At 65.4% G+C, this 56,835-nt stretch carries 52 protein-coding genes and 1 pseudogene (1 of these 53 only partly in view); 26 read left to right on the top strand and 27 right to left on the bottom strand.

Annotated elements, in window-relative coordinates; all coding sequences use genetic code 11:
• Positions 1–352: the end of an alkaline phosphatase family protein gene (locus EHH60_RS33530; RefSeq protein WP_124163564.1), read on the top strand. It extends 1,283 nt beyond the left edge of the window; 352 of the gene's 1,635 nt are visible here — the last part of the coding sequence; its start codon lies off the left edge, out of view; the stop codon is at positions 350–352.
• Positions 353–496: 144 nt separating this feature from the next.
• Here the strand turns inward: EHH60_RS33530 and EHH60_RS33520 are convergent, their stop codons facing one another.
• Entirely contained in the window at positions 497–1,462 is a 966-nt protein-coding gene (locus EHH60_RS33520; protein ID WP_124163562.1) for a Bug family tripartite tricarboxylate transporter substrate binding protein, read from the bottom strand.
• 204 nt (positions 1,463–1,666) lie between these two features.
• Here EHH60_RS33520 and proB point away from each other — a divergent pair, with 204 nt between their 5' ends.
• From proB to EHH60_RS33470, 10 genes are all read left to right on the top strand, one after another.
• A complete protein-coding gene (gene proB, locus EHH60_RS33515; RefSeq protein ID WP_124163561.1) occupies positions 1,667–2,788 on the top strand; it encodes a glutamate 5-kinase in 1,122 nt (373 codons plus the stop codon).
• A gap of 199 nt (positions 2,789–2,987) precedes the next feature.
• Complete coding sequence (locus tag EHH60_RS33510) at positions 2,988–4,295, top strand: glutamate-5-semialdehyde dehydrogenase (protein WP_124163560.1); 1,308 nt, start codon at positions 2,988–2,990, stop codon at positions 4,293–4,295.
• A 23-nt stretch (positions 4,296–4,318) separates the two neighbouring features.
• Positions 4,319–4,963, top strand: a complete 645-nt coding sequence (locus EHH60_RS33505) for a nicotinate-nucleotide adenylyltransferase (RefSeq protein ID WP_199752353.1) — start codon at positions 4,319–4,321, stop codon at positions 4,961–4,963.
• Between the two features lie 226 nt (positions 4,964–5,189).
• The gene (rsfS, locus tag EHH60_RS33500; protein ID WP_024338888.1) at positions 5,190–5,546 is read left to right on the top strand and encodes a ribosome silencing factor; all 357 of its coding nucleotides are present in this window, start codon (positions 5,190–5,192) and stop codon (positions 5,544–5,546) included.
• A gap of 111 nt (positions 5,547–5,657) precedes the next feature.
• On the top strand, positions 5,658–6,140 hold the full coding sequence (rlmH, locus tag EHH60_RS33495; RefSeq protein ID WP_124163559.1) for a 23S rRNA (pseudouridine(1915)-N(3))-methyltransferase RlmH: 483 nt from the start codon (positions 5,658–5,660) through the stop codon (positions 6,138–6,140).
• Between the two features lie 34 nt (positions 6,141–6,174).
• Complete coding sequence (locus tag EHH60_RS33490) at positions 6,175–7,512, top strand: murein hydrolase activator EnvC family protein (protein ID WP_124163558.1); 1,338 nt, start codon at positions 6,175–6,177, stop codon at positions 7,510–7,512.
• Positions 7,509–8,870 carry a S41 family peptidase gene (locus EHH60_RS33485; protein ID WP_124163557.1) on the top strand — a complete coding sequence of 454 codons (1,362 nt, stop codon included), beginning with the start codon at positions 7,509–7,511 and terminating at the stop codon, positions 8,868–8,870. The genes EHH60_RS33490 and EHH60_RS33485 overlap by 4 nt, the downstream gene beginning before the upstream one ends.
• A gap of 145 nt (positions 8,871–9,015) precedes the next feature.
• Positions 9,016–10,236 (top strand): divergent polysaccharide deacetylase family protein, encoded by a 1,221-nt coding sequence (locus EHH60_RS33480; RefSeq protein ID WP_124163556.1) that lies wholly within the window; start codon positions 9,016–9,018, stop codon positions 10,234–10,236.
• A gap of 76 nt (positions 10,237–10,312) precedes the next feature.
• The gene (locus tag EHH60_RS33475) at positions 10,313–10,819 is read left to right on the top strand and encodes an RNA pyrophosphohydrolase (RefSeq protein ID WP_124163555.1); all 507 of its coding nucleotides are present in this window, start codon (positions 10,313–10,315) and stop codon (positions 10,817–10,819) included.
• 124 nt (positions 10,820–10,943) lie between these two features.
• Positions 10,944–11,444, top strand: coding sequence for an RNA pyrophosphohydrolase (locus EHH60_RS33470; protein ID WP_124163554.1), 501 nt, complete (start codon positions 10,944–10,946; stop codon positions 11,442–11,444).
• A gap of 172 nt (positions 11,445–11,616) precedes the next feature.
• Here the strand turns inward: EHH60_RS33470 and EHH60_RS33465 are convergent, their stop codons facing one another.
• From EHH60_RS33465 to EHH60_RS33445, 5 genes are all read right to left on the bottom strand, one after another.
• A complete protein-coding gene (locus EHH60_RS33465) occupies positions 11,617–12,024 on the bottom strand; it encodes a F0F1 ATP synthase subunit epsilon (protein ID WP_124163553.1) in 408 nt (135 codons plus the stop codon).
• Positions 12,025–12,139: 115 nt separating this feature from the next.
• Positions 12,140–13,573 carry a F0F1 ATP synthase subunit beta gene (gene atpD, locus EHH60_RS33460; RefSeq protein ID WP_124163552.1) on the bottom strand — a complete coding sequence of 478 codons (1,434 nt, stop codon included), beginning with the start codon at positions 13,571–13,573 and terminating at the stop codon, positions 12,140–12,142.
• Between the two features lie 78 nt (positions 13,574–13,651).
• Positions 13,652–14,524, bottom strand: a complete 873-nt coding sequence (locus EHH60_RS33455) for a F0F1 ATP synthase subunit gamma (RefSeq protein WP_124163551.1) — start codon at positions 14,522–14,524, stop codon at positions 13,652–13,654.
• Between the two features lie 148 nt (positions 14,525–14,672).
• Positions 14,673–16,202, bottom strand: a complete 1,530-nt coding sequence (atpA, locus tag EHH60_RS33450) for a F0F1 ATP synthase subunit alpha (RefSeq protein WP_124163550.1) — start codon at positions 16,200–16,202, stop codon at positions 14,673–14,675.
• Positions 16,202–16,762: a F0F1 ATP synthase subunit delta gene (locus tag EHH60_RS33445; protein WP_124163549.1), complete on the bottom strand. Its 561-nt coding sequence runs from the start codon at positions 16,760–16,762 to the stop codon at positions 16,202–16,204. The genes atpA and EHH60_RS33445 overlap by 1 nt, the downstream gene beginning before the upstream one ends.
• Positions 16,763–17,424: 662 nt before the next feature.
• Between EHH60_RS33445 and EHH60_RS33440 the strand changes: the two genes are divergently transcribed.
• Positions 17,425–17,928, top strand: coding sequence for a septal ring lytic transglycosylase RlpA family protein (locus tag EHH60_RS33440; protein ID WP_124163548.1), 504 nt, complete (start codon positions 17,425–17,427; stop codon positions 17,926–17,928).
• 220 nt (positions 17,929–18,148) lie between these two features.
• Here the strand turns inward: EHH60_RS33440 and EHH60_RS33435 are convergent, their stop codons facing one another.
• Positions 18,149–20,359 carry a primosomal protein N' gene (locus tag EHH60_RS33435; protein ID WP_124163547.1) on the bottom strand — a complete coding sequence of 737 codons (2,211 nt, stop codon included), beginning with the start codon at positions 20,357–20,359 and terminating at the stop codon, positions 18,149–18,151.
• Between the two features lie 111 nt (positions 20,360–20,470).
• On the opposite strand from EHH60_RS33435, the gene EHH60_RS33430 reads away from it, so the two are divergent.
• Positions 20,471–21,436: a tyrosine recombinase XerC gene (locus EHH60_RS33430; RefSeq protein ID WP_124163546.1), complete on the top strand. Its 966-nt coding sequence runs from the start codon at positions 20,471–20,473 to the stop codon at positions 21,434–21,436.
• Positions 21,437–21,583: 147 nt separating this feature from the next.
• On the opposite strand, the gene EHH60_RS33425 is transcribed toward EHH60_RS33430, so the two are convergent.
• A complete protein-coding gene (locus tag EHH60_RS33425) occupies positions 21,584–22,003 on the bottom strand; it encodes a hypothetical protein (RefSeq protein ID WP_124163545.1) in 420 nt (139 codons plus the stop codon).
• 119 nt (positions 22,004–22,122) lie between these two features.
• Here EHH60_RS33425 and EHH60_RS33420 point away from each other — a divergent pair, with 119 nt between their 5' ends.
• Positions 22,123–22,713: a DUF4337 domain-containing protein gene (locus EHH60_RS33420; protein WP_124163544.1), complete on the top strand. Its 591-nt coding sequence runs from the start codon at positions 22,123–22,125 to the stop codon at positions 22,711–22,713.
• Between the two features lie 18 nt (positions 22,714–22,731).
• Here the strand turns inward: EHH60_RS33420 and EHH60_RS33415 are convergent, their stop codons facing one another.
• From EHH60_RS33415 to EHH60_RS33360, 12 genes are all read right to left on the bottom strand, one after another.
• On the bottom strand, positions 22,732–23,262 hold the full coding sequence (locus EHH60_RS33415) for a hypothetical protein (protein ID WP_124163543.1): 531 nt from the start codon (positions 23,260–23,262) through the stop codon (positions 22,732–22,734).
• A 34-nt stretch (positions 23,263–23,296) separates the two neighbouring features.
• A complete protein-coding gene (lpdA, locus tag EHH60_RS33410; RefSeq protein WP_124163542.1) occupies positions 23,297–24,697 on the bottom strand; it encodes a dihydrolipoyl dehydrogenase in 1,401 nt (466 codons plus the stop codon).
• A 58-nt stretch (positions 24,698–24,755) separates the two neighbouring features.
• Positions 24,756–25,517, bottom strand: coding sequence for an SDR family oxidoreductase (locus tag EHH60_RS33405; RefSeq protein ID WP_124163541.1), 762 nt, complete (start codon positions 25,515–25,517; stop codon positions 24,756–24,758).
• Positions 25,518–25,571: 54 nt separating this feature from the next.
• The gene (gene odhB / locus EHH60_RS33400) at positions 25,572–26,816 is read right to left on the bottom strand and encodes a 2-oxoglutarate dehydrogenase complex dihydrolipoyllysine-residue succinyltransferase (protein ID WP_124163540.1); all 1,245 of its coding nucleotides are present in this window, start codon (positions 26,814–26,816) and stop codon (positions 25,572–25,574) included.
• Positions 26,817–26,993: 177 nt separating this feature from the next.
• A complete protein-coding gene (locus tag EHH60_RS33395; RefSeq protein ID WP_124163539.1) occupies positions 26,994–29,963 on the bottom strand; it encodes a 2-oxoglutarate dehydrogenase E1 component in 2,970 nt (989 codons plus the stop codon).
• 137 nt (positions 29,964–30,100) lie between these two features.
• Positions 30,101–30,985, bottom strand: a complete 885-nt coding sequence (sucD, locus tag EHH60_RS33390) for a succinate--CoA ligase subunit alpha (RefSeq protein ID WP_061029350.1) — start codon at positions 30,983–30,985, stop codon at positions 30,101–30,103.
• A 34-nt stretch (positions 30,986–31,019) separates the two neighbouring features.
• On the bottom strand, positions 31,020–31,499 hold the full coding sequence (locus EHH60_RS33385; protein WP_124163538.1) for a DUF1579 family protein: 480 nt from the start codon (positions 31,497–31,499) through the stop codon (positions 31,020–31,022).
• 4 nt (positions 31,500–31,503) lie between these two features.
• Complete coding sequence (gene sucC / locus EHH60_RS33380; RefSeq protein WP_124163537.1) at positions 31,504–32,700, bottom strand: ADP-forming succinate--CoA ligase subunit beta; 1,197 nt, start codon at positions 32,698–32,700, stop codon at positions 31,504–31,506.
• A gap of 219 nt (positions 32,701–32,919) precedes the next feature.
• Positions 32,920–33,888 (bottom strand): malate dehydrogenase, encoded by a 969-nt coding sequence (gene mdh / locus EHH60_RS33375; protein ID WP_028177733.1) that lies wholly within the window; start codon positions 33,886–33,888, stop codon positions 32,920–32,922.
• Between the two features lie 266 nt (positions 33,889–34,154).
• The gene (gene zapE / locus EHH60_RS33370; protein WP_124163536.1) at positions 34,155–35,342 is read right to left on the bottom strand and encodes a cell division protein ZapE; all 1,188 of its coding nucleotides are present in this window, start codon (positions 35,340–35,342) and stop codon (positions 34,155–34,157) included.
• A 179-nt stretch (positions 35,343–35,521) separates the two neighbouring features.
• Positions 35,522–36,058 (bottom strand): RNA 2',3'-cyclic phosphodiesterase, encoded by a 537-nt coding sequence (gene thpR / locus EHH60_RS33365; protein WP_124163535.1) that lies wholly within the window; start codon positions 36,056–36,058, stop codon positions 35,522–35,524.
• 174 nt (positions 36,059–36,232) lie between these two features.
• Positions 36,233–36,868 (bottom strand): arylesterase, encoded by a 636-nt coding sequence (locus tag EHH60_RS33360; protein WP_199752363.1) that lies wholly within the window; start codon positions 36,866–36,868, stop codon positions 36,233–36,235.
• A 55-nt stretch (positions 36,869–36,923) separates the two neighbouring features.
• Between EHH60_RS33360 and EHH60_RS33355 the strand changes: the two genes are divergently transcribed.
• The 4 genes from EHH60_RS33355 to EHH60_RS33340 all read left to right on the top strand — a co-directional run bounded on the left by EHH60_RS33355 (position 36,924) and on the right by EHH60_RS33340 (position 42,015).
• Positions 36,924–37,646 carry an ABC transporter ATP-binding protein gene (locus EHH60_RS33355; RefSeq protein ID WP_124163533.1) on the top strand — a complete coding sequence of 241 codons (723 nt, stop codon included), beginning with the start codon at positions 36,924–36,926 and terminating at the stop codon, positions 37,644–37,646.
• The gene (locus EHH60_RS33350; protein ID WP_124163532.1) at positions 37,643–40,213 is read left to right on the top strand and encodes an ABC transporter permease; all 2,571 of its coding nucleotides are present in this window, start codon (positions 37,643–37,645) and stop codon (positions 40,211–40,213) included. The genes EHH60_RS33355 and EHH60_RS33350 overlap by 4 nt, the downstream gene beginning before the upstream one ends.
• 269 nt (positions 40,214–40,482) lie before the next feature.
• On the top strand, positions 40,483–41,274 hold the full coding sequence (locus EHH60_RS33345; RefSeq protein ID WP_199752351.1) for a Bax inhibitor-1/YccA family protein: 792 nt from the start codon (positions 40,483–40,485) through the stop codon (positions 41,272–41,274).
• A gap of 210 nt (positions 41,275–41,484) precedes the next feature.
• Positions 41,485–42,015 (top strand): GNAT family N-acetyltransferase, encoded by a 531-nt coding sequence (locus EHH60_RS33340; protein WP_124163530.1) that lies wholly within the window; start codon positions 41,485–41,487, stop codon positions 42,013–42,015.
• A gap of 9 nt (positions 42,016–42,024) precedes the next feature.
• Here the strand turns inward: EHH60_RS33340 and EHH60_RS33335 are convergent, their stop codons facing one another.
• The 3 genes from EHH60_RS33335 to acnA form a co-directional block, all read right to left on the bottom strand.
• Complete coding sequence (locus EHH60_RS33335) at positions 42,025–42,396, bottom strand: DUF2794 domain-containing protein (protein ID WP_028177741.1); 372 nt, start codon at positions 42,394–42,396, stop codon at positions 42,025–42,027.
• 542 nt (positions 42,397–42,938) lie between these two features.
• Positions 42,939–43,715 (bottom strand): DUF1223 domain-containing protein, encoded by a 777-nt coding sequence (locus tag EHH60_RS33330; RefSeq protein ID WP_124163529.1) that lies wholly within the window; start codon positions 43,713–43,715, stop codon positions 42,939–42,941.
• A gap of 233 nt (positions 43,716–43,948) precedes the next feature.
• The gene (gene acnA / locus EHH60_RS33325) at positions 43,949–46,669 is read right to left on the bottom strand and encodes an aconitate hydratase AcnA (protein ID WP_124163528.1); all 2,721 of its coding nucleotides are present in this window, start codon (positions 46,667–46,669) and stop codon (positions 43,949–43,951) included.
• A gap of 241 nt (positions 46,670–46,910) precedes the next feature.
• On the opposite strand from acnA, the gene ccmA reads away from it, so the two are divergent.
• The 5 genes from ccmA to EHH60_RS33300 all read left to right on the top strand — a co-directional run bounded on the left by ccmA (position 46,911) and on the right by EHH60_RS33300 (position 50,117).
• A complete protein-coding gene (ccmA, locus tag EHH60_RS33320; RefSeq protein WP_124163527.1) occupies positions 46,911–47,513 on the top strand; it encodes a heme ABC exporter ATP-binding protein CcmA in 603 nt (200 codons plus the stop codon).
• 280 nt (positions 47,514–47,793) lie between these two features.
• Entirely contained in the window at positions 47,794–48,462 is a 669-nt protein-coding gene (ccmB, locus tag EHH60_RS33315) for a heme exporter protein CcmB (RefSeq protein WP_028133288.1), read from the top strand.
• 91 nt (positions 48,463–48,553) lie between these two features.
• A complete protein-coding gene (locus tag EHH60_RS33310; protein WP_124163526.1) occupies positions 48,554–49,345 on the top strand; it encodes a heme ABC transporter permease in 792 nt (263 codons plus the stop codon).
• Entirely contained in the window at positions 49,342–49,527 is a 186-nt protein-coding gene (gene ccmD / locus EHH60_RS33305; protein WP_124163525.1) for a heme exporter protein CcmD, read from the top strand. Before EHH60_RS33310 ends, ccmD begins: the two co-directional genes overlap by 4 nt.
• Entirely contained in the window at positions 49,524–50,117 is a 594-nt protein-coding gene (locus tag EHH60_RS33300) for a DsbE family thiol:disulfide interchange protein (protein ID WP_124163524.1), read from the top strand. Before ccmD ends, EHH60_RS33300 begins: the two co-directional genes overlap by 4 nt.
• Before the next feature lie 140 nt (positions 50,118–50,257).
• On the opposite strand, the gene EHH60_RS33295 is transcribed toward EHH60_RS33300, so the two are convergent.
• Positions 50,258–50,860, bottom strand: a complete 603-nt coding sequence (locus EHH60_RS33295) for a septation protein A (protein ID WP_124163523.1) — start codon at positions 50,858–50,860, stop codon at positions 50,258–50,260.
• A 120-nt stretch (positions 50,861–50,980) separates the two neighbouring features.
• Positions 50,981–51,925, bottom strand: coding sequence for a signal recognition particle-docking protein FtsY (ftsY, locus tag EHH60_RS33290; protein WP_124163522.1), 945 nt, complete (start codon positions 51,923–51,925; stop codon positions 50,981–50,983).
• 58 nt (positions 51,926–51,983) lie between these two features.
• Between ftsY and EHH60_RS33285 the strand changes: the two genes are divergently transcribed.
• A complete protein-coding gene (locus EHH60_RS33285) occupies positions 51,984–52,685 on the top strand; it encodes an RluA family pseudouridine synthase (RefSeq protein ID WP_199752349.1) in 702 nt (233 codons plus the stop codon).
• 241 nt (positions 52,686–52,926) lie between these two features.
• Entirely contained in the window at positions 52,927–54,036 is a 1,110-nt protein-coding gene (locus EHH60_RS33280) for a DUF2336 domain-containing protein (RefSeq protein WP_124163520.1), read from the top strand.
• Between the two features lie 216 nt (positions 54,037–54,252).
• On the opposite strand, the gene mtaB is transcribed toward EHH60_RS33280, so the two are convergent.
• Both mtaB and dapF read right to left on the bottom strand, forming a co-directional pair.
• Positions 54,253–55,506: a tRNA (N(6)-L-threonylcarbamoyladenosine(37)-C(2))-methylthiotransferase MtaB gene (gene mtaB, locus EHH60_RS33275; protein ID WP_124163519.1), complete on the bottom strand. Its 1,254-nt coding sequence runs from the start codon at positions 55,504–55,506 to the stop codon at positions 54,253–54,255.
• Complete coding sequence (dapF, locus tag EHH60_RS33270) at positions 55,506–56,381, bottom strand: diaminopimelate epimerase (RefSeq protein WP_124163518.1); 876 nt, start codon at positions 56,379–56,381, stop codon at positions 55,506–55,508. Before dapF ends, mtaB begins: the two co-directional genes overlap by 1 nt.
• 246 nt (positions 56,382–56,627) lie before the next feature.
• On the opposite strand from dapF, the pseudogene EHH60_RS37890 reads away from it, so the two are divergent.
• Positions 56,628–56,835 (top strand): annotated as a pseudogene (locus tag EHH60_RS37890) (GyrI-like domain-containing protein); the annotation flags it as partial.

Raw genomic sequence — 56,835 nt, 5'->3', positions numbered from 1 at the left:
GAAGCTGAACCAGCCGATCGAACGCTGCCGCCTGTTCATGGTGTTCGACGGCCGCTGGAAATACATCCACGCGTCCGGCTTTCGCCCGATGCTGTACGACCTCGAAACCGATCCGGAAGAGTTTTTGGATCGCGGCGACGATCCCGATTGCGCCGGCATCATCGCGCGGCTGCAGGCCGAGCTGTTCGACTGGGCCCTGCATCCGAACGGCCACATCACGACACCGCGCGAGAAGATCGCGGCCTATGCGGACAACCAGCTGCAGGTGAAGGGTGGGATTTTGATCGGGATCTGGGACGAGAACGAGCTCGCGTCCATTAAGGACGGCATCGCACAGCGCGCGAAGATGTGAGCTGCTCCGCGCGTTCGAAAGCCGATACGATCGAACATCCGTCCACGCCGTCATTGCGAGCGCAACGAAGCAATCCAGTTCTTTCTCCGGAGAGATTCTGGATTGCTTCGTCGCTTCGCTCCTCGCAATGACGGCAGGAGAGACTCAATTCTCGATCTTGTATCCGGTCGCTTTCACGATCGGCCGCCACAGCGCGATGTTGGCTGCGAGCTCCTTGGTCAGCCCCTCGGGCGTCGAGCCGACCGGAATGAGTCCGATCGCGGTGAGCTTCTCTTTCACGTCGGGCTTTGCCAGCGCCGCACTCGCGGCCGCGCCGAGCCTGCTCGCAAACTCCGGCGGGCTGCCGGCGGGAAGCCACATGCCGTACCAGGCGTCCGCAACGAGATCGATGCCGCTCTCCTTTAGCGTCGGAACGTCGGGCGCGAAGGGCGAACGTTCGGCACTCGCGACCGCGATGATCTTCACGCCTTTGGCGCGGTGCTGCGGCAGCGCATCGGCCAATGTCACGATGCCGAACGAAATGTGGCCGCCGACGAGGTCGTTGAGGATCGGCGCGCTGCCGCGATAGGGCACGCGGGTCAGGGACATGCCGAGATCCTTCTCGAGCTTGGAGCCCGTGAAATGAGGGATGGTGCCGTTGCTCGGCACGCCAAACGACGCCTTGTCGGGATGCGCCTTCAGCCAGGCGACAAAACTCTTGAAATCCGGGGCGTCGACTCCCGGACCGATCACGACCGCGAATTCGAACCGCGCCAGCAGCGACACCGGCACGAAGTCCTTGGCCGTGTCGAAGCTCGGTGTCGTCTCCACCATCGGCAGCAGGTACATGGTCGGCCCTGTCGTCACCAGCACCATGCTGCCGTCGGAGCTTGCGCCTTTCACCGCCTTGATGCCGATCAGGCCGTCGCCGCCGGTACGGTTCTCGACCACGATGGTCCGTTGCAGCACCGGCGCCATCTCCTGCGCGATCAGGCGGCACAGCGTATCGCCGCCGGCTCCGGCCGCGAAGGGGAAGATGATCTTGCTCAGCCCGGCCTGCGCTTGCGCCCCACCCGCTTGCGCCAGTAGCGGCAGGCCGAGGCATCCGGTCACGAATTTGCGGCGGTCCATACGTTTCCTCTCCAGCCCTGTTCTTGGTTGCCGGCATTAGAACCGGAACGGCGTCCAGGACAAGGCCGACGTTGGCCGTTTACCATCTCGCCCGCCTTGCGCCGGCCATCGTCCTGCTGCAAAAGCAGGCCTCACCGGCGCCGCGCTTTCCCTCCGCCGCTTCCGATGCAGAGCAATTCGTCACACGCGCCAGCACATAAACACATGGCCAGCCCCGAACTCAGTCAATTCCGCCGTATCGTCGTCAAGGTCGGCTCCGCGCTGCTGGTTGATTCCGACAAGGGCGAGGTGCGGGCGTCCTGGCTCGCCGCGCTCGCCGACGACATGGCCAAGCTGCACAACGAAGGGCGCGACGTCCTCGTCGTCTCCTCCGGCTCGATCGCACTCGGCCGCAGCCGCCTCAAGCTGCCGCGCGGCCCACTGAAGCTGGAGGAAAGCCAGGCTGCCGCCGCGGTCGGCCAGATCGCGCTGGCGCGGATCTGGTCCGAGGTGCTGGGGGCGCACGGCATCGGCGCCGGCCAGATCCTGGTGACGCTCCAGGACACCGAGGAGCGCCGCCGCTATCTCAATGCCCGCTCCACCATCGGCAAGCTGCTGGAATGGCGCGCGATCCCCGTGATCAACGAGAACGACACGGTGGCCACCAACGAGATCCGCTACGGCGACAATGACCGCCTCGCCGCGCGGGTCGCCACCATGGCGAGCGCCGACCTCCTGGTGCTGCTGTCCGACATCGACGGGCTCTACGACGCGCCGCCGAAGAACAACCCGAACGCCAAGCTCATTCCGGTGGTCGAGAGCATCTCCTCGGAGATCGAGGCGGTGGCGGGAGATGCCGAGTCCGAACTGTCGCGCGGCGGCATGCGCACCAAGGTCGAGGCGGCCAAGATCGCCACGACGGGCGGCACGCACATGCTGATCGCCTCCGGCAAGATCGAGCACCCGCTGCAGGCGATCGCCAATGGCGGCCGCTGCACCTGGTTCCTGACGCCGGCCAACCCCATCACCTCGCGAAAGCGGTGGATCGCGGGCTCGCTGGAGCCCAAGGGCACGCTGACCATCGATGCCGGCGCCGTCGCCGCCCTTCGCGCGGGCGCGAGCCTGCTGCCGGCCGGCGTGATCCGGGTCGACGGCCAGTTCGCCCGCGGCGACGCCGTGATCGTGCGCGGGCCCGACACCAGCGAGATCGGCCGCGGTCTCGTCGCCTACGACGCCGAGGATGCCGAGCGGATCAAGGGACGCTCCTCGCCCGATGTGATGATGATCCTCGGCATCAGCGGGCGATCGGAGATGATCCACCGGGACGATCTGGTGGTGGGCGGGTAGACGCTTTGCTCCGTCATTCCGGGATGGTCCAAAGGACCAGACCCGGAATCTCGAGATTCCGGGTTCGGTGCTCGCGCACCGCCCGGAATGACGTCGGAGTGGGCCAGCAACCCCCGGAGACCTGCCATACCCTGCCCGCCCTTCGCAAAAGCGGGATTTCCGTGCTAGGACACTGCCTTAGCAGAAGGTTGAAACTCCAATGGCCGCCTCCCTCAAAGCCGTCGACGGCAATGCCGATCGGACTAGCGATCTCTTGGCGCTGATGTCCGATCTCGGGACCCGTGCCCGCGCTGCCGCGCGCGTGCTGGCGCTGGCGCCGCCGGAGCAGAAGAACCGCGCACTGGAGGCCATGGAACGGGCGATCCGCAGCAATGCCGCTGCGATTCTCGCCGCCAATGCCGAGGACGTCGCCGAGGCGCGGGCCTCCGGCAATGCCACCTCGTCCTTCATCGACCGCCTGACGCTGACGCCGGCGCGGGTCGAGGGCATGGCCGAGGGTATCGGTATCGTGCGCGGCATCGCCGATCCCATCGGGATCGTCACCGAGAGCTGGCAGCGGCCGAACGGCATGACCATCGAGCGCGTGCGCGTGCCGCTCGGCGTCGTCGGCGTGATCTTCGAGAGCCGCCCGAACGTCGCGGCCGATGCCGGCGTGCTGTGCCTGAAGTCCGGCAATGCCGTGATCCTGCGCGGCGGCTCCGACAGTTTCCGATCCTGCCGTGCCATCCATGAGTGCCTGGTGCAGGGCCTGCGCGAAGCGGGCCTGCCCGAAGCTGCGATCACGCTGGTCCCGACGCGCGACCGGGCCGCGGTCGGCATGATGCTGTCAGGCCTGAACGGCGCCATCGACGTGATCGTGCCGCGCGGGGGCAAGAGCCTCGTCGCGCGTGTCGAGCAGGAGGCGCGCGTGCCGGTCTTCGCGCATCTCGAAGGCGTCAACCACGTCTATGTCGACGGCAGCGCCGACCTCGCGATGGCGAAGTCGATCGTGCTCAATGCCAAGATGCGGCGCACCGGCGTCTGCGGCGCGGCCGAGACGCTGCTGGTCGATCGCGCCGCTGTTGCATCGAGCCTGAAGCCGCTGGTCGAGATGCTGCTCGATGCCGGCTGCGAGGTGCGCGGCGACGACGCCGTGCAGAAGACCGATGCACGGGTCAAGCCTGCCGGCGAGGACGATTGGGACACCGAATATCTCGACGCGATCATCGCGGCGAAGGTGGTCGACGGTGTCGACGGCGCGATCGCGCACATCCAGAACCACGGGTCGCATCACACCGACGCGATCGTGAGCGCGGATGAGGCTGCCGCGAAGAAATTCCTGAGCGAGGTCGATTCCGCAATCGTGCTGCACAACGCCTCGACGCAGTTCGCCGATGGCGGCGAGTTCGGTTTCGGCGCCGAGATCGGAATTGCCACCGGCCGGTTCCACGCCCGCGGTCCCGTCGGCGCCGAGCAGTTGACGAGCTTCAAATATCGCGTCCACGGCACCGGGCAGACGCGGCCGTAGGTAACGTCGCGAGGCGCGGGCAATTGAGCAACAATTTCGTCGTGCCGCGTTTCGTGGCGCAAGCGATCCCGCCCTCGACACCGGGCATGCGCGTCGGCCTGCTCGGCGGCTCCTTCAATCCGCCGCATCAGGCCCATCGCGCGATCAGTCAATTCGCGCTGAAGCGATTGCAGCTCGATCGCGTCTGGTGGCTGGTCACGCCCGGTAACCCGCTGAAGGAGAACGGCGCGCTGCATGAGCTCGGCGAGCGCATGCAGGCCGCGCGCGACGTCGCCAACGATCCCAGGATCGAGGTGAGCTGTCTCGAATCCGTCATTCGCACGCGCTACACTATCGACACGATCAACACGTTGCGCCGCCGCCTTCGCGGCCTGCGCTTTGTCTGGATCATGGGCGCCGACAACCTCGCTCAATTCCACCGTTGGCAGGACTGGCGGCGCATCGCCGGCCAGGTGCCGATCGCCGTCATCGATCGCCCGCCGCAGAGTTTTCGCGCCCTCGCCTCGCCAGCCGCCAAGGCCCTAGCGCGTTACCGCCTACCCGAGAACAAGGCTGCGCTGCTCGCGGATCGGCCGGCGCCGGCCTGGGTCTTCCTGACCGGATTGAAGCTGAACCTCTCCTCGACGGGCCTGCGGAACCCGGACGGGAGCTGGAAAGGTACGAAGTGAGACGAACTGTGCGGCTGGAGGCTCTCTGGCATATTGAAACCCTTAACCCCACATGATGTAGTGTAGCCAGCGAGCGTCGGATTCGGCGTTCGCGATACAGTGAAAGGAATGGTCCCTGACCACATCTGTATTGTCCAAATCAGCTTCGACCAAGTCAGCTTCGACAAAGTCTGTTTTACCCAAGGTTGCCAAGCCTGCGCGTAAAACATCGACCAAAGCTGCGGCCTTGAAGGCGCAACCCGACGCCGACAAGACGCTGAGCCTGATCCTCTCCCGCCTCGAGGACATGAAGGCGGAAGAGACGGTCACCATCGACCTTCGCGGCAAATCGGCGTACTCCGACTACATGATCGTGACCACCGGCCGGGTGAACCGGCACGTCGGCGCGATCGCGGAAAACGTCACCAAGAGCCTCAAGGAAAACGGCATCAAGAACATCCATGTCGAGGGCTTGCCCAATTGCGACTGGGTGCTGATCGATTCCGGCGATGTGATCGTGCACGTGTTCAGACCCGAGGTCCGCGAGTTCTACAATCTCGAGAGATTGTACACGCAGGGCCCAGGGGCGGCGAAGGCGATCTAGGCTCATCGAGCCGATTTCGAATCGGCTGACGCGCATGCTAGCGTCGTGCGCGCGCTTGTTGCGCGCGGTCTTGAAAACGCGCCCCTGAAGATATCAGGCCCCGAAGATATCATGCGTGTTGCTGTCATTGCGGTGGGCCGGCTGAAGCAGGGCCCCGAACGGGAGCTTGCCGATCGCTATTTCGAGCGGTTCGACGAGGCCGGCCGTAAGCTTGGATTCCGCGAGCTCAGCATCCACGAAATTCCCGAGAGCCGCGCGCGCGATACGGCGACACGGATGGCCGAAGAGGCCGCGGCGATCTCGGCGCATATTTCGGAAAGATCCGTCCTGGTGGCGCTGGACGAACGCGGCCAGAATCTCGAGTCCACCGTATTCGCACGGCATCTCGGGCGCTGGCGCGACGAAGGCATCGGACATACTATTTTCGTGATCGGAGGGGCGGACGGACTTTCGCCCGAATTGCGCCGTAAGGCCAAGCTCGCGATCGCGTTCGGCTCTGCGACCTGGCCGCATCAAATGGTCCGCGTCATGCTTCTGGAACAGCTTTATCGGGCCGCCACGATTCTGGCGGGCCACCCCTATCACCGCGCATGATGCGCGCCACAACGAGCACTTTTGCTGAGGAGCGATGCGAGCGCCGATTCTCAACCTACTTCTGATCGCCAACGTCACCGGCGCAAGCCTCGCGCAAGCCCAGACGACAACACCGGCGCCGCAGACCGCAGCCATCTCGCCCGACGCGATCAAGCAGCGTGAGCAGGAGCTGGAAGCCGCGCGCGCCAGGCAGAAGAGCGCGGAAGAAGCACAGGCCAAGCTCAAGGCCGAGATCACCGCGCTCGGCCAGGATCGCACCCAGCTCAATCAGCAGCTGATCGAGACCGCCGCCAATGTACGCACTGTGGAGACCAAGATCGACGAGGCAGAAGCGCGCCTGCGCGCGCTGAACGGCCGCGAGCAGCAGATGCGCAGCTCGCTCGATTCGCGTCGTGCCGACATCGTCGAGGTCCTGGCGGCCTTGCAGCGTGCCGGCCGGCGCACGCCGCCGGCGCTGCTGGTGCGGCCCGAGGATGCGCTGCAATCACTGCGCACGGCGATGCTGCTCGGCGCCGTCGTGCCGGAATTGCGCGGCCGCGCCGAGAAGATCGCGAGCGAGCTCGGCGAGCTCGTGGCCTTGCGCAAGACGATCGCCGCCGAGCGCGACCAGCTCGCCTCCGACCGCGACAAGGTCAGGAGCGACCAGACCCGGCTCACCGCCCTGGTCGACGAGCGGCAGCGCCAGCAGGCGGCACGCGAGAAGGATTTGGACGCCGAGAATTCGCGCGCCATCGCGCTTTCACGGCAGGTCGGCGATCTCCAGGGGCTGATCGCCAAGATGGAGCAGGACCTGCAAAGCGCGGCCAAGGCGGCCGAGAAGGCGGCCGAGGCTGCAAGGCAGGCCGAGGCCAAGGCGGCCGCCAGCGCCAACGTCAACGCCAAGTCGGGCCCGGGCGCTTTCAAGGACAAGTCCCGCACCACCCCGGCGATCGCCTTCGCCTCGGCCAAGGGCCTTTTGCCTCTCCCTGTTAACGGTAACAAGATCAGGGACTTTGGCGGTTCCGACGGGGTCGGCGGGGTCCAGAAGGGAATTTCGCTGGCCACCAGGCCCGGCTCACAGGTCACGACGCCGTGTGACGGCTGGGTGGTCTATGCCGGCCCCTTCCGCAGCTATGGACAACTCTTGATCCTCAATGCCGGTGGCGGGTATCATGTCCTGATCGCCGGGATGGAGCGCATTTCGGTCAACATTGGCCAGTTTGTGCTCACGGGGGAGCCGGTCGCGACCATGGGGTCGACTTCTCAAGTCGCCTCCATTCTCGCCACGAACGCGAGTCAACCTGTGCTGTATGTCGAGTTCCGTAAAGACGGCACTCCAATCGATCCAGGCCCATGGTGGGCCGCAAATGAAGGCGAGAAGGTTCGCGGATGATGCGCAAGACTTCAGTAATCCTCCTAAGCGCCGCCACCGGTGCAGCGCTGACGCTGTTCGTGACCCAGCCGCGCGCGGTGTTCATGGGCTCCAGCGCGCGAGCCGCCACCGCGGACACCTATCGCCAGCTCAATCTGTTCGGCGACGTCTTCGAGCGCGTGCGCTCCGACTATGTCGAGAAGCCCGACGACACCAAGCTGATCGAATCCGCCATCAGCGGCATGCTCACCGGCCTCGATCCGCATTCGAGCTACATGGACGCCAAAAGCTTCCGCGACATGCAGGTGCAGACCCGCGGTGAGTTCGGCGGTCTCGGCATCGAGGTCACGATGGAAGACGGCCTGATCAAGGTGGTCTCGCCGATCGACGACACGCCCGCCTCGCGCGCCGGCGTCATGGCCAACGACATCATCACCAACCTCGACGACGAGGCGGTGCAGGGCCTGACGCTGAACCAGGCGGTCGAGAAGATGCGCGGCCCGGTCAACACCAAGATCAAGCTCAAGATCATCCGCAAGGGCCAGGACAATCCGATCGACGTCACGCTCGTGCGCGACAACATCCGTGTCCGCTCGGTGCGCGCGCGCGTCGAGCAGGACGATATCGGCTACATCCGCATCACCACCTTCAACGAGCAGACCACCGAAGGCCTGAAGCGCGAGATCGGCAATCTCACGAACCAGATCGGCGGCGACAAGCTCAAGGGCTTCATCATCGACCTGCGCAACAATCCGGGCGGCCTGCTCGAGGAAGCGGTCACCGTCTCCGACTCCTTCCTGGAGAAGGGCGAGATCGTCTCGACCCGCGGCCGCAATGCCGAGGAGACCCAGCGCCGCACCGCGCATGCAGGCGACCTGACCAAGGGCAAGCCGGTCATCGTGCTGGTCAATGGCGGCTCGGCCTCGGCGTCGGAAATCGTCGCCGGCGCACTGCAGGACCACAAGCGCGCGACCATTGTCGGCACGCGATCGTTCGGCAAGGGCTCGGTGCAGACCATCATCCCGCTCGGAAGCGGCAACGGCGCGCTGCGGCTGACCACGGCCCGCTACTACACGCCGTCCGGCAAGTCGATCCAGGCCAAGGGCATCGTGCCCGACATCGAGGTGCTGCAGGACGTGCCGGACGAATTGAAGTCGCGCACCGACACCAAGGGCGAGGCTTCGCTGCGCGGCCATCTCAAGAACGACGGCGACGAGAAGACCGGCTCGCAATCCTACGTCCCGCCGGACGCCAAGGACGACAAGGCGCTCAAGCTCGCCGGCGACCTGCTCCACGGCATCAAGAACAGCGCCTCGGCTGCGCCGACGCCGGGCGGCGACAGCAAGGCCACGGCCGACAAGCCCAAGGCGGCGAACTAAGTCCTCGCATTCTGCGATCTGATGAAAAGGGCGGCTCCTGGAGCCGCCCTTTTTGCGTGGAGCTCCCGACCTCTCCGGCCTATCCCGGCCTGCCGCCGCTCGACCACGGCGTGGTATCGTCGGCTGGAGTGATTCGGGACCTTGCATGACTGAAACGGCCGATGATCTGAGCGCTCCGCTCGGACAGGACAAGCCGCGCCGGAAACGGCGGCTGCGGCTGCCGTTCACGGCCATGCAGCTGCTTGCCGTCCTGCTCGGCCTGTTCCTCCTCACCTTTGCCGGCTTCGCCGTCTTCAACAAGGATCCGCTCGGCGGCGAGCCGATGACCCGGCTTGCGATCCGCGCGCCCAGTGCCACGGACAAGGCCACCGACGAGAAGCCCGCGGCCGGGAATGGGCAGGACAGCAAGCCCGACACCAAGGAGGCGCCGAAGCAGGCCGTCCCCGGCGAGCAGAAGACCATCACCATGATCGACGGCTCGACCGGCGCCCGCCACGACGTGGTGATCGGCGGCGGCGATACCGCCGACAAGAACGAAGCGGCCTCCGCTCCGCCGTCCGTCATGGCCGGGATCAATCCGAAGCTGCTGGAGAAATCACGCTACGGCATGATCCCCGTGGTCGCTGACGGGCTGAAGCCGTTCAACGTCTATGCGGCGGACGCCGACCGCGCCAAGGCCGCCAAGATGCCCGTGGTGGCGATCGTGATCGGCGGCCTCGGTGTCGGCGCCGCCAAGACATCCGATGCGATCATGAAGCTGCCGCCGGCCGTGACGCTGGCCTTCACGCCCTATGGCGCCGACCCCGGCAAGCTCGCCGAGCGGGCGCGGGCGCAGCGCCACGAAATCTTCCTCCAGATCCCGATGGAGCCCTACGATTTCCCCGACAACGATCCGGGGCCGCAGACGCTGCTGACCTCGCTCAGCGCCGACCAGAACATGGACCGTCTCTATTGGCACCTGAGCCGGATGCAGGGCTATGCCGGCCTCACTAATTTCATGGGCGCGCGGTTCATCGCGACCGAGCCCGCGATGCAGCCGATCATCCGCGAGGCGGCCAGGCGCGGTCTCGGCTTCTTCGACGACGGCTCCTCGCCGCGCAGCATCGCGTCCCAGGCCGCGGCCAACCAGGCCATGCCGTTCGGCAAGGGCGATATTGCGATCGACGTGGTGCCGACCCCGACCGAGATCGATCGCGCCCTGAACAAGCTCGAATCGACCGCGCGCGAACGCGGCATCGCTGTCGGCACGGCGTCCGCCCTGCCCGTCTCGATCGAGCGCATCGGCGCCTGGACCAAGACATTGGGCGACCGGGGAATCCTTCTGGTGCCATTGACAACTGCGATGCTGAAATCAAAATCCAGCTAAATCAACGAATTGGTACGGCACGGCTCCCGCGGGGCCGCATCAAGCCGGACCTGAGGCATGCGAGAGGTCTGGCGGAATGGCGCGTTACGAGGATCTGCCCTACCGGACCTGCGTCGGTGTGATGCTGCTCAATCCAAAGGGACTGGTGTTCATCGGCCGCCGCGCCGGCGGCATCGAGCATGTCGACGACACCCATGTCTGGCAGATGCCGCAAGGCGGCGTCGACCCCGGCGAGGACACCTGGGAAGCCGCGAAGCGCGAGCTCTACGAGGAGACCAGCGTACGCTCGGTCGAGCGGCTCGGCGAAGTCCCGGACTGGCTCACTTACGACATTCCCCGCACGGTTGCGGGACGCGCCTGGAAGGGCCGCTACCGCGGCCAGCGTCAGAAATGGTACGCGGTGCGCTTCACCGGCAAGGACAGCGAGATCAACGTCGAAAAGCCCGGCGGTGGCAGCCACAAGGCCGAATTCGTGAGCTGGCGCTGGGAGCCGATGCAGAATCTCACCGGGCTGATCATTCCATTCAAGCGCCCGGTCTATGAGCGCGTGGTGAAGGAATTTTCCGCGCTGGCGGAGGAATGATCCACTGTCGCTCCGGGGCGATACGAAGTATCGAACCCCCGGTGCGCAATTGCGCACCTGAGAGCCTCGAGATTCCGGGTTCGATGCTTCGCATCGTCCCGGAATGACGACAAGGGATCCGCGCGTGACCAATGAAAAGCCCTACCGGCCCAACGTGGGCATCGCGCTGTTCAATGCCGATGGCCGTGTGCTGATCGGCCACCGCTTCAAGGGCGACGGCCCAGAGATCATCTTGCCGGGGCTCGACTGGCAGATGCCGCAGGGCGGCGTCGACGAGGGCGAGGATCTGCGCGATGCGGCGATGCGCGAACTCTGGGAGGAGACCAATGTCGTCAGCGCCGACTATCTCGGCGAGACCGACTGGTTGGCCTACGAGTTCCCGCCTTACGACGGGCCGGAGACGCACCGGCTGGCGAGATTCCGAGGCCAGCGGCAAAAATGGTTCGCGCTGCGCTTCACCGGCCGCGACGAGGAGATCGATCCGCTGACGCCGCGCAACGGCCAGCCCGCGGAGTTCGACGCCTGGCGCTGGGAGCGCCTCGACCGCGTCGTCGACCTCGTGGTGCCGTTTCGCCGGGACGTCTATCGCGCGGTGGCGCAGCAGTTCGCTGGCTTCGCAAGCTGAGAAACTGCGAAAACAACCCCATGCACAGTAGCGAAGTGTTTGACACTTCGAGATAAAATGCGCGGCAGCTTCATCGATCGCGCAACAAAGTTTCAGCGCCCGCCACTTTCGTGACGAGCGCTGAACCTGTTCAGGAATCTGGAGCTTGAGCCCCGGAGCGGTGCCCCGGGGCTTAGTGCATAGCCGTGGAGCTGAGCTGCTGCTGGATGCTCTTGAAGTGGTCGAGCCGCTCGATGGCGTGATCGAGCTCGCCGCCTTCATGCTCCTTCAGGCCTTCTTCCATCTCGGCTATGGTCTCGGCGAATTGCGCACGGTCGAGCTCGGCCAGCGACGTCGCGACGTCGGCCAGCACGGTCAGGCCCTTGTCGGAGACTTCGGCGAGACCGCCGAGCACGATGATCTTCTCGTGCTTGCCAGCGGTGGTGATGGTGAGAATGCCGGGCCGGATCGCGGCCACGACCGGCGCATGTCCGGCCAGCACGCCGAAATCACCCTCGACGCCGGGGATGTCGACCTGATCGACCTCGCCCGAGAAGGCGAGCTTTTCCGGAGAGACGAGATCGAAGTGAAAGGTGGCCATGGTTGTTTCCGTTCTCTTCACTTGTCACCCGCGGGCTTGACCCGCGGGTCCATCCATCAAGACCTTCTTTCGATGGATCGCCGAATCAAGTCCGGCGATGACGAGATGACAAAGCTTAGGCCGCTTCCGCCGCCAGCTTCTTGCCCTTCTCGACCGCTTCTTCGATGGTGCCGACCATGTAGAAGGCGGCTTCGGGCAGGTGATCGTACTTGCCTTCGACCAGGCCCTTGAAGCCCTTGATGGTGTCGGCGAGGTCGACGAACTTGCCCGGCGAGCCCGTGAAGATTTCGGCGACGTGGAACGGCTGCGACATGAAGCGCTCGACCTTGCGGGCGCGGGCCACGGTCAGCTTGTCCTCTTCCGAAAGCTCGTCCATGCCGAGAATGGCGATGATGTCCTGAAGCGCCTTGTAGCGCTGCAGCACCTGCTGGACCTGACGGGCGACCGCGTAGTGCTCCTCGCCGACGACCAGCGGGGAGAGCATGCGCGAGGTCGAGTCGAGCGGGTCCACCGCCGGATAGATGCCCTTTTCGGCGATCGAGCGCGACAGCGTCGTGGTCGCGTCAAGATGCGCGAACGAGGTCGCCGGCGCCGGGTCGGTCAAGTCGTCGGCCGGGACGTAGATGGCCTGCACCGAGGTGATCGAGCCCTTCTGCGTGGTGGTGATGCGCTCCTGCAGCGCGCCCATGTCGGTGGCGAGCGTCGGCTGATAGCCCACCGCCGAAGGAATGCGGCCGAGAAGCGCCGACACTTCCGAGCCGGCCTGGGTGAAGCGGAAGATGTTGTCGACGAAGAACAGCACGTCCTGGCCCTTGTCGCGGAAGTCTTCCGCGATGGTCAGACCGGTGAGCGCGACGCGAGCGCGGGCGCCCGGGGGCTCGTTCATCTGGCCGAACACCAGCGCGCATTTCGACTTCACGCTCGGATCCGGGTTCTTCGGATCGGCGTTGACCTTGGACTCGATGAACTCGTGATAGAGGTCGTTGCCCTCGCGGGTGCGCTCGCCGACGCCGGCGAACACCGAGTAACCGCCGTGCGCCTTGGCGACGTTGTTGATCAGCTCCTGAATCAGCACGGTCTTGCCGACGCCGGCGCCGCCGAACAGGCCGATCTTGCCGCCCTTGGCGTACGGAGCGAGCAGGTCGACGACCTTGATGCCGGTGACGAGGATTTCAGCTTCGGTCGACTGGTCGGTGTAGGTCGGCGCCTCCTGGTGGATGGGGCGCAGGCCTTCCGACTTGACGGGACCGGCCTCGTCGATCGGTTCGCCGATGACGTTGATGATGCGGCCGAGCGTGCCTTCGCCGACGGGAACGCGGATCGGCGCGCCGGTGTCGGTCACTTCCTGGCCGCGGACCAGACCTTCGGTGGTGTCCATCGCGATCGTGCGCACGGTGGATTCGCCGAGATGCTGGGCGACTTCGAGCACCAGGCGGTTGCCGCCGTTCTTGGTCTCGAGCGAATTGAGAATGGCCGGGAGGTGGCCTTCGAACTGCACGTCGACGACGGCGCCGATGACCTGGGTGACGCGACCGACCTGGGCTGCCATTGAATGTCTCCTTCGATCCGAACTTCTAGACCACGGTCAGTGACCGGGATGTTGCGTATAGTGGGTGCCGGGGCGTCTTTAGACGGCCTCGGCGCCCGAGATGATTTCGATCAGTTCCTTGGTGATCTGCGCCTGACGCGTGCGGTTATAGACCAGCGTCTGCTTGCGGATCATTTCGCCGGCGTTGCGCGTCGCGTTGTCCATCGCGCTCATCTGCGCGCCGTAGAACGAGGCGTTGTTCTCGAGCAGCGCGCGGAAGATCTGGACCGCGAGGTTGCGCGGCAAAAGACGGGTGAGAATCTCGTCCTCTTCCGGCTCGTATTCGTAGGACGTCGTGTTGGCGGCACCGCCTTCCTCGACCACCAGCGGAATGATCTGCTGGGCGGTCGGGATCTGCGCGATCACCGACTTGAAGCGCGAATAGAACAGCGTGCAGACGTCGAACTCGCCGTTGTCGAAGCGCGCCAGGACCTTCCTGGCGATCTCCTCGGCATTGACGAAGCCGAGCTGGCGGACGCTGCGCAGGTCCATGTGCTCGACGATCTGCTTGTCGAACTGGCGGCGGAGTTGCTCGTAGCCCTTGCGGCCGACGCAGAAGAACTTCACGTCCTTGCCCTGCGCCATCAGCGCCAGGGCGCGCTCGCGGGCGAGACGCACGATCGAGGAGTTGAAGGCGCCGGACAGGCCACGCTCGCCGGTGCAGACCAGCAGCAGGTGGACCTGGTCCCTGCCGGTGCCGGCCAGCAGCACCGGCGCGCCGGGCGAACCCGCCGCGGCGCCGGCAATGTTGGAGATCACCGCGCTCATCTTGTCGGCATAGGGACGCGCCGCTTCCGCGGCAGTCTGCGCCCGGCGCAGCTTGGAGGCCGCGACCATCTGCATGGCCTTGGTGATCTTTTGCGTCGCCTTGGTGGAGGCGATGCGGACGCGCATGTCTTTAAGTGACGCCATTCTTCGTCCCCGACGGTTCGATCCCCCGGATCAAGCCGCTAGCCTATCTCTGTCGTCATGCCCGGGCTCGTCCCGGGCATCCACGTCTTCGTCTCCACGCAAAGCACGTGGAAGGCCGGGCGGAGGCCCGGCCACGACGGTTCTTCAATTACGCGAAGCTCTTCGCAAAACCTTCGACCACCGACTTCAGCTTGGCAGCCACGTCGTCGGAGAGGTCGCGGGAGTCGCGGATCGCGTTGAGGATCTCGACGTTCTTGCCGCGCAGCAGCGAGAGCAGGCCGTCCTCGAACGCGCGCACCTTGTTGAGCGGGAGCGGATCGAGATAGCCGTTGGTGCCGGCCCAGATCACGCAGACCTGCTCTTCCATCTTCAGCGGCGCGAACTGCGGCTGCTTCAACAGCTCGGTCAGGCGCGAGCCGCGGTTGAGCAGGCGCTGGGTCGAGGCGTCGAGGTCGGAGCCGAATTGCGCGAACGCCGCCATTTCGCGGTACTGCGCGAGCTCGCCCTTGATCTTGCCGGCGACCTTCTTGGTGGCCTTGGTCTGCGCCGACGAGCCGACGCGCGACACCGACAGACCGACGTTCACGGCAGGGCGGATGCCCTGGAAGAACAGGTCGGTTTCCAGGAAGATCTGGCCGTCGGTGATCGAGATGACGTTGGTCGGGATGTAGGCCGACACGTCGTTGGCCTGGGTTTCGATGACCGGCAGCGCCGTCAGCGAGCCCGAGCCCTGGTCCTTGTTCAGCTTCGCCGCGCGCTCGAGCAGGCGGGAGTGCAGATAGAACACGTCGCCCGGATAAGCTTCGCGGCCCGGCGGGCGGCGCAGCAGCAGCGACATCTGGCGGTAGGCGACGGCCTGCTTGGACAAGTCGTCGTAGATGATGACCGCGTGCATGCCGTTGTCGCGGAAGTACTCACCCATGGTGCAGCCGGTGAACGGCGCGATGTACTGCATCGGCGCCGGATCCGACGCGGTGGCGGCGACGACGATCGAATATTCGAGCGCGCCCTGCTCCTCCAGCACCTTCACGAACTGGGCAACGGTCGAACGCTTCTGGCCGACCGCGACGTAGACGCAGTACAGCTTGATGTTCTCGTCGGGCTGTGCGTTGAGCGGCTTCTGATTCAGGATCGTGTCGAGCGCGATCGCGGTCTTGCCGGTCTGGCGGTCGCCGATGATCAGCTCGCGCTGGCCGCGGCCGATCGGGATCAGAGCGTCGATCGCCTTGAGGCCGGTCGCCATCGGCTCGCTCACCGACTTGCGCGGAATGATGCCGGGCGCCTTGACGTCGACGCGCATGCGCTTCTCGGCCTGGATCGGACCCTTGCCGTCGATAGGGTTGCCGAGCGCGTCGACGACGCGACCGAGCAGGCCCTTGCCGACCGGCGCGTCCACGATGGCGCGGGTGCGCTTGACGGTCTGGCCTTCCTTGATCTCGCGGTCGGCACCGAAAATAACGACACCGACGTTGTCGGTCTCGAGGTTCAGCGCCATGCCGCGGGTGCCGTTCTCGAACTCGACCATTTCACCGGCCTGGACGTTGTCCAGACCGTAGACGCGGGCGATACCGTCGCCGACGGACAGCACCTGTCCGACTTCGGAGACTTCAGCTTCCTGGCCGAAATTCTTGATCTGGTCCTTGAGGATCGCGGAAATTTCCGCGGCGCGGATGTCCATCAGCCTGCCTCTTTCATCGCGTGCTTGATCGAATTGAGTTTGGTGCGAAGCGAACCATCCACCATGCGGCTGCCCAGCTTGACGACGAGGCCACCGATGATCGAGGGATCGACTTTCACGTTCAGCGCGACGTCCTTGCCGGTCACCGACTTCAGGGCAACCTTGAGGGCATCGAGATTCTTGTCCGAGAGCGCTTCCGCCACGGTGACATCGGCCGTGGCCTCGCCCTTGAACTTGGCCACGAGGGCGCGATAGGCGCGGATGACGTCGGCCACCGCGAACAGGCGGCGGTTGGCGGTCAGCACTTTGAGGAAATTGGCGGAGATGCCGGCGATGCCGGCCTGGGCCAGCACGGCCGAAAGGGCCCGGGACTGGGCGTCGGCCGCGAACACCGGACTGCGGACGAGGCGCTTGAGATCGGCGCTCTCGTTCAGCAAGGCCTCGAATTTGTCGAGATCGGCTTTGACCTCGTCGACCACTTTCTGGTCGCGGGCCAGTTCAAACAAGGCCGTTGCATAACGGCCGGACACACCTGAAACGGACGTATCTTCTGCAGCCACAGACGCGCTCTTTTTGCTGTCAAACTCGCAAGGGAAAAACCGTCGCCACGAAGCGGCGCCTAGCGATCCAAGCCCTTGGAATTCAAGCGGGACTTCGATTTTCGACCAGCACGGGAGGTGCCGGGCTCGTTAAAATCGCGGCTTTGCTAACATAGCAGGCGCGCAGGTGCAACATGACGCCAAATTAAAGGCACGAGGTTCTGTCGCCAGTTCGTCGCAGCGGGCGACGCCTCGAGGGCTCGGTGATGCGTTCGGACCGAGGAGCTCCCGCACCACGGAAATTGCCGCGAGGCCTTGCCCTCGTCTGCCCCGCCATTGGTTCCCGTCAAAAGCGCATAGCCGCCATGAACACAGATCGCTGAGTCGTGATTTCGGGCTCGCGAGTTCCACTCGCCGAATACTTACCCAATTCTAAACAACCGAGGCGATGACTTCGCTTTACAGTATTAGTAAGTAAACATGAGGTTAACAAATCGTTAAAGCCGAAGATTACGGAACTTCTGTCGAATATCGTGCGACGGTAACAAGATGTTTCGAGATGACACATACCGGATTTACTGCCTAATTCACGCCTCATTGAGAAACGAAACGCCAAACCGCTCACAAACTGATGGGGGCTCCACTAGCCACATATGTGGCAATACTAGCTTAGGGACCACTAAATGCTGTCTTTGAAGACGCTGGGCTCTCTGACCCGGCCGCGTACGGCGATCGCTTTCGTCGCCGCAACAATCCTTATCGGTGGAACTGCCACCGAAGCTTCCGCCAAATCCCGGCATCACCGGCACCATCATCATCACCGCCACCACGCCCAGACCGATACCAACGCGACGTCCGATTGGCGCAACGCCAATGCGTCGATGACGCCGACTTCCGGCACGGGCCACAGCTTCTCCGGTATGGCTTCCTTTTACGGCAACGAGTCCGGCAGCCGGACCGCGTCGGGCCAGCGCTTCAACCAGAACGCCATGACCGCGGCGCACCGTTCGCTGCCGTTCGGCACCAAGCTGCGCGTCACCCACCGCGGCCAGAGCGTGGTCGTCACCATCAACGACCGCGGTCCGTTCATTCGCGGCCGTGTCCTCGACCTCTCCACTGGCGCTGCCCGCGCCATCGGCCTCACCGGCGCCGGCGTCGGCCGCGTCACCGCGGAAGTCGTTTCCTAAAGGGGCGCTTCAGCGCCTCTCCTCGCACGCGCAGTTTTCATCAGTTTGCAGCGCGCGTGAGACAAGCCCGCGGTCTTGGGGGACCGCGGGCTTTTTTGTCGGCCATCGTCATTCCGGGGCGCGCGCAGCGCGAACCCGGAATCCATTCATCCACCAACGCCGCCGCCCGATGGATTCCGGGTTCGATGCTGCGCATCGCCCCGGAATGACGGCGCAAATCTTACAAAAAGCTCTGCGGATCGACGTCCACTTCGAGCTTGAGATTGCCTGACGGTTTCGGGCAGACGGCGAGCCAATTGCGCAAGTAGTCCGACAGATCGAAGCCCCGCGCCGATTTCACCAGGATGCGGAAGCGGTAGCGGCCCTTGATGACGGCGAGCGGCGCTTCCGCCGGGCCGAGCACCACCACGCGCTCGTCGCGCGGCGCGAGCGCAACGAGCTTGCGGCCGAAACCTTCCGCGCTCGGGCGGTCGCCGGCCGAGATGATCAGGCTCGCGAGCCGGCCGAACGGCGGATAGAGCGTCTTCTCGCGCAGCTCGATCTCGCTGTCGTAGAAGGCTTCGCGGTCGCAGGCGATCAGCGCCTTCATCACGGGATGATCGGGCTGGTGGGTCTGGAGGTAGCCGACGCCGCGGCCCTGCTCGCGCCCGGCGCGGCCGATCACCTGGTTGAGCAATTGCCAGGTTCGTTCCGCGGCGCGCGGATCGCCATTCGAGAGGCCAAGGTCCGCATCCACCACGCCGACCAGGTTGAGCCGCGGAAAATTGTGACCTTTAGCCACGAGCTGGGTGCCGATGATGATGTCGACGCGGCCCTCCGCAATCTCGGCGAGTTCTGTGCGCATCGTCTCGATCGAGGTGATGAGATCGCTGGACAGCACCATGGTGCGCGCCTCCGGGAACAGCGCGGCCGCTTCCTCCTGCAGGCGCTCGACGCCGGGCCCTACCGCGACCAGCGATTCCTCGGCCGAACAGTTCGGGCAGACATGCGGCCGCGGCATCGAGAAACCGCAATGGTGACAGACGAGGCGCTGGCGAAAGCGGTGATCGACCAGCCACGCATCGCAGATGGTGCAGGCGAAGCGATGGCCGCAGGCGCGGCACAAGGTCAGCGGCGCGTAGCCGCGGCGGTTGAGGAACAGCAGCGCCTGCTCGCGCCGCTCGATCGCGATTCTCATCTCGCCGGCAAGCCGCGGCGAGATGAAGCGGCCGCGCGCGGGCGGCTCGCGGCGCAGGTCGATCGCCTCGATATGCGGCATGTGCTGGCCGCCGAAGCGCGAGGGCAGCGCGATGCGCTGATAGCGGTTCTTGCGCGCATTGACTTCGGATTCGACCGACGGCGTCGCGGAGGCCAGCACGACCGGAATCTTGGCGATATGCGCGCGCACCACCGCCATGTCGCGGGCGTGGTAATGCACGCCCTCGTCCTGCTTGTAGGCCTGGTCGTGCTCTTCATCGACGACGATGAGGCCGAGATTGGCATAAGGAAGAAACAGCGCCGAGCGCGCGCCGACCACGACCGGCGCTGAACCTTCTGAGATCGCGGCCCAATTGCGCGCGCGGGTGCGCGGGGTGAGTTCGGAATGCCATTCGATCGGCCGCACGCCGAAACGCTGCGCGAAGCGGTCGAGGAACTGGCCGGTCAGCGCGATCTCCGGCATCAGGATCAGCGACTGCTTTCCGCGACGGATCGCCTCGGCCACGGCTTCGAAATAGACCTCGGTCTTGCCCGAGCCGGTGACACCGTCGAGCAGCGCGACATGGAAATTGCCGTTGGCCGCGAGCGCGCGCATGGTGTCCACGGCGGCGCGCTGGCGCGGCGTGAAATCCGGCCGGCCGAAATCCGGATCGGGCGCGGGCGGCGGCGGGGGCGGCGGCATCGGCTCGACCGTGAGCGTGCCTTCGTCGACGAGGCCGTCGATCACGCCTGCGGAGACGCCGGCTTCCTTGGCCGCCTCGGACTTGCCGTGCAGCAGCCGGTCGGACAGCACCGCGATCACACGCTGCCGCGCCGGCGTCAGGCGCTTCGGCGGATCGCCGACCAGGCGCACGCCGGCGCGCACCCGCTCCGGGCCGAGATTCTCGCCCATCCGCAGGCACATGCGCAGCACCATGCCGCGCGGGCTCAGCGTGTAATTGGCGACCCAGTCGACCACCTGGCGCAGCTCGGGCTTCAGCGGCGGGATGTCGAGCTTCTCGCTGACTTCCTTGAGACGGTTATGCAGGCGCGGATCGGGATTGGCATTCTCGCCCCACACCACGGCGAGCACCTCGCGCGGGCCGAGCGGCACGCCGACGAGATCGCCCGCCTTCAGCTCCATTCCGCGCGGCACCTTGTAGGAATAGGTCTGGTCGAGCGCGACCGGCACCAGCACGTCGACCATGCGGGTCGCGTTGGCGGGGGCGGTCGGGCTGCGCGAAGAATGATCCATGAGGGGAGAATCGGAACCGGGGTGCTCGAGGCTAGCGCCACGGGGCGGCCTTAGCGAACGATAAACGAGTGTGATGCGATATACTGAGTGGAATCACCACGTCCAGAGCGCATGAGCAAAGCGGCCGCCCCAAGAATCGAGCTCGCCAGCGCCGATCCCTCGATCGCGCAGGAGATGGCACGCTGGCTGTCGCATCTCGGCGCCGAACGGCGGCTGTCGCCGAAGACGCTGGAGGCCTATGGCCGCGACTTGCGGCAGTGCCTGGATTTCCTCAGCAATCATTGGGGCGAGCGTGTCACGCTGGCGCGCTTCGCGGCGCTGGAGGCCACAGACGTCCGCGCGTTCATGGCGATGCGCAGGGCCGACGACATTGCCGGCCGCTCCCTGATGCGCGCGCTGGCGGGGCTGCGCTCGTTCGGGCGCTTCCTCGAACGCGAAGGCAAGGGCAAGGTCGGCGCGCTCTCAGCGATCCGCGCGCCCAAAGTTGCAAAGAGCCTGCCGAAGCCGCTGCCGATGGCCTCGGCCAAACGTCTCGCCGATGCCGACGAGCGCGCCGGCGAGGAGCGCGAGACCTGGATCCTGGCGCGTGATGCCGCGGTGATGGCGCTGCTGTACGGCTCGGGCCTGCGCATCTCCGAGGCGCTCGGCCTGAAGCGCCGCGAGGTGCCGCGTCCCGGCGAAGGCGACGTGCTGGTTGTGACAGGCAAAGGCAACAAGACCCGCATGGTGCCGGTGCTGCAGAACGTGCTCGCGCTGATTCAAGAGTACGTCGCAATGTGCCCCTATCCGCTGCCCGCGGAGGGGCCGATCTTCGTCGGCGCGCGCGGCGGGCCCTTGAGCCCGCGCATCATCCAGCTCGCGATGGAGCGGCTGCGCGGCGCGCTTGGCCTTCCCGACAGCGCCACGCCGCACGCGCTCCGGCATTCCTTCGCCACGCACCTGCTCTCGCGCGGCGGCGACCTGCGCGCGATCCAGGAATTGCTCGGCCATTCCTCGCTGTCGACGACGCAGGCCTATACCGGCATCGATTCCGAGCGGTTGCTCGAAGTGTATGCCAGCGCCCATCCGCGGCGCTGACGCTTCAGTTGGCGAGATACTCGATGGCAAAGATGTAGTTCGAGCCGCGGCCGATCTCGGCGCGAACATAGGGCTTGAACTTAAGGCGATCATAGACCGGCGTCGTCGCCTTCACCGTGTGACCACCGATATCGGCAAGATGTTCGCCTATTGCTTGCCGGACTCGCGCAAATTTTCCACGCGCCCTTCGATCACGAGGCGGGGTTCGGCATAGTCCGAATACAATGTGCTGGCGAATACCCAGACCCCGCCAGCACCAAGCACGAGAGCGGCCACAAGCTGCCACTTGGCAAGCCGAGGCGAGCCCCGGCCGCCGCTCGTCAGCCTGCACAGAGCCAGTCCAAATAGGATCAGCGAGAACACCGCGCCGAACAGATAGAAATCCGCGACGCCTGCGATCGAGCTGCGCCAATAGAGAAGGCCGAGGACGAAATAGACGAAGAACGCGCCGATCGCAGCCACGATGACGTACTGGCGCAGCCGAGGATGGCTGATCGTCGCCAGCAGGACGACGAAAAGAGCCACAATCGGCCAGAGCGCCCAGGCGATGAATTCCGCTGCGGTCATGCGCTGAGCGTAAGACGCCTGACAAAAAAATCCCTTAAAGCGTCTGCAAAAATGCCGCCTGGCGCTTGCGCCGGAATAGCGGTTCGGTCAATCGTACTTGGCGATAGCAGGAGAGACTCATGGGCGCACATGAAAGCATGGAGCACGCCGAGCACGCCGAACACGCGTCCGGCTCGAACAAGAAGATCGCGCTCCTGATCGCCGTGCTGGCGCTGTTCCTGGCGATCTCCGAGACGCTCGGCAAGGGTGCGCAGACGGAATCGATCAGCAAGAACGTCGAGGCCGCCAATCTCTGGGCATTCTTCCAGGCCAAGAGCATCCGCCGCACCGTGGTGCTGACTGCCGCAGAACAGGGCAAGCTGACGCTGGGCGGCACGACCGACGATGCCATGAAGGCGGCGGTGCAGAAGCAGGTCGACGACTGGACCAAGACTGCGCAGCGCTACCGCTCCGAGCCCGAGACCGGCGAAGGCACCGAGCAGCTCGCCGAGAAGGCCAAGCACGCCGAGCACGCGCGCGACGAGGCGACCGCGAAATACCACCATTTCGAGCTGGCCTCGGCCGCGTTCCAGATCGGCATCGTGCTGGCGTCGGCCACCATCATCACCGGCATGCTCGCGCTGGCCTATGTCAGCGGCGCGCTGACGGTCGCCGGCCTGTTCATGACCGCGCTCGGCCTATGGTGGCCGCATCTGTTGCATTTGCATTGAGGGCCTGAGCCCGGAAGCTCACCGCGCCTGGTGCACGCTCCTGCGGAAACGCTGGATCATGCGCAGCGTGCGGTTGGACCACCCCTCGCCGTCGCCGGCGATCAGCTCGCGGATGCGTCGCTTGATCGGGTCGACCAGCTCGGCGGCCTTGGCGCGCAGCCTCAGCACGAGCTCGTAGATCCGCTCGAACCAGCGCATCTCCAGAAGCTTGGCGCGCGTCACGTCGAACACGAAGGCGGTGACGCCGACGCCGACCAGCTTTCCGAACACGATCGTGAACAACGCGCCGGTCCAGTATTCATGCGCGAGCAGCCACAGGCCGACCAGCTTGAGCGGAAACAGCGGGACGACGGGGACCGCGAACACGAGCAGCGTCATGGCCGGCGAGAGCGCATCGACACGCTCCGTCAGCCAATGCTTGAAGCGCGCCAGCGGGATGGCCGCGACGACCTTGGCAACGATCGGCTCGAGATGATCCCACAGCCAGGCTTCGATCAAGAAGACGATCGCAAGCAGGACCCAGACCGGTTGAAGGAGGCGGCGCAGCATTTGTTTCCCGCCCGATTCGGTGCTGGGCGCGTGATTACATATGGATGGCCCGCTTGCCGACTGCAAGCGCGGCTTCCTTGACGGCCTCCGAGCGGGTCGGATGGGCGTGGCAGGTGCGCGCGAGATCCTCCGCACTGCCGCCAAATTCCATGAGAACACAGGCTTCATGGATCATTTCGCCGGCTTCGCGGCCGATAATGTGCACGCCGAGCACGCGATCGGTCTTCGCATCTGCGAGAATCTTCACAAAGCCGTCAGTGGTCTGGTTGACCTTGGAGCGGCCGTTGGCGGTAAAGGGAAACTTTCCGACGGTGTAACCGACGCCCGCCTGCTTCAGTTCCTCCTCGGTCTTGCCGACGGAGGACACTTCCGGAGTGGTATACACGACCCCGGGGATGACGTCGTAGTTCACGTGGCCGGCCTGTCCGGCGATGATCTCCGCGACTGCAACGCCTTCGTCCTCGGCCTTGTGCGCGAGCATCGGGCCGGCGACGACGTCGCCGATGGCATAGACGCCCTTCAGGCTGGTGGCGAAATGCGGATCGATCTGCACGCGGCCGCGCGAATCGAGCGCGACGCCGGCTTCCTTCAGGCCGAGACCGTCGGTGTAGGGCACGCGGCCGATGCAGACGAGCACGACGTCGGCCTCGATGGTCTCGGCGGCACCGCCGGCAGCCGGTTCGATTTTCGCGAGCAATGCCTTGCTGTTCGCTTCAACGCCGGTGACCTTCGAGCCCAGCTTGAATGCAAATCCCTGCTTCTCGAGGATGCGCTGGAATTGCTTGGCGATCTCGCCGTCCATGCCGGGCAGAATGCGATCGAGGAATTCAACCACCATGACTTCGGATCCGAGCCGGCGCCACACAGAGCCGAGTTCGAGCCCGATCACGCCGGCGCCAATGACCAGCAATCTGCCTGGCACCTTCTCCAGCGACAGCGCGCCGGTCGAGGACACGATGCGCTTCTCGTCGATGTCGATGCCCTTGAGCCGCGCGATGTCCGAGCCGGTGGCGATCACGATGTTCCTGGTCTCGACCACCTGCGACTTGCCGTCGGCGGAGATCTCGACCTTGCCCGTCCCCAAGATCTTGCCGGTGCCCTTGAGCACGTCGATCTTGTTCTTCTTCATCAGGAACTCGACGCCCTTGACGTTGCCGTCGATGCCCTGCTGCTTGAAGTTCATCATCGCGGGCAGATCGAGCTTCGGCGCGGAAACGCTCACACCCATCTTGGCGAAGGAATGACCGGCTTCCTCGAACATCTCGGAGGCGTGCAGCAGCGCCTTCGAGGGCATGCAGCCGACATTGAGGCAGGTGCCGCCGAGGGTGGCGTTCTTTTCGACCACGGCGACTTTCATGCCGAGCTGGGCTGCGCGCACCGCGCAGACGTAACCGCCCGGCCCGGTGCCGATGACGACGAGATCGTAGGTAGCCATGAGAGAAAGTCCCGTAAGGTTAGGCGTGATGAAGATGTGTCAGCGTCCGCGCAGCGCGTCAGCGTCCGCCGGACACATCGAGAATGGCTGAGGTGACGTAGGAGGCCTCGTCGGACATCAGCCAGACGATGGCATTGGCGATTTCCTCGGCGGTGCCGACGCGCTTCATCGGCACCAGATGCGCCAGACGGTGGGCGCGGTCGGGCTCGCCGCCGGCGGCGTGGATTTCGGTGTCGATCAGGCCGGGACGGATTGCGGCAACGCGGATGCCTTCGCCCGCAACCTCGTAGCCGAGGCCGACGGTGAAGGAATCCACCGCGCCCTTGGACGCGGCGTAATCGACATAGGTGTTGGGGGCGCCGAGCCTGGCAGCAACGGACGAGAGGTTGACGATGACACCGCCCTTGCCGCCATGCCTGGTCGACATTCGCTTGATGGCTTCGCGCGCGCAGAGGATGGAGCCGGTGACGTTGACCGCCATCACGCGCTGGATGCGCTCGGCCGACATCTCGTCGACGCGCACGCCGCTCTTGCCGACGATGCCGCCGTTGTTGACGAGCGCCCCGAGCGTGCCGAACTCGTCGGCTTCCTTGAACAAATTGAGGATGTCGCTTTCCTCGGCGACATCGCATTTCACCGCGATGGCCTTGCCGTTGGCGGCCTCGATCTGCGCGACCACCTCGTCAGCGGCGGTCTTGTTGCTGGCATAGCCGACCACGACGCGAAAGCCGCGGGCAGCCGCCGCGATCGCGGTTGCCCGCCCAATGCCGCGGCTGCCGCCGGTGATGACAACGACTTTATCGGTCACGCGCACCTCCATGGTTCGACACGCGCCGCCGCGTTGATCGCGACGGCGCTCGCAAAGCGACAGGGATCAGAGATCGAGCACCAGGCGCGCCGGATCTTCCAGGCTCTCCTTGACGCGGACCAGGAAGGTGACGGCTTCCTTGCCGTCGATCACACGGTGATCGTAGGACAGGGCCAGGTACATCATCGGGCGGACCTCGATCTTGCCGCCGACGACCATCGGCCGCTCCTGGATCTTGTGCATGCCGAGAATGCCGGACTGCGGCGCGTTCAGGATCGGGGTCGACATCAGCGAGCCGTAGATGCCGCCGTTGGTGATGGTGAAGGTGCCGCCCTGCATCTCGTCGATCTTGAGCTGGCCGTCACGGGCGCGGCGGCCGAAATCGGCGATGCTCTTCTCGATGTCGGAGATCGACTTGTGGTCGCAGTCGCGCACCACGGGCACGACGAGGCCCTTGTCGGTGCCGACGGCGACGCCGATGTGATAGTAGTTCTTGTAGATCAGATCGCTGCCGTCGATCTCGGCGTTGACGGCCGGAATGTCCTTGAGGGCCTGCACGACCGCCTTGGTGAAGAAGCCCATGAAGCCGAGCTTGGCGCCGTGCTTCTTCTCGAACGCGTCCTTGTAGTGCGCGCGCAGCGCCATGACGTTGGTCATGTCGACCTCGTTGAAGGTCGTGAGCATGGCCGCGGTGTTCTGCACGTCCTTGAGGCGGCGCGCGATGGTCTGGCGCAGGCGGGTCATCTTGACGCGCTCCTCGCGGGCGGCGTCATCGGCCGGCGACGGCGCGCGGACCTGAACGGCGGCGGCGGGCTGGTTGACCGGCGTGGGCGCGGAGGCCGCGCGCTCGATCGCGGCTAACATGTCGCCCTTGGTGACGCGGCCGTCCTTGCCGGAGCCGGGAACGGTCGAGGCGTCGATGCCGGTCTCGGCCGACAGCTTGCGCACGGACGGGGCGAGCGGCGCATCGGCGGGCGGCGCCTTGGACGAAGCGGCGGCAGCAGCCGGAGCCGCAGCGGCCGCAGCCGGAGCAGCGGCAGGCTTGGCGGGCGCGGCGGCGGGCTTGGCAGCACCGGCACCGTCGGTGATCTGGCCGAGCAGCGCACCGACGGCGACGGTCGTACCATCGGCGGCGATGATCTCGCTCAGCGTGCCCGCGGAGGGCGCCGGGACTTCGATGGTGACCTTGTCGGTCTCGAGCTCCACCAAGGGCTCGTCGACGGCGACCGGGTCGCCGGCCTTCTTGAACCAGCGGCCGATGGTGGCCTCGGTGACGGATTCGCCGAGCGTCGGCACACGAATTTCAGTCATGGTCTTTTCCTTAAGGAGATCGCCAATGCGGTCATAAGTGCGGGTGTCATCGCCTGCGAAAAGCAAGCCATCCAGCAAACCGGACGTTCGTACTCTGCACGGACGCCACAGCGTACTGGATGCCCCGCTCCAGAGCGCGATTGCGCACGAGGCGGGGCATGACGCAGTTCAGAAAATTCAGCTCAGTGCTTCGTCCAGGAACGCCTTCAACTGCGCCTGATGCTTCGACATCAGACCGGTCGCTGTCGCGGCGGAAGCGGCGCGACCGACATAACGCGGACGCCGGCTCGCACCGTTCACCTGGTTCAGCACCCATTCCAGATACGGCTCGATGAAGTGCCAGGCACCCATGTTGCGGGGCTCTTCCTGGCACCACACCACTTCGGCCTTCTTGAAGCGCGACAGCTCGGCCACCAGCGCCTTGAGCGGCACGGGATAGAGCTGCTCGACGCGCATCAGATAGATGTCGTCAATGCCGCGCTTCTCGCGCTCCTCGTAGAGGTCGTAGTAGACCTTGCCGGAGCAGAGCACGATGCGGCGGATCTTCTCGTCCGGAACGAGCTTGATCGCCTCGTTCGGCAGCATCTGGGCGTCATCGTACAGGATGCGGTGGAAGGTCGTGCCTTTCGCGAGCTCTTCCAGACGCGACACGGCCCGCTTGTGGCGCAGCAGCGACTTCGGCGTCATCATGATCAGTGGCTTGCGGATCTCGCGATGCAGCTGGCGGCGCAGCACGTGGAAGTAGTTCGCCGGCGTGGTCGGATAGACCACCTGCATGTTGTCTTCCGCGCACATCTGCAGGAAACGCTCGAGGCGCGCCGAGGAGTGCTCCGGCCCCTGGCCCTCATAGCCGTGCGGCAGCAGGCAGACGAGACCGGACATGCGCAGCCATTTGCGCTCGCCCGAGGAGATGAACTGGTCGAACACGACCTGCGCGCCGTTGGCGAAGTCGCCGAACTGGGCTTCCCACAGCGTCAGCGTGTTCGGCTCGGCGAGCGAATAGCCGTATTCGAAGCCGAGCACGGCTTCTTCCGACAGCAGCGAATTGATGACCTCGTAATGGCCCTGCTCGCTGCCGAGATGGTTGAACGGCGTGTAGCGGCTCTCGTCCTCCTGGTCGATCAGGACCGAGTGGCGTTGCGAGAAGGTGCCGCGCTCCGAATCCTGTCCGGACAGCCGCACATGATGATTCTCGTGCAGCAACGTGCAGAACGCCAGCGCCTCGCCGGTCGCCCAGTCGATGCCGACGCCGTTCTCGATCGCCTTGGCGCGGTTTTCCAAGAAGCGCTGGATGGTGCGGTGGACGCGGAAGCCGTCCGGCACCTTGGTGATCTTGCGGCCGATGTCCTTCAAAACAGGCAAATCGACGCCGGTGACGCCGCGGCGGGCGTCCTCTTCCTGGTCGGCGATCTTGAAGCCCGCCCATTTGCCGTCGAGCCAGTCGGCCTTGTTCGGCTTGTAGGAGGTGCCGGCCTCGAACTCGGCATCGAGCCGGGCGCGCCAGTCGGCCTTGGCCTTCTCCACCTCGCCCTCGGTGATCACGCCCTCGCTGATCAGGCGCCGCGAGTAGAGCTCCAGCGTGGAGGGATGCGCCGCGATCCGCTTGTACATCACCGGCTGGGTGAAAGCCGGCTCGTCGCCCTCGTTATGGCCATGCCTGCGGTAGCAGAACATGTCGATGACGACGGGCTTGTGGAATTTCTGCCGGAACTCGGTCGCGACCTTGGCCGCGAACACCACGGCTTCCGGGTCGTCGCCGTTGACGTGGAAGATCGGCGCGTCGATCATCTTCGCCACATCGGACGGATAGGGCGAGGAACGCGAGTAGCGCGGATACGTCGTGAAGCCGATCTGGTTGTTGACGATGAAGTGCACGGAGCCGCCGGTGCGGTAGCCCTTCAGGTCCGACAGGCCGAAGCATTCCGCGACCACGCCCTGGCCGGCGAACGCGGCGTCGCCATGCATCAGGAGCGGCATGACGGAGATGCGCATATCCGGCGGATCGCCGTGCTGGTCCTGCTTCGCACGCACCTTGCCGAGCACGACGGGATCGACGATCTCGAGATGCGAGGGGTTTGCGGTCAGCGACAGATGGATCCGGTTGCCGTCGAACTCGCGGTCCGAGGAGGCGCCGAGGTGATATTTGACGTCGCCGGAGCCTTCGACCGCGTCGGGGTTGGCCGAGCCGCCCTTGAACTCGTGGAACAGCGCGCGATGCGCCTTGCCCATCACCTGGGTCAGCACGTTGAGGCGGCCGCGATGCGGCATGCCGAGCACGATCTCCTTCACGCCGAGATTGCCGCCGCGCTTGATGATCTGCTCGAGCGCGGGAATCAGGGACTCGCCGCCGTCGAGGCCGAAGCGCTTGGTACCGGTGAACTTGGTGTCGCAGAACTTCTCGAAGCCCTCGGCTTCGACCAGCTTCATCAGGATGGCGCGGCGGCCCTCGCGGGTGAACGAGATCTCCTTGTCGGGTCCCTCGATGCGCTCCTGGATCCAGGCCTTCTGCGCGGCATTGCTGATATGCATGAACTCGACGCCGAGCGTCTGGCAGTAGGTGCGCTCGCAGATCGCGGTGATCTCACGGAGCGTGCCGTATTCGAGACCGAGCACGTGATCGAGGAATATCTTGCGGTCGAAATCGGCTTCGCTGAAGCCGTAGGTGCGCGGGTCGAGTTCCTCGCGGTTGCGCGGGGCTTCGATGCCGAGCGGGTCGAGCTTGGCGTGGAAATGGCCGCGCATGCGGTAGGAGCGGATCAGCATCAGGGCGCGGACGGAGTCGCGCGTGGCCTGGAGCAGATCGGCGGAGGAGATATCGGCGCCCTTGTCGCCTCCCTTGGCCTGCGCCCTGGCAGCGATCTTGGCACCGACCGTCTTCTCGACTTCGGCCCAGTTACCGTCGAGCGCCGAGGTCAGATCGTCTTGCGGCGTCAGCGGCCAATTGGCGCGCTCCCAGGACGGGCCTTGAGCATTCTTGCGGACGTCGTCCGGCTGGTCCTTCAGGCTCTTGAAGAACTCCTGCCACTCGGCGTCGACCGAGGACGGGTCCTTTTCATAGCGGGCGTAGATTTCGTCGATGTAGGTGGCGTTGGTGCCCTGCAAAAAGGAAGACAAGGCAAAGGCTGCGTTCGCGTCCTGGCGAGACATACTGGAGTTCCTGGCGATTTCGGTTCGCGCATAACAAACGGCGCTGGCGCCGAGCTCCCCGGCAGAGGCTCGGCGCGACAGGCACCCTTTACCCTATTTGCTGCGAAACTTCGCCCGGAAAAGCACGAAGAAGTGAACTAGCCCTTCAACTTTTCGGCAAGCGTATGACCGAGGCGTGCAGGCGACGGGGACACTGTAATCCCTGCCGATTTCATCGCTTCGGTCTTGGAACCGGCGTCGCCCTTGCCGCCCGATATGATCGCGCCGGCATGGCCCATGCGGCGGCCGGGAGGGGCGGTGACACCGGCGATGAAGCCGACCATCGGCTTCTTGCGGCCGCGCTTGGCCTCGTCCTTGAGGAACTGGGCGGCGTCCTCCTCGGCGGAACCGCCGATCTCGCCGATCATGATGATGGATTCGGTCTTGGGGTCGGCGAGCAGCATTTCCAGCACGTCGATGAACTCGGTGCCCTTGACCGGGTCGCCGCCGATGCCGACCGCGGTCGTCTGGCCGAGGCCTTCCTGGGAGGTCTGGAACACGGCCTCATAGGTCAGCGTGCCGGAGCGGGAGACGATGCCGACCGAGCCGGTCTTGAAGATGTTGGCCGGCATGATGCCGATCTTGCACTCGCCTGCAGTCATGACGCCCGGGCAGTTCGGCCCGATCAGGCGCGACTTGGAGCCGATCAGCGAGCGTTTCACCCGCACCATGTCGAGCACCGGGATGCCCTCGGTGATGCAGACGATCAGCGGGATCTCGGCATCGATGGCTTCGCAGATCGCATCGGCCGCGCCCGGCGGCGGCACGTAGATTACCGACGCGTCCGCGCCGGTCTTCTCACGCGCCTCGCGCACGGTATCGAACACCGGCAGGCCCAGATGCGTCGAGCCGCCTTTGCCCGGCGAAGTGCCGCCGACCATCTTGGTGCCGTAGGCGATCGCGGCCTCGGAATGGAAGGTGCCGTTCTTGCCGGTGAAGCCCTGGCAGATGACCTTGGTGTTCTTGTCGATCAGGATGGACATGAGGTCTGCTTTCGCGAAACTAACGAGTGAGAGGTCAGTGGATGCGGCGGTAGACGCCGGTGAGCACGTCGGCCCAGCCTTCCGCGTCCGGCGAGAACTGGATCTTCAACGCGTAGGAATCGTCGTCGATGATCTCGTAGACGTGGCGCGCATTGCCGCGGAGCGAGCCGCGCACCAGCGTCAGGGTCTTGCCGACCCACCCGCCCGAAGCGGGCGAGGGCGGCGTGTAGCCGAGCGAATCGTACCAGAACAATTTGTAGGTCCGGTCGTCACGATCGTAGGTGAAGATGCCGTGGGTGGCGAAGACCTGCTTGCCGTCGCGCATCTGAGCCGAGTCCTGGATCAGGTAGAACCCGTTCAGATCCATGCGCGCGACGACGCGCGAAGTGGCCGGCCCGCCTGCAGTCCAGCGCGACGGGAAGACCATCTCTTCGCCATTCCATTCGCCGGCGAACGCGGCGAGACGCGCGTGCTCGGCAAGCGGGGATGATGCGGCGAGATGGTCCTGGGCCATGGCCTTAGCCTCCCTTGACGGCCTTCACGATCTTCTGCGCGGCGTCGTCGAGATTGTCGGCCGGCACCACGTTCAGTCCGGATTCACGGATGATCTTCTTGCCGAGCTCGACATTGGTGCCTTCGAGGCGGACTACCAGCGGCACGCTCAGGCCGACTTCACGAACCGCAGCCGTGACGCCCTCGGCGATCACGTCGCACTTCATGATGCCGCCGAAGATGTTGACCAGGATGCCCTTCACGTTGGGATCCGCGGTGATGATCTTGAAGGCGGCCGCGACCTTCTCCTTGCTGGCGCTGCCGCCGACGTCGAGGAAGTTGGCCGGCGCCATGCCGTAGAGCTTGATGATGTCCATCGTCGCCATGGCGAGGCCGGCGCCGTTGACCATGCAGCCGATATTGCCGTCCAGCGTGACGTAGTTGAGGTCGTACTTCGACGCCTCGATCTCCTTGGCGTCTTCCTCGGTCTCGTCGCGCAGCGCGACCACCTCGGGATGACGAAACAGCGCGTTGTCGTCGAACGAGACCTTGGCGTCGAGCACGCGGAGCTGGCCCTGCTTGGTCACGACCAGCGGGTTGATCTCCAGCATCGACATGTCCTTGGCGACGAAGGCGGCGTAGAGCTGCGCAGTGAGTTTCTCGGCCTGCTTGGCGAGGTCGCCGGAGAGGTTCAGCGCCTTCGCAACCGTGCGGCCATGATGACCCATGACGCCGGTGGCGGGATCGACCGAGAAGGTCACGATCTTCTCGGGCGTGTTGTGCGCGACGTCCTCGATGTTGACGCCGCCCTCGGTCGAGACGACGAAGGAGACGCGCGAGGTCTCGCGGTCGACCAGGATCGAGAGATAGAACTCCTTGTCGATGTCGGAGCCGTCCTCGATGTAGAGGCGGTTGACCTGCTTGCCGGCCGGGCCCGTCTGCACGGTCACCAGCGTCGCACCCAGCATCTGCTTGGCGAATTCGGCGACTTCGGCGGCCGACTTGGCGATGCGGACGCCGCCCTTGTCGCCGGCAGAGGCTTCCTTGAACTTGCCCTTGCCGCGGCCGCCGGCATGGATCTGGCTCTTCACCACCCAGACCGGACCAGGGAGCGCCTTGGCGGCGGCTTCCGCGTCGGCGGGCTTGAGGACCGGGACGCCCTTGGAGATCGGCACGCCGAACTCACCCAGCAGCGCTTTGGCCTGATATTCATGGATATTCATATGGTCGCTCCCTGAACCCGCGGGCGGTGACCCCATGGGTCCACCTCAGTCTTGTGGCTGGCATACCATATACCACAGAAACTGCAACCCGGATTCTGTGACATCGAAATCTGGACTGCGCCGGAACCCGCCCAGCCTTAGACAAGTCAGTCAGCCGGGCTCCGGAAGTGAAACCGCCGAAGACCGGGTTTCGATCTTCGGCGGGGTATTGCTTGCGCCTTAGCGGCCGAGAAGATCGGGTGCGATCTTCTTGCAGGCGTCGACCAGGCCCTGCACCGCGCCGACCGACTTGTCGAAGGCCTCACGGTCCTTGCCGGCGAGTTCGATCTCGACCACGCGCTCGACACCCTTGGAGCCGATCACGACGGGCACGCCGACATACATGTCCTTCACGCTGTACTCGCCGTTGAGATAGGCGGCGCAGGGCAGCACGCGCTTCTTGTCCTTCAAATAGCTCTCGGCCATCGCGATCGCGGACGCGGCCGGGGCATAGAAGGCCGAGCCGGTCTTGAGCAGGTTGACGATCTCGGCGCCACCGTTGCGGGTACGGTCGACGATCTCGTCGAGGCGCGCCTGCGAGGTCCAGCCCATCTTGACGAGGTCGGGCAGCGGGATGCCGGCGACGGTGGAGTACTTCACCAGCGGCACCATGGTGTCGCCATGGCCGCCGAGCACGAAGGCGGTGACGTCCTCGACCGAGACGTTGAACTCGTCGGCCAGGAAGTAGCGGAAGCGGGCCGAATCCAGCACGCCGGCCATGCCGACGACCTTCTTGTGCGGCAGGCCGCTCGCCTTCTGCAGCGCCCAGACCATGGCGTCGAGCGGGTTGGTGATGCAGATGACGAAGGCGTCGGGCGCGTATTTCTTGATGCCGGCGCCGACCTGCTCCATGACCTTGAGGTTGATCGAGAGGAGGTCGTCACGGCTCATGCCGGGCTTGCGCGGCACGCCGGCGGTGACGATGCAGACCTTGGCGTTGTCGAGCGCCTCGTAGGAGTTCGCGCCGCTGTAGTGCGCGTCGAAGCCGTCGACCGGCGAGGACTGCGCGATGTCGAGCGCCTTGCCCTGCGGCACGCCCTCGGCGATGTCGAACATCACCACGTCGCCCAGCTCTTTCAGGCCGATGAGATGAGCCAGCGTTCCGCCGATCTGGCCGGAGCCAATCAAAGCAATCTTGTCGCGCGCCATGTGAACCTGTCCTTTAGACACGTAAGGAGGGGAAAACTGAGACGGGTGGTTATCCCTTTCGCCTCCCCCGTTCAAGTCGCCGAATGCCCAATTGTCGGGCTTGGCGCGATAGCAGCCATACAGGTCCGTCATTCCGGGGCGTGCGAAGCACGGGCCCGGAATCCATCGGGCGGCAGAGTTCGTGGCGCGATGGGTTCTCAGGTGCGCAATTGCGCACCAAAGCTCGCGACTTTCGTCGCGCCCCGGAATGACGGCGGAGATAGGACTTAAGTCTCCACCAGGCCCTTGGTAGAGCCGCTCGCGGTGGAATCCTTGCGGCCGTGAGGCAACGCCAGATAGGTTTCCGAGCTCATTTCGATCAGGCGCGAGGCGGTCCGCTTGAACTCCATGGCCTCGGTGCCCTCGGTAGCGAGGTAGAGCGAGATCGGATTGGCGTCGGCCGAGGCCATCAGCTTCACGGCATTGTCATAGAGCGCGTCGATCAGCGTGATGAATCGCTTGGCGGCGTTGCGCTGGGAGATGTCCATCACTGGAATATGGTCGACCAGGATGGTGTGATAGTCGTGCGCCAGCCTGAGATAGTCGGATGCGCCGAGCGGCTTCTCGCAGAGGTCGGCGAACGCGAACCGCGCCACGCCATGGGCCGAGCACGGCACGTGCAGGATGCGTCCCTTGATCGAGATGTCGCGCGAGCGGCCTTTGGCGCCGCCCGACATCCGCTTCCAGGCGCGGTCGAGCGCGGCGTCCGCATCGCCATCCGCCGGCGTCAGCCACATCGGCACGCCCTGAAGTTTCTCCAGCCGGAAGTCGGTGCGCGCGTCGAGCCGCGCGACGTCCATGTGGTCGGTGATCTGCTTGATGAAGGGCAGGAACAGCGAGCGATTCAGGCCGCCCTTGTAGAGATCCTCGGGCGCGACGTTGGAGGTCGCGACCACCACGGTGCCGAGCTCGAACAGCTTGGCGAACAGGCGTCCCAGGATCATCGCGTCCGCGATGTCGGTGACGTGGAATTCGTCGAAGCAGAGCAGCCAGCTCTCCTCGAAGATCGCGTTCGCGGTCAGCGCGATGACGTCGCCGTCGGCGATCTCGCCGCGCGCGATGCTCTGGCGATAGTCGTAGATGCGCTCGTGCACATCCGCCATGAACTCGTGGAAATGCGCGCGCCGCTTATGCTCGACGGCAGAGTGCTGAAAGAACAGATCCATCAGCATGGTCTTGCCGCGGCCGACCTCGCCATGGATGTAGAGCCCGCGCGGCGCCTCGTCCTTGTCATTGCTGCTGAACAGACGGGCGAGCAGGCCCTGCTTGCGCTGCGGCTTGTAAGTGGCGAGTCGCTGGTCGAGCGCCGTATAGGCCCCGGCGACCTCGGCCTGCGCGGCATCGGGCTCGATCGCGCCGGAGGCGATCTGGGCCTGGTAGGCTTCGCTGAAGGGGGAACCGGGGGTCGAGAGCATGGCCCTTTACCGCCAGAGACCGGCGGAAATTGCAAGCCGTGAATTGAGGTCAGGGGTATGCGCTTTCGTAGCCCGGACGCGCTGCAGCGGGCTTGCGCTGCTGCGCAGAGTCGGGACCCACCACTTTGTTCATCTCGGAGCGCTGGGCCCCGGCTCTACGGCCGGGGCGCGAGAGCGAGCTACGCACACAGCTCGTAGGCATCCTCGACGACATACGGACCGCCGCCGGTCGACGCCCGCGAGGAGAACAGCACGAAGCGCTCCGCCATGAATGCCTTGCTCGGGAAGTAGCCGCGCAGCGAGAGATACTCGGCAACGTCGCGGTCGGAGGCGTCGTGCAGCCGGGCCAGAGTGACGTGCGGGATGAATTTGCGTCCCTCCGGGTCGAGGCCGATCCGCTGCATCAACCGTTCGAGCTCGGCCTGCAACTCCATCAGCGGCTTGCTCGGCGCGATGGTGGCGACCACCGCGCGCGGCTTGCGGCCGCCGAAGCTGGTGAGCCCCTGCACCTTGACCTCGAACGGCTTGCGGTCGACGCGAAACAGCATCGAGGCGATCTCGTTGGCGGAAACGCCGTCGATGTCGCCGATGAAGCGCAAGGTGACGTGATAATTTTCGGGATCAATCCAGCGGGCGCCGGGGAGGCCACCCCTCAAGTTGGAAAGCGAGTGACTGATCTCGGCCGGAATTTCCAGACCCGTGAACAAACGCGGCATCGTTTCGCACTCCCGATGCTTGGGCATGATCCTTGGGAAAGACCATATCCAAATTTTAGAGCCGGTGACGAATCACCGGTACCCTGATTCCTATCGCAGTTGTGTGACTCTGCGAAGCATCGCGCGGGCCACCCCGGGAAAACCCTGGGAATTAGGGTTAGCGCTGCCTGCATTTCAACGCTGTTGCTCAGCTATCGTGCCAAGGAATGCCTCCACTGTGGGCAGGATGTTGGCGACGACGATGTCGATGCCGGCCGCAGTCGGATGAATGCCGTCGGCCTGATTGAGCTTGGCGTCGGCCGCAACGCCCTCGAGGAAGAACGGGTAGAAGGGCACATTCATCTTTTTCGCCAGATCCGGATAAATCGAATTGAAGCGCGCGGCATAGTCGGCGCCGTAATTCGGCGGCGCCAGCATGCCGCAGAGCATCACCGCGATGTTGCGCGCCTTGAGCCGCTGGACGATGTCGGTCAGCGCGGCGCGCGTCAGGTCGGGATCGATGCCGCGCAACGCGTCGTTGGCGCCGAGCTCGACGATGACGCCGTCAGTTCCATCGGGCACCGACCAATCGAGCCGGTCGCGGCCGCCGGAGGAGGTGTCGCCGGACACCCCCGCATTGATCATGTCGACCCCTATGCCTTTGGCTTGCAAGACTTTTTTGAGCTTTTGGGGAAACGCCTCCTGGGCCGGGAGGCCGAGGCCGGCGCTGAGGGAATCGCCGAGAACGACAAGCTTGATCGGCCTTGTCGCCTGTGCCCAAGCGGGGGGCGCGATCGTCATCAAAGCGAGCATCAACACGGCTATGTGCATGAACAATCCGTAACGCCTCTCGACCGCGCTGTCGGAGTTGCCATATGACCGGACCATGGATACTCGCATCGAACCCTCATCGCTCGCCGCTACCGCCGCGGACACCATCGCCATTTCCAACGTCAATCTCTCATTGGGCACGGGCGCGGCACGCGTTCACATCCTCAAGGATATCAGCATGCGGGTCGCCTCGGGCGAGACGATCGGCCTGATCGGCCCGTCAGGCTCGGGCAAATCCACGCTGCTGATGGTCATGGCGGGGCTGGAGCGTCCTGATAGCGGAGAGGTGGTGGTTTCAGGCACGCCTTTCAATGCCCTTGACGAGGACGCGCTGGCCCGCTTCCGCGGCCGCCAGGTCGGCATCGTCTTCCAGTCCTTCCATCTGATTCCGACCATGACGGCGTTGGAGAACGTCGCCGTGCCGCTTGAGCTTGCCGGCAATCCCGATGCTGCGCGGCGCGCGGCGCAGGAGCTGCAATCGGTTGGGCTCGGCGACCGCCAGCATCACTATCCGGCACAGCTCTCCGGCGGCGAGCAGCAGCGCGTTGCGCTCGCGCGCGCGCTGGCGCCGGATCCCGCGATCCTCGTCGCCGATGAGCCGACCGGCAATCTCGACGAGACAACCGGAAAACAGATCGTCGATCTCCTGTTCAGCAAGCACGCCGAGCGCGGCATGACCCTGGTGCTGGTCACGCACGATTCCTCGCTCGCGCATCGCTGCGATCGCGTCATCCGCCTGCGCTCGGGGCGCATCGACACGCAGTCTGCGCCGGCATGAGCGCGACCGTCGAACCGTTCGCGAAGCCCAATGGCATCGCGTTGTCGCTGCGCTACGCCCTGCGCGAATTGCGCGGGGGCCTCCGCGGCTTCTATGTCTTCATCGCCTGCATCGCGCTCGGCGTGATGGCGATCGCCGGCGTTGGCTCGGTGTCCGCGAGCCTGAGCGATGGTCTCGCGCGCGAGGGCCGCACGCTGCTCGGCGGCGACGTCTCCTTCGTGCTGTTCCAGCGCGAGGCCAAGCCTGAAGAGGTCGCCTTCCTGCGCTCGCGCGGCATGCTGTCGGCGGCGGCGACGTTGCGCGGCATGGCGCGCGCGGCTGACGGCAAGCTGGCGCTGGTCGAGATGAAGGCGGTCGACGACACCTATCCGATGCTGGGACGGCTGACGCTGGCGCCGCCCCTGCCGATGTCCGACCTGCTCGCCGAGCGTGACGGCGCGTTCGGCGCCGCTGCCGATCCGACGTTGCTGGCGCGGCTCTCGTTGAGGACCGGCGACCGCGTCACCATCGGCGCGGCGACCTTCCAGATCCGCTCTACGGTCGAAGCCGAGCCCGACAAGCTCGCCGGCGGCATCGGCTTCGGGCCACGCTTCCTGATCAGCGAGAGGGCCTTGCGCGCCACCGGCCTGATCCAGCCCGGCAGCCTGGTGCGCTGGGTCTACCGGGTCAAGCTGCCCGATACCGCAAACAACGAGCGCGCCACCGAAGCCTTCATCGCGGACGCCCGCAACGCCGCGCCGCAGGCCGGCTGGGAGATCCGCAGCCGCTCCAATGCCTCGCCGCAGCTCGAGCGCAACATCAACCGCTTCACGCAGTTCCTGACCCTGGTCGGCCTCGCGGCGCTGCTGGTCGGCGGCGTCGGCGTCGCCAATGCCGTGAAGAGCCATATCGACCGCCGGCTCGAGGTGATCGCGGCTCTCAAGGCCGTCGGCGCGACCGGGCGCGACGTCTTCGGCATCTATCTTGCGCAGGTCATTCTGCTCGCGGGCATCGGCTCGGTGATCGGCCTCGTGCTCGGCGCCGCGATGCCCTTCGCGATCGTTGGGCTGTTCGGCAAGCTGCTCCCGCTGCCGGTGGTGCCGGCGGTGCATGCCGACGAGCTCGCGCTGTCCTTCGTCTACGGCCTCTTGACCGCGCTGGCCTTCGGCCTGTGGCCGCTCGGCCGCGTGCACGACGTGCCGGTGGCCGCGCTGTTCCGCGACACCATCAGCTCGGAATGGCACCGGCCGCGCGCGGGCTATCTCCTGTTCATGGGGCTCGTGATCGCCCTGCTCATCGCGGTCGTGATCGGCCTCGCCTTCGACAAGCGCATCGCCGCGGTGTTCGTCGCGTCCTCGATCGTCGTGTTCGTTTTGCTGCGCGGCATCGCCGCCCTGCTGATGGCAGGCGCGCGGCGGCTGCCGCGGACGCGGCTGCCGATGCTGCGGCTGGCGATCGCCAACATCCATCGGCCGGGCGCGCTGACGCCCTCGGTCGTGCTGTCGCTGGGGCTCGGGCTGGCCGTGCTCGTCACCATCACCCAGATCGACGGCAATCTGCGCCGGCAGTTCCTCGCAGCTCTGCCCGATCAGGCGCCATCCTTTTTCTTCATCGACATCCCGAGCGCGCAAGCCGAGCAGTTCGACCTCTATCTGCGCCAGATCGCTCCCGGCGCGAAGGTCGAGGACGTGCCGATGCTGCGCGGGCGCATCGTCGCCGCGCGCGGCGTCCGCGCCGAGGAACTCAGGCCGACGACCGATTCCGAATGGGTGCTGCAGAGCGACCGCGGCCTGACCTACACCGGCGAGCTGCCGAAAGGTTCCAAGGTGGTCGAGGGCGAATGGTGGAGCGCCGACTATTCCGGGCCGCCGCTGGTCTCGATGGAGAAGAAGATCGCCGACGGGCTCGGCCTCAAGCTCGGCGACGAGATCGTGGTCAACGTGCTCGGCCGCGACATCCCGGCGAGAATCGGCAATCTGCGCACCATCGACTGGCAAGGGCTCGGCATCAACTTCGTCCTGGTCTTCTCGCCGAACGCCTTCAAAGGCGCCCCGCATACCCATATCGCAACGCTGACCGAGGCCGGCGGCAATGCCGCGGGCGACGGCAAGATCATCAAGCAGGTGGCCGACGCCTATCCGATGGTGACGAGCGTGCGCGTGCGCGAGGTGATGGAGACGGTCGGCTCCGTGGTGACCAACCTGGCGCTGGCGATCCGCGGCGCCAGTGCCGTCACCCTGATCTCGGCGATCCTGGTGCTGGGCGGGGCGCTCGCAGCCGGCCACCGCCACCGGGTCTACGATGCGGTGATCCTGAAGACCCTGGGCGCAACGCGGCTGCGGCTGCTCGGCGCCTATGCCCTCGAATACCTGCTGATCGGGCTCGCCACCGCGGTGTTCGGCGTGATCGCCGGCAGCATCGCGGCCTGGATGATCGTGACGCGGCTGATGACGCTCAGCTTCGTCTGGCAGGCCGGCAGCGCAGCCGGCGTGGTCGCGGCCGCGCTGGTCGTCACCGTCGGGCTCGGCCTCGCCGGCACGCTGCTGGCGCTGAACAAAAAGCCCGCGACGGTGTTGCGGAATTTGTGACAAAATGTAGCGGGTCGCCGCACGGGAGCGGAATTGCACGATTCCTGCTATTAACCACGACTGCTCGTCTGGATTGTGGGTGAGGGCGACATTCGGCCGCGCGTGGACGGTTGCAGCGAATGTGTTAGTTTCCCACATATCGAATGGGTTCGGAGTCCCGATTGTTAGCCAAAATTTAGTCGGCTGGCATCGGTATCCGAGATAGAATTTGACGAACCGGCGGCATGGCGACCCTCATGCCGGACCGGCCAACCAGCGGGATTTCGACCATGTCGGACCTAGACCGTAACTACGCTTCTCCTTTCGGCAGGGCCGCCGGGCGCGTTGACGCCGCGACGGTCGATGCCGGCCTGCGCGCCTACATGCTGCGCATCTACAACTACATGACCATTGGCCTGGCCATCACTGGCCTTGCCGCCCTCGGCGTCTACATGGCCGCCGTGACCGACGTTCCGACCCCGGAAGCGGTCCGCGTCGGCAAGCTGTTCCTGACGCCGTTCGGCTACGCCATGTTCGTCAGCCCCCTGAAGTGGCTGTTCATGCTCGCGCCGCTCGCGATGGTGTTCGTGATCTCGGCGGGCATCAACCGTCTCGCCCCCTCGACCGCCCAGATCCTGTTCTGGGTGTTCTCGGCGCTGATGGGCATCTCGCTGTCGTCGATCTTCCTGGTGTTCACGCACACCTCGATCGTGCGGGTGTTCTTCATCACCGCGGCGACCTTCGGTGCGCTGAGCCTCTACGGCTACACCACCAAGCGTGACCTGACCGGGATGGGTTCGTTCCTGTTCATGGGCCTGATCGGCATCGTCCTCGCCAGCCTGGTGAACCTGTTCCTGGCCAGCTCGATGCTGCAGTTCATCGTGTCGGTGGTCGGCGTGCTGGTGTTCTCGGGCCTCACCGCCTGGGACACCCAGCGGCTGAAGAACGACTACATCTACGGCTACGCCTCGGCCGGCGGTGACATCGCAGAGCGTGCGGCCATCACCGGCGCGCTGTCGCTGTACCTGAACTTCATCAACCTGTTCACGCTGCTGCTGCAGCTGCTCGGCCAGCGCGAGTAAGCGCAACGACGAGAGAGAACGGACACGAACCCCGGCCGAAAGGCCGGGGTTTTTGTTTGGGTCCGTGATCCCCTCCCCGTCATTGCGAGCGCAGCGAAGCAATCCAGAGTCCCTCCGCGGATGCATTTCTGGATTGCTTCGCTCCAATGACGGAGGTGGAAGCGGCGGAGCCCCTTCCGGCAGCCGCGGGAAGACTTTAATCTTGCCGCCATGTTCGCACCCGAAATCAGGCCCACCACAGAGGCCGACCTTCCCGCCATCACCGCCATCTACCAGCAGGCCGTCCGCGAGGGCACGGCGACGTTCGAGCTGGAGCCGCCCGACCTCGCCGAGATGACGCGTCGCTACCGCGCGCTGATCGACGGCGGCTATCCCTATCTCGTCGCCATGCTCGACGGCAGGATCGCCGGCTATGCCTATGCCGGCGCCTACCGGCCGCGGCCGGCCTATCGCTTCACGGTGGAGAACTCGATCTATCTCGATCCCTCCTTCCACCGCCGCGGTGTCGGCTCAAAGCTGCTGGAACGGCTGATCACTGAATGCGAGGCGCGCGGCTTCCGCCAGATGATCGCCGTGATCGGCGATTCCGCCAATGCCGGATCGATCGGCGTGCACACCAGGGCCGGCTTCAAGATGATCGGCACGCATCCCAGTGTCGGGCTGAAATTCGGCCGCTGGCTGGACACGGTGATGATGCAGCGCGACCTCGGCGAAGGCGCAAGCACGGTGCCGGAGAAGTAGGGCAGGTCGTCACACCACCGCCAGCTTCCGATCGATCACCAGCAACACCCGTTCCAGCTCGTGGCCGCGGCGCAGGATCAGCCCGGTCGCCGAGATCACGCTGTACATGCCCTGCTTGCGCGCAAGCCGCGGGTCCTTCTCGATGCGATAGATCGGTACTTCCGAGGCGCGGCGATAGACCGAGAACACGGCGCGGTCCTTCAGGAAGTCGATGGCGTAGTCGCGCCACTCGCCGTCGGCGACCATGCGGCCGTAGAGATTGAGGATCCGGTGCAGCTCGAGCCGGTTGAACGTCACCCGGTTCGGCTGCGCATTCGCAGCGGCGGGGCGCGCCGCCGCGCGCTGCTCGCTCGGATCGGCATCCTCCGACATCAGGCTCATGGGAAGCGCCTCCTCATCGCAAGACATGAACGCGTCGGCGAAGACCGTCCGCGGAGCCGCGCTCATGACAATTGCATGATTGCGCCAACCGTTCCGCGCCGCAAGGGGCTCAACCCATCGAATCGGCTGCGAGGCGGAACACACGCAAGGGTGGAACTCTGTCGCGGCAAACCGTCACGGGATCGTTAGCAGGAATCATAGTATCGCCGCTTTTCCGCCCACCGCCTGCCGCCCTGCACTGCGATAAAGAGTCCTGTGCGTTGACCCGGTCCTTTCGGTTCCGGATTCCTCAGCCCCCAGCCCCCCGGGGTCGAACAGGATCGGGTCTGTACGCACGGCAAGGAGGGCCAACGCAAGTTGGTCCTTTTTTGTTTGTGTCGGGATGTGTCCGGCACGTTGTCATTCCGGGGCACGCGAAGCGCGAACTTTGGTCCGCAATTGCGCACCTGAGAATCCCATCTACCATCACACAAGCTGAGAAATGGATTCCGGGTTCGCGCCAACAGGCGCGCCCCGGAACAGCAGAGTGCGGCGCTAGAAAATCAATGCAGCGACGTATAAGCCGCGCCCAGCATCGGGCCGGGCTTCTCCCGGCTGCCATCCTGGACATAGACCACCGCGCCGTCGACGCCATCGCGCGTGAGGTTCTCGATCGGCACCGACCAGCTTTCCGGACGGCCGGTCCAATCGCCGACCTTGAGCAGGTTGCGCACCACGTTGTGATAGGTGACCTGCTGTCCGCGATTCTCGCCGCGGGTGATCGCGATCGGCACCGACTTGGCGATCGAGCAGATCCAGACCTCGCCGTGCGAGACCGCAGGCTCCTTGCTTGCGGCCACCGAGACGTTGATGTGCTTGCCCGACAGAGACATCGTCACCGGCACGGTCATCACGCCACTGCCCTTGTCGGTCTTGCCGATCGCATTCTCGATGCCGGCGCGATCGCTGCCGATGACATGCGTGGAGCCGTTGACGACGGCCTGCGGCGTGTAGACCTCGCGATCGCCGCGCATGCGCGAATAGGCACGCTGCCGTGCCGAGAAGCGAGAGTCCGCCAGCGTGTCTTTCCAGCCGAGATAGTCCCAATAATCGATCGGCATGCTCAACGCGATGATCGACGGGTCTTTCGAGAGATCGCCGATAATCTGGTCGGCGGGCGGGCAGGACGAGCAGCCCTGCGAGGTAAACAATTCAACAACGGCGCGGGGATCAGCGTGAGCGGGACGCATGACGGCGATGATCGCGCAGATGCCGAAAGCTCCCGACCAGAGGGCACTGGACCAGCGCGAAATCAGATGAGAAGCCGTCATTGTCGTCATGTCGAACGCCGCACACCATTGCTCGTGGGAAGGGGAATCTTATCGCCGGATGGTCACCGTAGTCTTACGGGGCGCGGTACGTTCATCCGTCCAGGCAACCGTCCAAGGGACGGTCTTCCGCCGGGCGGGCCCATCTGAAGCGTACCGCAAACGCGCGAAGGCGGCCTTTGATAGGCCGCCTTCGTTTAGGCTTCTACTCACTTCGCAGTGAGCCATCGTTCACAAATCCGCGCTTACGCCGCGAGCTTGCGCAGCACGTAATGCAGGATGCCGCCGTTGCGGTAGTAGTCGAGCTCGTCCAGCGTATCGATGCGGCAGAGCAGCGAAACGCGCTGCAGCGAACCGTCGCCGGAGACGATCTCCGCGGTCAGCTTCTGGCGCGGCTTGAGGTCGCCGACGAGGCCGCGCAGCGTCACCTTCTCGTCGCCCTTCAGGCCCAGAGACGACCAGGAGGTGCCTTCCTCGAAAGTCAGCGGCAGCACGCCCATGCCGACCAGGTTGGAACGGTGGATGCGCTCGAAGCTCTGGCAGATCACGGCGCGCACGCCGAGCAGGCGCGTGCCCTTCGCGGCCCAGTCGCGCGAGGAGCCGTTGCCGTATTCGGCGCCGGCAAATACCACCAGCGGCACCTTCTCTTCCTGGTACTTCATCGCGGCGTCGTAGATCGACATCTGCTCGCCGTCGGGCCAGTGCTTGGTGAGGCCGCCTTCCGGAATGTTGCCGTCGGCGCCCTTCAGCATGAAGTTCTTGATGCGGATGTTGGCGAAGGTGCCGCGCATCATCACTTCATGGTTGCCGCGGCGCGTGCCGTACTGATTGAAGTCGGCCGGACGCACCTGGTGCTCGCTGAGATATTTGCCAGCGGGCGAGGTGAGCTTGATCGAGCCGGCCGGCGAGATATGGTCGGTGGTGATCTTGTCGCCGAACATGGCGAGGATGCGCGCCTCGACGATGTCGGTGACCGGCTCCGGCTCCTTCTGCATGCCTTCGAAATAGGGCGGGTTCTGCACATAGGTCGAAGACATGTTCCAGCGATAGGTCTCGCTCTCGACCGTCTTGATCTTGCGCCAGTTGGTGTCGCCCTTGAACACGTCGGCATACTTCTTCTTGAAGATCGACGCGGTCACGAACTTCTTCATGAAGGCGTTGATTTCCTTCGTCGTCGGCCAGATGTCCTTCAGATACACCGGCTTGCCGTCCTTGCCTTCGCCGAGCGGCTCGGTGGCGAGGTTCTTGGTGACGCTGCCGGCGAGCGCATAGGCGACGACCAGCGGCGGCGAAGCCAGATAGTTCGCCTGCACGTCCGGCGAGACGCGGCCCTCGAAGTTGCGGTTGCCTGAGAGCACGGCGGCCGCGACGATGCCGTTGTCGTTGATCGACTTCGAGATCTCCTCCGGCAGCGGACCGGAATTGCCGATGCAGGTGGTGCAGCCGAAGCCGACCAGGTTGAAGCCGACCTTGTCGAGATAGGGCTGGAGACCGGAATTGGCGAGATATTCCGCGACCACCTGGCTGCCGGGAGCGAGCGAGGTCTTCACCCACGGCTTGGCCTTGAGGCCCTTCGCAGCGGCGTTACGCGCGAGCAGGCCGGCACCGATCAAGACGCTCGGGTTCGAGGTGTTGGTGCAGGAGGTGATCGCGGCGATCACGACGTCGCCGTGACCGAGATCGAAGTTCTTGCCTTCGACGGCGAAGCGCTTCGCCGGCTCCTCGGCCTTCTTGTACTCGCTGGCGAGCGCGAGCGAGAAGCCGTCCGCGACGGTGGGCAGCGCGATGCGGCCTTCGGGCCGCTTCGGGCCGGCCAATGACGGCACGACGTCGCCGAGGTCGAGCGTCAGCGTTTCCGTGAACACCGGATCCGGCGACTTGGCGGTGCGGAACAGGCCCTGGGCCTTGGCATAGGCCTGGACCAGCGCGACGCGCGCGGAAGAGCGGCCGGAGGTCTTGAGATAGTCGAGCGCGGCGGCATCGACCGGGAAGAAGCCGCAGGTCGCGCCATATTCGGGCGCCATGTTGGCGATGGTGGCCTTGTCGGCGACCGAGAGGTGGTCAAGGCCCGGGCCAAAGAACTCGACGAACTTGCCGACCACGCCGAGCTTGCGCAGCATCTGCGTCACGGTCAGCACGAGGTCGGTCGCGGTGACGCCTTCCTTCAGCGAACCCTTCAGCTTGAAGCCGACGACGTTGGGCAGCAGCATCGACAGCGGCTGGCCGAGCATGCAGGCTTCCGCCTCGATGCCGCCGACGCCCCAGCCGAGCACGGCGAGACCGTTGACCATGGTGGTGTGCGAATCAGTGCCGACGAGCGAGTCGGGATAGGCGACCTCGAAGGTGCCGGTCTTCCTTCCGACCGTCATCTTCTCCTTCTTGGTCCAGACCGTCTGAGCCAGATATTCGAGGTTGACCTGGTGGCAGATGCCGGTGCCGGGCGGCACGACGGAGAAGTTCGAGAACGCCTTCTGGCCCCATTTCAGGAACTCGTAGCGCTCCTGGTTCTGCTTGTATTCCTCGGTGACGTTCTTGCCGAAGGCCTTGTTGTCGCCGAAGAAGTTCACGATCACGGAGTGGTCGATGACCAGATCGACCGGAACCAGCGGATTGATCTTCTCTGCGTCGCCGCCGAGCTTCTGCATCGCGTTGCGCATCGCGGCGAGGTCGACCACCGCGGGCACGCCGGTGAAGTCCTGCATCAGGACGCGCGCGGGGCGGAAGGCGATCTCATGCTCCAGCGACTTCTTGCGCAGCCATTTCGATACCGCGACGATGTCCTCCTTCTTGACCGAGCGGCCGTCCTCGTTGCGCAGCAGGTTCTCGAGCAGGACCTTCATCGAATAGGGAAGTTTCGAAATTCCCTTCAGACCATTCTTCTCGGCCGTGGGCAGGCTGTAATACACATAGGTCTTGGCGCCGACCTTGAGGGTCTTTTTGCATTTGAAGCTGTCGAGCGAGGTCATGTAGGAGATCCCAATTGTTAGCTATACCCGGCAGGGTATTTTAACACCGTCAGCGTATCAGGCTGGGCCGCTTGCAGGGGCAGGTTGAGTTGCTGCATCAAGTAGTTCCGGGCTTATAGAAGCTTTCTAACGGCGCCGCCACAGCCACAATCGTGCCGCAGCAATCCGCGAGCCAAAAATTCCCATGCGCTACCCCAAGTTTTCCTGAGGCCTGGCTTTGAGCGGGTTGAAACGAGGCGAGATGCGGCTTTCCGGTCATGGGCTCAGATGCGTGCGGGGCGGACGCGAGGTGTTCGCCGGCCTCGGTTTCACGGCCGCCTCGGGCGAAGCCGTCGCGGTGATGGGTCGCAACGGCTCGGGCAAGACGTCGCTGCTGCGGCTGATTGCGGGCCTGCTCGTTCCCGCCGGCGGAACGATCGAACTGGACGGGGGCGATGCCGAGCTGACGGTGCCGGAGCAGTGCCACTATCTCGGCCATCGCGATGCCCTGAAGCCGGCCCTTACCGTGGCCGAAAACCTGTCATTCTGGGCCGCTTTCCTGGGCGGCGAGCGCGGCGACGCCGCCGCGACCCTCGCCACCGTCGGCCTCGACCACGCCACCCATCTGCCTGCCGGATTCCTGTCGGCCGGCCAGCGCCGCCGGCTCTCGCTGGCCCGCCTGCTGACGGTCCGCCGGCCGGTCTGGCTGCTGGACGAGCCGACCAACGCGCTTGATGTGGCCGGCCAGGACATGTTCGGCGGCCTGATGCGCGATCATCTCGCCGGCGGTGGCATGATCATCGCGGCGACCCACGCCCCGCTCGGGATCGAAGCGCGGGAGCTGCGGATCGGGGGTGTGGCGTGATTTCGATGCACCCTCAGCTTTCCGAATGCCCAAGCTCCGCTCTCTCCGTTCCCTCCCCCCTTGTGGGGGAGGGTCAGGGAGGGGGGTGCCACACGACGCGCTCTCTCGATTCTTGCGTTGGAAAAGTGGGCGTTCTGTTGCTGGAAGATAGCCCTGAGCAAGCACCTCGCCCGGGGCTACCCCTCTCCCCCGCCCTCCCCCACAAGGGGGGAGGGAGCGCAGTTTGCCGAAGGCGGGAGCTGGGCTCACAAGACGACTTCACTGGCCAAAGGGCCACCCCATGACCGCCCTTGCCGCCCTCATCCGCCGGGACATCAGGATCGCGCTACGCGTCGGCGGCGGGGCGCTGATCGGGGTCTTGTTCTTCCTGACCGTGGTGGTGCTGATGCCGTTCGCGGTCGGGCCGGATCTGGCGCTGCTGTCGCGGCTCGGGCCGGCGATCCTGTGGCTCGGCGCGCTCTTGGCGAGCCTGCTCACCCTGGACCGGCTGTTCATGGCCGACCACGAGGACGGCTCGCTCGACCTGATCACGATGAGCCGGACGCCGCTGGAACTCGCCTGTGCCGCCAAGGCGCTGGCGCATTGGCTGGCCGCCGGCCTGCCGCTGATTGTCGCAACCCCCGTGCTCGGCCTGCTGCTCAACCTCGACATGGTTGCAACCGGCGCGGTGGCGCTGACGCTGCTGGCGGGCACGCCGGCGTTGACCTTCACCGGCATGATCGGCGCGGCGCTGGCGGTGACGCTGCATCGCGGCGGGCTGTTGATGGCCGTGCTGGTGCTGCCGCTGTCGATTCCAGTGCTGATTTTCGGGGTTGCGGCCTCGCAGGCGGTGATCGTCGGGCCGATGACCTTCGGCGCGCCGTTTTCGATTCTCTGCGCGCTGTCGCTGGTCAGCCTCGTGATCGGCCCGTTCGCGGCCGCAGCAAGCCTGCGGCATGGCCTCGACTGAGATGGGCTCGACGGACCTTGACCCCGATCAACTTTCGCGACGGGCTTTCGTGCTGATTGCCTGAGCGGCCCCCGGTGATTATCAGGATACCATGACGCTGATCGACCTCGCCAACCCCACGCGGTTCCTCGCGCTGACAGCGCGGGTGTTGCCGTGGCTCGCGGCCGCGACCGTCATCCTGCTCGCGATCGGCCTCTACCAGTCGGCCTACGCGCCCGACGACTACCAGCAGGGCGCGACCGTGAAGATCATGTTCATCCACGTACCCAATGCCTGGCTGTCGATGTTCGTCTGGGGCGTGATGAGCATCGCATCATTGGGCACGCTGGTGTGGCGGCATCCGCTTGCCGACGTCGCCGCCAAAGCGGCAGCTCCGATCGGCGCCAGTTTCACCTTCCTCGCGCTGCTCACGGGCTCGCTGTGGGGCCGGCCGATGTGGGGCACCTATTGGGAATGGGATGCGCGGCTGACCTCGGTGCTGATTCTGTTCCTGATGTATCTCGGCCTGATGGCGCTGTGGCGCGCGGTGGACGATCCCTCGCGCGCGGCGCGCGCCGCGGCGGTGCTGACCCTGGTCGGCGCCATCAACCTGCCGATCATCAAGTTCTCGGTCGACTGGTGGAACACGCTGCACCAGCCGGCCTCGGTGATGCGCATGGGCGGCTCGGCCCTCGACAAGTCGTTCCTGATTCCGCTGCTGGTGATGGCGATCGCATTCACGCTGCTGTTCGTCACGCTGCACCTGGCTGCGATGCGCAACGAAATCCTGCGCCGCCGCGTCCGCTCGCTGCAGATGATGCAGGCGAGCCGCATAGCGTTCTCGAGCGACGTGGCCGCCGGCTCGCGTCAAGAAAACGCGTCAAAAGAAGTGGGGGCCGCATGACGATGTCGCTTGGTCCCTACGCGTCCTTCATCGTGATGTCGTATGCGGCCGCCGCCCTCGTGGTCGCAATTCTCATCGGCTGGGTCATGCTCGACTATCGCAGCCAGACGCAGCGCCTGCGCGAGCTTGAGGACCGCGGCATCACCCGCCGCTCGGGCCGCAGCGCGACGGAGCAGCGATGAGCGACCAGTCCACCTCCGCTCCCCCGCAGCGCCGCACCTTCCTGATGGTGCTGCCGCTGATCGCCTTCATCGGACTTGCGCTGCTGTTCTGGTTCCGGCTCGGCAGCGGCGATCCTTCGCGGATTCCCTCGGCGCTGATCGGTCGGCCGGCGCCGCAGACGGCGCTGCCGCCGCTGGAGGGATTGCAGGACAACGGCAGCCAGGTGCCGGGGCTCGATCCCGCCGCGTTCAAGGGCAAGGTCAGCCTCGTCAATGTCTGGGCGTCCTGGTGCGTGCCGTGCCATGACGAGGCGCCGCTCCTGACCGAGCTCGCCAAGGACAAGCGCTTCCAGCTGGTCGGCATCAACTACAAGGACGCCTCCGACAACGCGCGCCGCTTCCTCGGCCGCTACGGCAATCCGTTCGGCCGCGTCGGCGTCGACGCGAACGGCCGCGCCTCGATCGAATGGGGCGTCTATGGCGTGCCGGAAACCTTCGTCGTCGGGCGCGAGGGCACCATCGTCTACAAGCTGGTGGGGCCGCTCACGCCGGATAATCTGCGGACGGTGTTGATGCCGCAGATGGAGAAGGCGTTGAAGGCAGGAAGCTGACGCCGCGCTCGTGCCCCGGACGCAGCGCAGCGCTTCTTCGAGCGGTGCGCTGCAGAGCCGGGGCCCATGCCACCACGACTGCGCTGCTGGAGCGAGCCTGGGTCCCGGCTCGCGCTTCGCGCGTCCGGGACACGAGACCGTCACCCCTTGCTCACATCCCCCGCTTCCGCCTCGCTGGTCTCCAGCGATACCGGCGCGAGGTGGTAGCGCCTGGTCAGCGGCATCTGGGCGATGGCGAAGATCATCGTGATGGGCGTCACGCCGAACACCTTGAAGTTCACCCAGAAGTCGGTGCTCTGGGTGCGCCAGACGATCTCGTTCAGCACCGCCATGCCGGCGAAGAACAGCGCCCAGCGCAGGGTGAGGATCCGCCAGCCCTGCGGCGTCAGATTGAACACCTGGTCGAACATCACGGCGATGAAGGACCGGCCGAACAGCAGGCCGCCGCCGAGGATCGCGGCGAACAGGCCGTAGATGATGGTCGGCTTGACCTTGATGAAGGTCTCGTCGTGCAGCACCAGGGTCAGCGTGCCGAACACCAGCACGACCACGCCGGTCACGATCGCCATGATCGGGATGTGGCGCGTCACCACATAGGAGGCGACCATCGCTGCCACGATCGCGACCATGAAGGCTCCGGTCGCGGCGAACAGATTGAACTTCGCATTCACGAAGAAGAACACGAGCAGCGGACCGAGCTCGGTCGCGAGCTTGAACAGTGGATGCGGCTGGGTCTTGTCCATTCTCTCTTCCGTCTCTCCCATCCTTCGAGACGACCGCTTCGCGGTCTCCTCAGGATGAGGACCTCATGTGGCACGACCTCATCCCGAGGAGCCGCGCAAGCGGCGTCTCGAAGGATGACGCTATTCGATTCCGGCGATCGCGCGGGCGAAGTCGCGCGCGGTGAACGGCGCGAGATCGTCGACGCCTTCGCCGACGCCGATGAAATGCACCGGCAGTTTGAATTTCTCCGCGAGCGCCACCAGGATGCCGCCGCGCGCGGTGCCGTCGAGCTTGGTCATCACAAGGCCGGTGACGCCTGCGGTGCGATGGAAGGCCTCGACCTGCGACAGCGCGTTCTGGCCGACGGTGGCGTCCAGCACCAGCAGGACCGCATGCGGCGCGGTGGCGTCCACCTTGCGGATGACGCGCACGACCTTTTCGAGCTCGTTCATCAGCTCGGCCTTGTTTTGAAGGCGGCCGGCGGTGTCGATCAGGAGCACGTCGATGTTCTGCTCCTTCGCCGCCGTCAGCGCGCTGAAGGCGAGGCTTGCCGAATCCGAGCCCTGCGCACCTGATATGACGGGCGTCTTCGTCCGCTCACCCCAGACCTTGAGCTGCTCGATCGCCGCTGCGCGAAACGTGTCGCCGGCGGCCAGCATCACCTTGCGGCCCTCGGACGCGAATTTCTGCGAGAGCTTTCCGATCGTGGTGGTCTTGCCCGAGCCGTTGACGCCGACGACGAGAATGACGAACGGCTTCCTTGCCGTGTCGATCTCGAGTGGCTTCGCCACCGGCGCCAGCACCTTCTCGACCTCTGTCGCGACGACGTCCTTCACTTCGTCGGCCGAGATCGCCTTGTCATAGCGCCCGGCGCCGACGGCGTCCGCGATCCGGACCGCGACCGAGGTGCCGAGATCGGCGCGCAAGAGCACGTCCTCGATGTCGTCGAGCATGGCGCGGTCGAGCTTGCGCTTGATGACGAGGTCGGCGACCGCGGTCCCGAGCGAGGACGACGTGCGCTTCAGCCCGTTGGACAGGCGGCGCCACCAGCTCAGTTTGGGGGTGTCGGAGGTGGTATCGTTCATGGTGGCGTGTTAGCCGTTCCGGCCTGTAAACGAAAGTCTTGACCGAAAGTCGTTATCCTTGCTCGATGTTCCCGAATTGACCGCTGAGGAGATTTTGTCGCGCGTGCTCCATCGCGACGGGCTGATGCTGGTCATCGACAAGCCGGCCGGCCTGCCGGTGCATCGCGGCCCCAAGGGCGGCGCGAACCTGGAAGCCTCGTTCGACGCGCTCCGCTTCGGCCTGCCGCGGCCGCCGGTGCTGGCCCACCGGCTCGACAAGGACACCTCCGGCTGCCTCGTGCTCGGACGCCATCGCAAGGCGACCGCATCGCTGGGCCTGCTGTTCAAGCACGGCAAGATCGGCAAGACCTACTGGACCGTGGTCGAGGGCGGGCCCACTGAGGACGAAGGCACGATCGACATGCCGCTCGGCCGGCTCAATGCCGAGCGCGGCTGGTGGCAGAAGCCGGACCCTGAGGGGCAGAAGGCCGTCACCAATTGGAAGGTGATGGGCCGGGGCGAGGGCGTGACCTGGCTCGCCATGGAACCCGTCACCGGCCGGACCCATCAATTGCGGGTACACTCGGCCGCGACCGGCTGGCCGATCTTCGGCGATAACATTTACGGCAACGGCCCGCGCTTCGGCGAGCCGCGCCTGCACCTGCATTCCCGCGAGATCGTGGTGCCGATCTCCCGGAACAAGGAGCCGGTCCGCGTCGTGGCGCCGGCCCCGCCGCATATGCACGAAAAGCTCAGGGCTTGCGGGTGGAATGGGGCATAGGTGCCAGCCGGGTTTGGGTTACACAAATCGCGCCACGAGCTCTCTCACCTCTCCCGCTTGGGGGAGAGGTCGGCGCGGAGCGCCGGGTGGGGGCTTTCTCCGCTTGGGGATTATCGCATCCGTGGCAGCGGTCGACCTGTTCTCGCCGGTGCATGGTTTACCAAACCTTCAGCGCTCCTCTCTAATGATAGCGGTTGCTTAGAATAAGCTTCCGTTAACCGCTCGGGACGAGCAGCGCGTGATGTCGAAGGCCCAGCAATCGATCATCGAGGAGGTCGAATCCGCGATTCTGGCAGGCTCGCCGGAAAAGGGGCTGGAGACGGCCCGGCGCGTCACCGACCTGTTCCTGTCTTCCGCCGGCAGCTTTGACGACGAGCAGATCGCCCTGTTCGACGACGTGCTCGAGCGCCTGATCGGCACGATCGAGCTGCGCGCCATCGCCGACATGGGCGCACGCGTCGCACTCGCCGAGATCAGCGCACAGCTCGCGCCGATCGCGCAGGCGCCGCCGTCCGTGATCCGCCGCCTCGCCAACAATGACGAAATCCGGATCGCCGGTCCCGTGCTGCAGGAATCCGCGCGGCTCGATGACGGTGAGCTGGTGAAGATCGTCTCCAGCAAGGACGAGCCGCATCTGCTCGCGTTCGCCGGACGCTGGTGGCTGAAGGAGATCGTCACCGACGCGCTGCTGGCGCGCCGCTATCCGAGGGTCAGCCGGCGGCTCGCCGCCAATCCCGGCGCGCGCCTCTCCGGAGGCGGATTTGCCATCATCGTCGGGCAGGCCGAGAGCGATCCGGAGCTCGCGGTGAGCGTCGGCGTTCGCATCGATCTGCCATCGGATCTGCGCTACCAATTGCTGCGCTCGGCGACGGATGCCGTGCGCACCCGCCTGTTGTCGCGCGCGCCGCCGCATCTGTTCGAGGAAATCCAGAGCGCGATCGCAGCCGTCACGGTCGGCGTCGAGCGCGAGATGTCCGGTGTCCGTGATTTCGAAGGCGCCAAGCGCGCCATCGCCGGTCTCAAGGCGACCGGCCAGCTTGATGAGGCGGCGCTGTCCGGCTTCGCCAGACAGCGGCGCTATGAGGAGACCGTGGCGAGCCTTGCGGCTTTGTCCGGGTCGACGGTCGACGTGATTCGCCCACTGATGCAGAGCTTGCGCGAGGACGGTCTGCTGGTGCCCTGCAAGGCCGCGCAGCTCAGCTGGGAGACGACGGCCGCCGTGCTCGAAAGCCGCTTTGCGACGGGCGCGATGAAGCCGGCCGATCTCGCCAGGGCGCAGGATCATTTTGCGAGAATGACGACGGAGGACGCGCGGCGCACGCTGCGGTTCTGGCAGGTGCGGGCGTCGTAGGAGCGCGCGTTCTAGTCACGGCGTATCCACACCCTCGGTGTCGTCCCTGCGCACGCAGGGACCCATAGCCACAGGGAGAAGTTTGGCGACGGCTGTCAGCTGCCCTGCTTCGCTGGGACGAGCACCGCATGCAACCGACAAATCACGCGGTATGGGTCCCTGCGTGCGCAGGGACGACATTGACGATAGAGCGCGGCGCAACTTATCGCAGCCCGACTATGTAGTCAGCCGCTCGCCATCGCTACCGGCAATCGTCAGCCGCACCACGCTGCCCACCCGCTCGCCTGCAATCGCCACCGGCAGATAATGCTCCGTGCGGCCCTGCCCCTCGCTCTCGATCAGCACATCGCGCGTTGCGCCGACCTCGGCCTGCAGCCGCTTCCGCAGTGCGGCTTCACCGGCCGCACGCAACCGCTTCGCGCGTTCCTTGATGACCGGTCCCGCAACCTGCGGCATTCGCGCGGCCGGCGTGCCGGGACGCGGGGAATAGGGAAAGACGTGGAGGAAGGTCAGACCGCACTCCTCGACGATGTCGAGCGAATGCGAGAACATCTCCTCCGTCTCGGTCGGAAAGCCTGCGATGATGTCGGCGCCGAAGGCGACGTCCGGGCGCAGGCGGCGGACCTGCTCGCAGAACGCGATCGCGTCATTGCGCGAATGCCGCCGCTTCATGCGCTTCAGGATCATGTCGTCGCCTGATTGCAGCGACAGATGCAGATGCGGCATCAGCCGCGAATCGCCGGCGATGGCATCGAGCAGATCGTCATCCGCCTCGATCGAATCGATCGAGGAGATGCGCAGGCGCTTCAACTCCGGCACGTGCCGCAAGATCTGCCTGGTCAGCATGCCGAGCTTCGGCGCGCCCGGCAGGTCGGTGCCGTAGCTGGTGAGGTCGACGCCGGTCAGCACGATCTCGGCATGGCCGCGTTCGACCAGCGCGCGCACCTGCCCGACCACCGCGCCCATCGGCACCGAGCGCGAATTGCCGCGGCCAAACGGGATGATGCAGAAGGTGCAGCGATGATCGCAGCCGTTCTGCACCTGCACGAACACCCGCGGCAGACCGCTCGCATAGCCGTCGACGAGATGCGGCGCCATCTCCTTCACCGTCATGATGTCGCTGACGGCGATCTTCTCGCTGGCGCCGACGTCGAATGCCGCGTGCGTCTCGCGCCACGCTTCACCGCGCATCTTGTCGTCATTGCCGACGACACGGTCGACCTCGGCCATGTCGGCGAACATCGCAGCTTGCGTCTGCGCGGCACAGCCGGTGACGACGATGCGCGCACCGGGCCGGTCGCGCTTCAATTTGCGGATCGACTGGCGCGCCTGCGCCACCGCCTCGTTGGTGACGGCGCAGCTGTTGATGACGATGGTGTCGGAAAGGCCAGCGTCCTCAGCTTTGCTGCGGATCACCTCGGCCTCGAACGCATTGAGGCGGCAGCCGAAGGTGACGACCTCGACGCCCATCACGTGGCCGGCGCAAACAGCGCCGGATCGAAGGTGCCCTCATATTCGAAGGTCGCCGTGCCGGTCATCAGCACGTGATCGTCGCGCTCGCGCCATTCGATGCCGAGCTTGCCGCCGGGCAGCGTGATCTCGACCTTGCGCTCCGCGCGCTTCAGCCGCGCCGCCGCGACCGCCGTCGCGCAGGCCGCCGATCCGCAGGCCCTGGTCAGGCCCGCACCGCGTTCCCAGGTGCGGATCGTGATGTGCTCGCGATCGACGACGTGGGCGAGCGTGATGTTGGCGCGTTGCGGAAAAATCGGATGGTTTTCCAAGAGCGGACCGAAGCGGCCGAGATCATAGGCGTTGACGTCCTCGACCCAGAACACCGCATGCGGATTGCCCATGCTCACCACGGAGGGCGAATGCAGGATCGGATTGTCGATCGGCCCGATCTGCAACTCGATGTAGCGGGTGTCGCGAAACTCTTCCGCCAGTGGGATGTCCTGCCAGCCGAATTTTGGTACGCCCATATCCACGGTGTAGAGGTCGGCCGCTGGACCCTGCCAGGCATTGAGCAGGCCGGCGGCCGTCTCGAAGGTCGCGGTGGTCTGCCCGGTCTTCTCGAAGATGCGGCGCACGACGCAGCGCATGCCGTTGCCACAGGCCCCGGCCTCCGAGCCGTCATGATTGTAGATGCGGATGAAGGCCTCGGTGCCGTCCAGCCGCGGCTTCTGCAGCACCATGAGCTGGTCATAGGCGATGCCGCCTTGCGCAGACGCCACCGCCCGTGCATCGTCCGGCGTCACCCGGCCCGCGGAATCGCGCATGTCGACAACGACGATCTCGTTGCCGATGCCGTTCATCTTGGCAAATGCGTGGTTGGCCAGCGCGCTCATGAAAATTCCCGAATTTCGCCCGCCTTATATGGCGATCCTTGCCGGCTTGGCCAGTGATTTGCGGCCGCGGACCGGGACATAGGCCAAGGTGCCTGCCATGACGCATCTGTCATGGGACGAATTCGGCGGTCGCGTGTTAGAACGGCGCGGTTCGCGCGAACCGGGACGCGCGGCCAGGTTGAGGCCTTGGTGGGTAAGGCCTTGATGAATTTGGGCTTGGCGAATCCAGGCCTTGGGGAGAATAGAATGACCAGTTTTCGTCGTCTCGCTCTGGCCGCGCTGATCCCGGCAGCGGCCATGTCGATCGGCCTGTCCGGGGCTCCGGCACAGACACCCAGCCCGGCACCGGCCGCGTCGGCAAGCCCTGCGCCGGCGCCGTCGGCAGCACCTGCCCCAGCCGCAAGCGCTTCGCCAGCCCCGGCGGCAAGCCCGGCGCCGGCGGCCAGCGCTTCAC

The sequence above is a fragment of the Bradyrhizobium sp. RP6 genome (genome assembly GCF_003837805.1).
Taxonomy (GTDB): Bacteria; Pseudomonadota; Alphaproteobacteria; order Rhizobiales; family Xanthobacteraceae; genus Bradyrhizobium.
The sequence above is the reverse complement of the archived record's forward strand: the minus strand, read 5'-3'. Positions and strand labels throughout refer to the sequence as shown.

Coding starts and splice junctions, on each gene's coding strand:
- EHH60_RS33520 (WP_124163562.1), bottom strand. CDS start 1,462: ATGGACCGCCGCAAATTCGTGACCGGATGCCTCGGCCTGCCGCTACTG.
- proB (WP_124163561.1), top strand. CDS start 1,667: ATGGCCAGCCCCGAACTCAGTCAATTCCGCCGTATCGTCGTCAAGGTC.
- EHH60_RS33510 (WP_124163560.1), top strand. CDS start 2,988: ATGGCCGCCTCCCTCAAAGCCGTCGACGGCAATGCCGATCGGACTAGC.
- rlmH (WP_124163559.1), top strand. CDS start 5,658: ATGCGTGTTGCTGTCATTGCGGTGGGCCGGCTGAAGCAGGGCCCCGAA.
- EHH60_RS33490 (WP_124163558.1), top strand. CDS start 6,175: ATGCGAGCGCCGATTCTCAACCTACTTCTGATCGCCAACGTCACCGGC.
- EHH60_RS33485 (WP_124163557.1), top strand. CDS start 7,509: ATGATGCGCAAGACTTCAGTAATCCTCCTAAGCGCCGCCACCGGTGCA.
- EHH60_RS33480 (WP_124163556.1), top strand. CDS start 9,016: ATGACTGAAACGGCCGATGATCTGAGCGCTCCGCTCGGACAGGACAAG.
- EHH60_RS33475 (WP_124163555.1), top strand. CDS start 10,313: ATGGCGCGTTACGAGGATCTGCCCTACCGGACCTGCGTCGGTGTGATG.
- EHH60_RS33465 (WP_124163553.1), bottom strand. CDS start 12,024: ATGGCCACCTTTCACTTCGATCTCGTCTCTCCGGAAAAGCTCGCCTTC.
- atpD (WP_124163552.1), bottom strand. CDS start 13,573: ATGGCAGCCCAGGTCGGTCGCGTCACCCAGGTCATCGGCGCCGTCGTC.
- EHH60_RS33455 (WP_124163551.1), bottom strand. CDS start 14,524: ATGGCGTCACTTAAAGACATGCGCGTCCGCATCGCCTCCACCAAGGCG.
- atpA (WP_124163550.1), bottom strand. CDS start 16,202: ATGGACATCCGCGCCGCGGAAATTTCCGCGATCCTCAAGGACCAGATC.
- EHH60_RS33440 (WP_124163548.1), top strand. CDS start 17,425: ATGCTGTCTTTGAAGACGCTGGGCTCTCTGACCCGGCCGCGTACGGCG.
- EHH60_RS33435 (WP_124163547.1), bottom strand. CDS start 20,359: ATGGATCATTCTTCGCGCAGCCCGACCGCCCCCGCCAACGCGACCCGC.
- EHH60_RS33430 (WP_124163546.1), top strand. CDS start 20,471: ATGAGCAAAGCGGCCGCCCCAAGAATCGAGCTCGCCAGCGCCGATCCC.
- EHH60_RS33425 (WP_124163545.1), bottom strand. CDS start 22,003: ATGACCGCAGCGGAATTCATCGCCTGGGCGCTCTGGCCGATTGTGGCT.
- EHH60_RS33420 (WP_124163544.1), top strand. CDS start 22,123: ATGGGCGCACATGAAAGCATGGAGCACGCCGAGCACGCCGAACACGCG.
- EHH60_RS33415 (WP_124163543.1), bottom strand. CDS start 23,262: ATGCTGCGCCGCCTCCTTCAACCGGTCTGGGTCCTGCTTGCGATCGTC.
- lpdA (WP_124163542.1), bottom strand. CDS start 24,697: ATGGCTACCTACGATCTCGTCGTCATCGGCACCGGGCCGGGCGGTTAC.
- EHH60_RS33405 (WP_124163541.1), bottom strand. CDS start 25,517: ATGGAGGTGCGCGTGACCGATAAAGTCGTTGTCATCACCGGCGGCAGC.
- odhB (WP_124163540.1), bottom strand. CDS start 26,816: ATGACTGAAATTCGTGTGCCGACGCTCGGCGAATCCGTCACCGAGGCC.
- EHH60_RS33395 (WP_124163539.1), bottom strand. CDS start 29,963: ATGTCTCGCCAGGACGCGAACGCAGCCTTTGCCTTGTCTTCCTTTTTG.
- sucD (WP_061029350.1), bottom strand. CDS start 30,985: ATGTCCATCCTGATCGACAAGAACACCAAGGTCATCTGCCAGGGCTTC.
- EHH60_RS33385 (WP_124163538.1), bottom strand. CDS start 31,499: ATGGCCCAGGACCATCTCGCCGCATCATCCCCGCTTGCCGAGCACGCG.
- sucC (WP_124163537.1), bottom strand. CDS start 32,700: ATGAATATCCATGAATATCAGGCCAAAGCGCTGCTGGGTGAGTTCGGC.
- mdh (WP_028177733.1), bottom strand. CDS start 33,888: ATGGCGCGCGACAAGATTGCTTTGATTGGCTCCGGCCAGATCGGCGGA.
- zapE (WP_124163536.1), bottom strand. CDS start 35,342: ATGCTCTCGACCCCCGGTTCCCCCTTCAGCGAAGCCTACCAGGCCCAG.
- thpR (WP_124163535.1), bottom strand. CDS start 36,058: ATGCCGCGTTTGTTCACGGGTCTGGAAATTCCGGCCGAGATCAGTCAC.
- EHH60_RS33360 (WP_199752363.1), bottom strand. CDS start 36,868: ATGCACATAGCCGTGTTGATGCTCGCTTTGATGACGATCGCGCCCCCC.
- EHH60_RS33355 (WP_124163533.1), top strand. CDS start 36,924: ATGGATACTCGCATCGAACCCTCATCGCTCGCCGCTACCGCCGCGGAC.
- EHH60_RS33350 (WP_124163532.1), top strand. CDS start 37,643: ATGAGCGCGACCGTCGAACCGTTCGCGAAGCCCAATGGCATCGCGTTG.
- EHH60_RS33345 (WP_199752351.1), top strand. CDS start 40,483: ATGTCGGACCTAGACCGTAACTACGCTTCTCCTTTCGGCAGGGCCGCC.
- EHH60_RS33340 (WP_124163530.1), top strand. CDS start 41,485: ATGTTCGCACCCGAAATCAGGCCCACCACAGAGGCCGACCTTCCCGCC.
- EHH60_RS33335 (WP_028177741.1), bottom strand. CDS start 42,396: ATGAGCCTGATGTCGGAGGATGCCGATCCGAGCGAGCAGCGCGCGGCG.
- EHH60_RS33330 (WP_124163529.1), bottom strand. CDS start 43,715: ATGACGACAATGACGGCTTCTCATCTGATTTCGCGCTGGTCCAGTGCC.
- acnA (WP_124163528.1), bottom strand. CDS start 46,669: ATGACCTCGCTCGACAGCTTCAAATGCAAAAAGACCCTCAAGGTCGGC.
- ccmA (WP_124163527.1), top strand. CDS start 46,911: ATGCGGCTTTCCGGTCATGGGCTCAGATGCGTGCGGGGCGGACGCGAG.
- ccmB (WP_028133288.1), top strand. CDS start 47,794: ATGACCGCCCTTGCCGCCCTCATCCGCCGGGACATCAGGATCGCGCTA.
- EHH60_RS33310 (WP_124163526.1), top strand. CDS start 48,554: ATGACGCTGATCGACCTCGCCAACCCCACGCGGTTCCTCGCGCTGACA.
- ccmD (WP_124163525.1), top strand. CDS start 49,342: ATGACGATGTCGCTTGGTCCCTACGCGTCCTTCATCGTGATGTCGTAT.
- EHH60_RS33300 (WP_124163524.1), top strand. CDS start 49,524: ATGAGCGACCAGTCCACCTCCGCTCCCCCGCAGCGCCGCACCTTCCTG.
- EHH60_RS33295 (WP_124163523.1), bottom strand. CDS start 50,860: ATGGACAAGACCCAGCCGCATCCACTGTTCAAGCTCGCGACCGAGCTC.
- ftsY (WP_124163522.1), bottom strand. CDS start 51,925: ATGAACGATACCACCTCCGACACCCCCAAACTGAGCTGGTGGCGCCGC.
- EHH60_RS33280 (WP_124163520.1), top strand. CDS start 52,927: ATGTCGAAGGCCCAGCAATCGATCATCGAGGAGGTCGAATCCGCGATT.
- mtaB (WP_124163519.1), bottom strand. CDS start 55,506: ATGGGCGTCGAGGTCGTCACCTTCGGCTGCCGCCTCAATGCGTTCGAG.
- dapF (WP_124163518.1), bottom strand. CDS start 56,381: ATGAGCGCGCTGGCCAACCACGCATTTGCCAAGATGAACGGCATCGGC.